At 47.6% G+C, this 57,671-nt stretch carries 53 protein-coding genes (2 of these 53 cut by a window edge); 40 read left to right on the forward strand and 13 right to left on the reverse strand.

Translation table 11 applies throughout. From position 1 onward, the window contains the following. On the reverse strand, window positions 1-922 hold the 5' portion of the coding sequence (locus BK126_RS24150) for an aminotransferase class I/II-fold pyridoxal phosphate-dependent enzyme (protein ID WP_076315061.1). Its footprint begins 377 nt before the window's first position; the window shows 922 of its 1,299 coding nt (coding positions 1-922); the start codon lies at window positions 920-922; its stop codon lies beyond the left edge, outside the window. Window positions 923-1,140: 218 nt separating this feature from the next. Then, window positions 1,141-1,755: a pyridoxamine 5'-phosphate oxidase family protein gene (locus BK126_RS24155; RefSeq protein WP_076315062.1), complete on the reverse strand. Its 615-nt coding sequence runs from the start codon at window positions 1,753-1,755 to the stop codon at window positions 1,141-1,143. A 163-nt stretch (window positions 1,756-1,918) separates the two neighbouring features. On the opposite strand from BK126_RS24155, the gene pdxR reads away from it, so the two are divergent. The 3 genes from pdxR (at window position 1,919) to BK126_RS24170 (ending at window position 5,177) form a co-directional block, all read left to right on the forward strand. Next, window positions 1,919-3,415 carry a MocR-like pyridoxine biosynthesis transcription factor PdxR gene (gene pdxR / locus BK126_RS24160; RefSeq protein WP_076315063.1) on the forward strand — a complete coding sequence of 499 codons (1,497 nt, stop codon included), beginning with the start codon at window positions 1,919-1,921 and terminating at the stop codon, window positions 3,413-3,415. A 96-nt stretch (window positions 3,416-3,511) separates the two neighbouring features. Next, on the forward strand, window positions 3,512-4,291 hold the full coding sequence (locus tag BK126_RS24165) for a TIGR00266 family protein (protein ID WP_047913600.1): 780 nt from the start codon (window positions 3,512-3,514) through the stop codon (window positions 4,289-4,291). A gap of 97 nt (window positions 4,292-4,388) precedes the next feature. Beyond that, on the forward strand, window positions 4,389-5,177 hold the full coding sequence (locus tag BK126_RS24170; protein ID WP_047913601.1) for a helix-turn-helix domain-containing protein: 789 nt from the start codon (window positions 4,389-4,391) through the stop codon (window positions 5,175-5,177). Window positions 5,178-5,585: 408 nt separating this feature from the next. Here BK126_RS24170 and asd read toward each other — a convergent pair whose 3' ends face one another. Both asd and BK126_RS24180 read right to left on the reverse strand, forming a co-directional pair. Next, the gene (asd, locus tag BK126_RS24175; RefSeq protein WP_076315064.1) at window positions 5,586-6,398 is read right to left on the reverse strand and encodes an archaetidylserine decarboxylase; all 813 of its coding nucleotides are present in this window, start codon (window positions 6,396-6,398) and stop codon (window positions 5,586-5,588) included. Window positions 6,399-6,499: 101 nt separating this feature from the next. Next, entirely contained in the window at window positions 6,500-7,615 is a 1,116-nt protein-coding gene (locus BK126_RS24180; RefSeq protein WP_076315065.1) for a YheC/YheD family endospore coat-associated protein, read from the reverse strand. 224 nt (window positions 7,616-7,839) lie between these two features. Here BK126_RS24180 and BK126_RS24185 point away from each other — a divergent pair, with 224 nt between their 5' ends. The 23 genes from BK126_RS24185 to BK126_RS24295 all read left to right on the forward strand — a co-directional run bounded on the left by BK126_RS24185 (window position 7,840) and on the right by BK126_RS24295 (window position 30,761). Continuing rightward, window positions 7,840-11,247: a WIAG-tail domain gene (locus tag BK126_RS24185; RefSeq protein WP_076315066.1), complete on the forward strand. Its 3,408-nt coding sequence runs from the start codon at window positions 7,840-7,842 to the stop codon at window positions 11,245-11,247. A gap of 200 nt (window positions 11,248-11,447) precedes the next feature. Then, window positions 11,448-12,443 (forward strand): glycosyltransferase family 2 protein, encoded by a 996-nt coding sequence (locus BK126_RS24190; RefSeq protein WP_256703027.1) that lies wholly within the window; start codon window positions 11,448-11,450, stop codon window positions 12,441-12,443. Window positions 12,444-12,452: 9 nt separating this feature from the next. Beyond that, a complete protein-coding gene (locus tag BK126_RS24195; RefSeq protein WP_090726869.1) occupies window positions 12,453-13,322 on the forward strand; it encodes a glycosyltransferase family 2 protein in 870 nt (289 codons plus the stop codon). Beyond that, window positions 13,319-14,065, forward strand: coding sequence for a glycosyltransferase family 2 protein (locus BK126_RS24200; protein ID WP_076315067.1), 747 nt, complete (start codon window positions 13,319-13,321; stop codon window positions 14,063-14,065). Before BK126_RS24195 ends, BK126_RS24200 begins: the two co-directional genes overlap by 4 nt. A 14-nt stretch (window positions 14,066-14,079) precedes the next feature. Next, window positions 14,080-14,811, forward strand: a complete 732-nt coding sequence (locus BK126_RS24205; protein ID WP_076315068.1) for a sugar phosphate nucleotidyltransferase — start codon at window positions 14,080-14,082, stop codon at window positions 14,809-14,811. A gap of 13 nt (window positions 14,812-14,824) precedes the next feature. Next, on the forward strand, window positions 14,825-15,862 hold the full coding sequence (locus tag BK126_RS24210; protein WP_083656160.1) for a GT-D fold domain-containing protein: 1,038 nt from the start codon (window positions 14,825-14,827) through the stop codon (window positions 15,860-15,862). Window positions 15,863-15,893: 31 nt separating this feature from the next. Continuing rightward, the gene (locus tag BK126_RS24215) at window positions 15,894-17,270 is read left to right on the forward strand and encodes a glycosyltransferase family 2 protein (protein WP_076315069.1); all 1,377 of its coding nucleotides are present in this window, start codon (window positions 15,894-15,896) and stop codon (window positions 17,268-17,270) included. 220 nt (window positions 17,271-17,490) lie between these two features. Beyond that, a complete protein-coding gene (locus BK126_RS24220; protein ID WP_076315070.1) occupies window positions 17,491-18,117 on the forward strand; it encodes a DedA family protein in 627 nt (208 codons plus the stop codon). A gap of 234 nt (window positions 18,118-18,351) precedes the next feature. Beyond that, window positions 18,352-18,639 carry a nucleoside-diphosphate sugar epimerase gene (locus BK126_RS24225; protein ID WP_076315071.1) on the forward strand — a complete coding sequence of 96 codons (288 nt, stop codon included), beginning with the start codon at window positions 18,352-18,354 and terminating at the stop codon, window positions 18,637-18,639. Between the two features lie 23 nt (window positions 18,640-18,662). Next, complete coding sequence (locus BK126_RS24230; RefSeq protein WP_076315072.1) at window positions 18,663-18,986, forward strand: alpha-helical endospore appendage domain-containing protein; 324 nt, start codon at window positions 18,663-18,665, stop codon at window positions 18,984-18,986. Beyond that, window positions 18,986-19,273, forward strand: coding sequence for a hypothetical protein (locus BK126_RS24235; protein ID WP_076315073.1), 288 nt, complete (start codon window positions 18,986-18,988; stop codon window positions 19,271-19,273). Before BK126_RS24230 ends, BK126_RS24235 begins: the two co-directional genes overlap by 1 nt. A 68-nt stretch (window positions 19,274-19,341) precedes the next feature. Continuing rightward, window positions 19,342-19,653, forward strand: coding sequence for a hypothetical protein (locus tag BK126_RS24240; protein WP_047913612.1), 312 nt, complete (start codon window positions 19,342-19,344; stop codon window positions 19,651-19,653). 263 nt (window positions 19,654-19,916) lie between these two features. Beyond that, window positions 19,917-20,987: a CgeB family protein gene (locus tag BK126_RS24245; protein WP_083656162.1), complete on the forward strand. Its 1,071-nt coding sequence runs from the start codon at window positions 19,917-19,919 to the stop codon at window positions 20,985-20,987. Between the two features lie 22 nt (window positions 20,988-21,009). Beyond that, the gene (locus tag BK126_RS24250; protein ID WP_076315074.1) at window positions 21,010-22,146 is read left to right on the forward strand and encodes a CgeB family protein; all 1,137 of its coding nucleotides are present in this window, start codon (window positions 21,010-21,012) and stop codon (window positions 22,144-22,146) included. A 163-nt stretch (window positions 22,147-22,309) separates the two neighbouring features. Further along, window positions 22,310-23,740, forward strand: coding sequence for a glycosyltransferase family 4 protein (locus BK126_RS24255; protein ID WP_076315075.1), 1,431 nt, complete (start codon window positions 22,310-22,312; stop codon window positions 23,738-23,740). 13 nt (window positions 23,741-23,753) lie between these two features. After that, window positions 23,754-24,845: a non-hydrolyzing UDP-N-acetylglucosamine 2-epimerase gene (wecB, locus tag BK126_RS24260; RefSeq protein WP_076315076.1), complete on the forward strand. Its 1,092-nt coding sequence runs from the start codon at window positions 23,754-23,756 to the stop codon at window positions 24,843-24,845. 10 nt (window positions 24,846-24,855) lie between these two features. Next, complete coding sequence (locus BK126_RS24265; RefSeq protein WP_256703033.1) at window positions 24,856-25,824, forward strand: polysaccharide biosynthesis protein; 969 nt, start codon at window positions 24,856-24,858, stop codon at window positions 25,822-25,824. Then, on the forward strand, window positions 25,821-26,651 hold the full coding sequence (locus BK126_RS24270; protein WP_076315077.1) for an SDR family oxidoreductase: 831 nt from the start codon (window positions 25,821-25,823) through the stop codon (window positions 26,649-26,651). The genes BK126_RS24265 and BK126_RS24270 overlap by 4 nt, the downstream gene beginning before the upstream one ends. Next, on the forward strand, window positions 26,633-27,580 hold the full coding sequence (locus tag BK126_RS24275) for an NAD-dependent epimerase/dehydratase family protein (RefSeq protein ID WP_076315078.1): 948 nt from the start codon (window positions 26,633-26,635) through the stop codon (window positions 27,578-27,580). The genes BK126_RS24270 and BK126_RS24275 overlap by 19 nt, the downstream gene beginning before the upstream one ends. Then, window positions 27,577-28,284 carry a glycosyltransferase gene (locus BK126_RS24280; RefSeq protein ID WP_076315079.1) on the forward strand — a complete coding sequence of 236 codons (708 nt, stop codon included), beginning with the start codon at window positions 27,577-27,579 and terminating at the stop codon, window positions 28,282-28,284. Before BK126_RS24275 ends, BK126_RS24280 begins: the two co-directional genes overlap by 4 nt. 55 nt (window positions 28,285-28,339) lie before the next feature. Further along, the gene (locus BK126_RS24285; RefSeq protein WP_076315080.1) at window positions 28,340-28,921 is read left to right on the forward strand and encodes a class I SAM-dependent methyltransferase; all 582 of its coding nucleotides are present in this window, start codon (window positions 28,340-28,342) and stop codon (window positions 28,919-28,921) included. A 69-nt stretch (window positions 28,922-28,990) separates the two neighbouring features. Beyond that, window positions 28,991-29,695, forward strand: a complete 705-nt coding sequence (locus tag BK126_RS24290) for a glycosyltransferase family 2 protein (RefSeq protein WP_076315081.1) — start codon at window positions 28,991-28,993, stop codon at window positions 29,693-29,695. A 19-nt stretch (window positions 29,696-29,714) separates the two neighbouring features. Then, complete coding sequence (locus BK126_RS24295) at window positions 29,715-30,761, forward strand: glycosyltransferase family 4 protein (protein ID WP_076315082.1); 1,047 nt, start codon at window positions 29,715-29,717, stop codon at window positions 30,759-30,761. 31 nt (window positions 30,762-30,792) lie between these two features. On the opposite strand, the gene BK126_RS24300 is transcribed toward BK126_RS24295, so the two are convergent. The 4 genes from BK126_RS24300 to BK126_RS24315 all read right to left on the reverse strand — a co-directional run bounded on the left by BK126_RS24300 (window position 30,793) and on the right by BK126_RS24315 (window position 34,983). Continuing rightward, entirely contained in the window at window positions 30,793-31,812 is a 1,020-nt protein-coding gene (locus tag BK126_RS24300) for a D-alanyl-D-alanine carboxypeptidase family protein (protein WP_076315083.1), read from the reverse strand. A gap of 143 nt (window positions 31,813-31,955) precedes the next feature. Then, window positions 31,956-33,083, reverse strand: coding sequence for a vancomycin resistance histidine kinase VanS (vanS, locus tag BK126_RS24305; RefSeq protein WP_076315084.1), 1,128 nt, complete (start codon window positions 33,081-33,083; stop codon window positions 31,956-31,958). Continuing rightward, window positions 33,073-33,771 (reverse strand): VanR-ABDEGLN family response regulator transcription factor, encoded by a 699-nt coding sequence (gene vanR, locus BK126_RS24310; RefSeq protein WP_076315085.1) that lies wholly within the window; start codon window positions 33,769-33,771, stop codon window positions 33,073-33,075. The genes vanS and vanR overlap by 11 nt, the downstream gene beginning before the upstream one ends. 141 nt (window positions 33,772-33,912) lie before the next feature. Continuing rightward, window positions 33,913-34,983 (reverse strand): glycosyltransferase family 4 protein, encoded by a 1,071-nt coding sequence (locus BK126_RS24315; protein WP_083656166.1) that lies wholly within the window; start codon window positions 34,981-34,983, stop codon window positions 33,913-33,915. A 279-nt stretch (window positions 34,984-35,262) separates the two neighbouring features. Here BK126_RS24315 and BK126_RS24320 point away from each other — a divergent pair, with 279 nt between their 5' ends. The 5 genes from BK126_RS24320 (at window position 35,263) to BK126_RS24340 (ending at window position 40,436) form a co-directional block, all read left to right on the forward strand. Next, window positions 35,263-36,297 carry an ATP-binding cassette domain-containing protein gene (locus tag BK126_RS24320; RefSeq protein ID WP_076315087.1) on the forward strand — a complete coding sequence of 345 codons (1,035 nt, stop codon included), beginning with the start codon at window positions 35,263-35,265 and terminating at the stop codon, window positions 36,295-36,297. After that, window positions 36,294-37,004, forward strand: coding sequence for an ABC transporter permease subunit (locus BK126_RS24325; RefSeq protein ID WP_076315088.1), 711 nt, complete (start codon window positions 36,294-36,296; stop codon window positions 37,002-37,004). The genes BK126_RS24320 and BK126_RS24325 overlap by 4 nt, the downstream gene beginning before the upstream one ends. A gap of 5 nt (window positions 37,005-37,009) precedes the next feature. After that, on the forward strand, window positions 37,010-38,395 hold the full coding sequence (locus BK126_RS24330; RefSeq protein ID WP_076315089.1) for a GldG family protein: 1,386 nt from the start codon (window positions 37,010-37,012) through the stop codon (window positions 38,393-38,395). After that, window positions 38,395-39,339: a DUF4340 domain-containing protein gene (locus BK126_RS24335; protein ID WP_076315090.1), complete on the forward strand. Its 945-nt coding sequence runs from the start codon at window positions 38,395-38,397 to the stop codon at window positions 39,337-39,339. Before BK126_RS24330 ends, BK126_RS24335 begins: the two co-directional genes overlap by 1 nt. A 281-nt stretch (window positions 39,340-39,620) precedes the next feature. Next, a complete protein-coding gene (locus tag BK126_RS24340) occupies window positions 39,621-40,436 on the forward strand; it encodes a YhcN/YlaJ family sporulation lipoprotein (protein ID WP_076315091.1) in 816 nt (271 codons plus the stop codon). 89 nt (window positions 40,437-40,525) lie between these two features. Here the strand turns inward: BK126_RS24340 and nagA are convergent, their stop codons facing one another. The 3 genes from nagA to BK126_RS24355 are packed head-to-tail and all read right to left on the reverse strand — an operon-like array spanning window position 40,526 to window position 43,294. Next, window positions 40,526-41,704 (reverse strand): N-acetylglucosamine-6-phosphate deacetylase, encoded by a 1,179-nt coding sequence (gene nagA, locus BK126_RS24345; protein ID WP_076315092.1) that lies wholly within the window; start codon window positions 41,702-41,704, stop codon window positions 40,526-40,528. Then, complete coding sequence (gene nagB, locus BK126_RS24350) at window positions 41,705-42,430, reverse strand: glucosamine-6-phosphate deaminase (RefSeq protein WP_076315093.1); 726 nt, start codon at window positions 42,428-42,430, stop codon at window positions 41,705-41,707. A gap of 6 nt (window positions 42,431-42,436) precedes the next feature. Further along, window positions 42,437-43,294, reverse strand: a complete 858-nt coding sequence (locus tag BK126_RS24355) for a MurR/RpiR family transcriptional regulator (protein ID WP_076315094.1) — start codon at window positions 43,292-43,294, stop codon at window positions 42,437-42,439. 270 nt (window positions 43,295-43,564) lie between these two features. Between BK126_RS24355 and BK126_RS24360 the strand changes: the two genes are divergently transcribed. From BK126_RS24360 to BK126_RS24375, 4 genes are all read left to right on the forward strand, one after another. Continuing rightward, entirely contained in the window at window positions 43,565-43,786 is a 222-nt protein-coding gene (locus tag BK126_RS24360; RefSeq protein WP_047913631.1) for a helix-turn-helix domain-containing protein, read from the forward strand. 141 nt (window positions 43,787-43,927) lie between these two features. Further along, entirely contained in the window at window positions 43,928-44,347 is a 420-nt protein-coding gene (locus BK126_RS24365) for a hypothetical protein (RefSeq protein WP_143757792.1), read from the forward strand. A 188-nt stretch (window positions 44,348-44,535) separates the two neighbouring features. Further along, window positions 44,536-45,501, forward strand: a complete 966-nt coding sequence (locus BK126_RS24370) for a phosphotransferase family protein (RefSeq protein WP_076315096.1) — start codon at window positions 44,536-44,538, stop codon at window positions 45,499-45,501. A gap of 154 nt (window positions 45,502-45,655) precedes the next feature. Further along, the gene (locus tag BK126_RS24375) at window positions 45,656-46,258 is read left to right on the forward strand and encodes a hypothetical protein (RefSeq protein WP_076315097.1); all 603 of its coding nucleotides are present in this window, start codon (window positions 45,656-45,658) and stop codon (window positions 46,256-46,258) included. A 111-nt stretch (window positions 46,259-46,369) separates the two neighbouring features. On the opposite strand, the gene BK126_RS24380 is transcribed toward BK126_RS24375, so the two are convergent. Continuing rightward, window positions 46,370-46,645: a hypothetical protein gene (locus tag BK126_RS24380; protein ID WP_076315098.1), complete on the reverse strand. Its 276-nt coding sequence runs from the start codon at window positions 46,643-46,645 to the stop codon at window positions 46,370-46,372. Window positions 46,646-46,965: 320 nt separating this feature from the next. Continuing rightward, window positions 46,966-48,327: a dipeptidase gene (locus tag BK126_RS24385; protein ID WP_076315099.1), complete on the reverse strand. Its 1,362-nt coding sequence runs from the start codon at window positions 48,325-48,327 to the stop codon at window positions 46,966-46,968. 329 nt (window positions 48,328-48,656) lie between these two features. Between BK126_RS24385 and BK126_RS24390 the strand changes: the two genes are divergently transcribed. From BK126_RS24390 to BK126_RS24410, 5 genes are all read left to right on the forward strand, one after another. Beyond that, entirely contained in the window at window positions 48,657-51,065 is a 2,409-nt protein-coding gene (locus BK126_RS24390) for a helix-turn-helix domain-containing protein (protein ID WP_083656170.1), read from the forward strand. Window positions 51,066-51,470: 405 nt separating this feature from the next. Beyond that, window positions 51,471-52,391 (forward strand): ABC transporter permease, encoded by a 921-nt coding sequence (locus BK126_RS24395; protein ID WP_076315171.1) that lies wholly within the window; start codon window positions 51,471-51,473, stop codon window positions 52,389-52,391. A 48-nt stretch (window positions 52,392-52,439) separates the two neighbouring features. After that, entirely contained in the window at window positions 52,440-53,324 is an 885-nt protein-coding gene (locus BK126_RS24400; protein ID WP_076315100.1) for a carbohydrate ABC transporter permease, read from the forward strand. Between the two features lie 32 nt (window positions 53,325-53,356). Further along, entirely contained in the window at window positions 53,357-54,895 is a 1,539-nt protein-coding gene (locus BK126_RS24405; RefSeq protein WP_076315101.1) for an extracellular solute-binding protein, read from the forward strand. 114 nt (window positions 54,896-55,009) lie between these two features. Continuing rightward, on the forward strand, window positions 55,010-57,671 hold the 5' portion of the coding sequence (locus tag BK126_RS24410; RefSeq protein WP_076315102.1) for a glycosyl hydrolase. Its footprint extends 632 nt past the window's final position; the window shows 2,662 of its 3,294 coding nt (coding positions 1-2,662); its start codon is at window positions 55,010-55,012; the stop codon falls past the right edge of the window.

Below are 57,671 nucleotides of genomic sequence, written 5' to 3' on the forward strand. Positions count from 1 at the left end.
TTGCACGGATAATACCCAGCGTCTTCTGTTCCAGTGCAGACAGGATGTCCTGGTTGTCATGGGCATACGTTATAAATCCGACACGGAATCCCCATACGAACTCTTCCTTCGTTGCGCCGTCAATCTTGATCGGTAGAACTCGTGGGTGTATGCCGGTCAGGCTTCCAAACAAAGATTCGTGAATGGAATCCTCGAAGAACAGACCGAAATAGGCATCATCGGTGACTACAACGACATTAATTCCTGCCTCTGCGGCTTCTTTGACAGCTGCTACAATCTCCTTGCTTTCTTCAATGCCCGGTGTGTAGCCTGTCGGATTGTTCGGGAAATTCAAGACTACAACAGCTTTGCCCTGATCCTTCTGTGCAAGGAGGGCTTCCTTCAGTCCGGTGCTGTTAAATTTCATCTGATCATTAAACAATGGATAATTGACCAGACGGGCATGTCTTCGAACTCCAAAGGTGAGTTCATAGTTCTCCCAGTTTTTGTCTGGATATATAACAGCATCTCCGTCGTCGACAAACAGGTCTGCCACAATGCTGAGACCATGGGTCAGAGCGTTCGTTGCGATGGGATTGCCAAATATTTTACCTTGTAAGGATGGCGTCTCTTCAATCATTTTGTTCCGCCATGCTACTCGTAAATCCGGTTTACCAGCCGGGGGTGCGTAAGGATACAAATCCTGTGGCTTATAGGCAGATAGTTTCTCCTGGATGACTTGCAGATGCATCGGTTTGCCGCCTTCGGTAGCAATCCCGATCGTTGCATTGTATTTCTTTGCACGGCTTGAAGCTTCAGCCGATTGACTAAGAATACCTTCCTTCGGATAATATAGCTCTTTGCCGAGCCTCGAGAGCATGTCGTACACATGATCGCTGCCCGCTTGAATACTTTCGTTCAGCTGTACAGCCAGTGGGTTCATCGATTTTCATCCTTCCAAGTCGTTGAATAAATTAGAGACCATTTACACTGCCTCATATTATAGCACCAAGCACAGCCGTCGTCACGGAAAAACAATACAAATGACCTTTACAATGCATTACCGCGTTACATTGCTGAGCTATAATGGTTGTGCAGCAAGCATGCACAAGCTGCAGCTGTAGTATGAACGGCTCCTGGAAAGAGAAAACATGGAAATATTCAGGAGTGAAAAGGGCAATATTTTCGCATCATTTCTACGGTTGCCGCATCCTTAGCCTCACCTCGCTGCTCGAGCTGCTCCTGAAGCTGCTCATGCTTGTCCTGCTGCAGGTTCTGCCCGAATTTGAACTTCGCACTCAGCGTTTCGGGAACGATCCGGACGACGGCTACAGCCTTTAATTGACCTGTATATCTTGGATCGTCGGCATCGATGGTCAGATAGCCTCCCTCCGGCTGGAGCTTCTCCATAAATCGGTTCAGAGCCCGGGCTTTTTCCTTCAAGTCGGTTACTTTTTCTGCATGACCACTGGCGGACACACTCTTGAAGAAGGCGGTAGCGGGGCAGGCCAGCAAGGGATCCTGAAAGTAGGAAGGGATCAAGGAATACTCTTCTGCCACGGTAAAGCTGACCGTGCTGTTTGCCTTAATATGCTTCATTTTCTCTCCGGCAAGACTGCCGTGAAAATAAAAACAGCCCTCATCGTAAACGAAATTAAGTGGTGTTACCCTTGGTTTGTTGTCCATACTTACGGTACCAAGAAATCCGAAGGTTTGTGTTGACAGAAATTCAGTGATCTCCTCTTCCTGTTCTATGGTAAATTCTTTTCTTCTCATGAACGTGCGCCTCCTTGCAGCGGGTTATATTGATGTTTTTCTACATATTAGTCCGTCTATTGTCATGAAAAAAGATCCAATACCATTGATTTTTTATAGTCCAATCTATAAAATGCATGTAAACTCAAACCAGAAGCAGCAGATGAACGGAGGAACGAACAACATGGAATTTATGGTCTCTTGGGATCGATATATCAAGGAATACCGTTATAAATACCATGCGCTGTACCATGCGATTCGGGATGCAATTCTGTCAGGAACGCTGCAGAGTGGAACTCAGCTGCCGGCAACTCGGCTGTTAGCTGTTCAATACGGGCTGTCTCGCGGATCTGTTGCAACCGCTTATGACATGCTGCAGGCTGATGGGTATATTCACACGGAGACCGGACGAGGGACTTATGTAGCCTTTGCCGGCATACCGGGCGAACCGCCAGAGGCATTACATAATACAAACATTCGATTATCTGCGTGGGGGAAACGCGCAGCTAAGCAGTATCAATCACTAACAGCGATCAATTCGCATCTTCTCCTGCCGGATGAGCAGCCCCGGCATAAGCAGACAGAGGAAATACGTTTTGACAGATCACATCAGCCTGATACCGATTTTCCGTATGCGGAATGGAAGAGCCTCCTATCGAGAAGCAATCAACAGGGAAAATATGAAAGTCTGTATGACCCGGCAGGCGATATACGTTTAAGAGAAGCCATAGCCGCGCATCTCGGAGCAACTCGGGGTATTATGGTCAGCGGCAAGGAAATCGTCTTGTTCAGCGGTTCGATGCAGGCTATAGCGCTTCTTACCCAAGTGATATTGGATGAGGGCGAGAAGGCAGTAGTCGAAAGTCCGGGATTCAAGGGGTTTGCCCAGGCTGTTCAGGTGTGCGGAGGCGAAGTGATTCCCTCTACCGTAGATCATCATGGAATTATTCCTGAGGATTGGGATGCACGTCTTCTGTTTGTTACGCCCAGCCGGCAGTTTCCAACGGGCGTTGTGCTCAATCTGGAGCGGAGGCTGGCTCTACTGGCTTGGGCAAGAAACAGGCAGGCAATTATTATCGAAGACAGCTATGACAGCGAATTTCGCTTTCAAGGACGTCCGATTGAGCCGCTGAAAGTACTGGATCAGGAGCAAAGAGTCGTTCATATCGGCTCTTTCTCCAAAACGATGCCAGAGGGATTTCGCCTGGGCTATGCTGTTCTGCCTCCAGCACTTGTAGCACCGGTTGTTGCTGCCAAGGCCTACTATGATCCCATATCTGCGGGTCTATATGAACAGCGGGCGCTGGCTGTCTGGATGTCTCGTGGCGGCTATGCGAAGCATATTCGAAAGCTGACTCGCAGGTATGGGGCCAAACATCAGAAATTTGCCCATTGGATCCAGCAGCATGCAGGCCACATGTTCACCGTGTTTATAGGGGATGCGGGGCTGGGTTTTTACGCGCTATGGAACGGGAACGATGAGAATTATGCTGCATTTAAAAGGGCCTGTATACGCCGAGGAGTATACTTCACTGACGGAATCCGATTCCAGCTCAATCCGTCCAGACCCTCTCTCTTTTTTAAATACGCGCATCTATCCGAGGAACAAATAAAAGAAGGCATCCTAAGGATGACATTGGCATTTGAAGATATCAAATATGGACAAGAAAAAGGAAAATAAAGTAAGTGAAATGAAACCAGTAAAGCTAATATCTCGTAATCATAGTCATTAATAAGGACTTATTTGAAAATAAATTAAAATTACGGGGGAATTCAAATGCCAGCACATGAAATTGATTATTCCATTCTCGGCTCAGAGATGCAGTGTGTAGAAATTCAGCTCGATCCGGGTGAAAGTGTAGTTGCTGAAGCAGGCAGCTTCATGATGATGGATCAGGATATTCGTATGGAAACGATCTTCGGAGACGGCAGTTCAGCGGGAAGAGGCATGATGGGTAAGCTGATGGGGGCAGGCAAACGACTCATCACAGGTGAGGGCTTATTCATGACGGTATTCACGAATGAAGGCAGGTACCGTCAAAGTGTAACCTTTGCTTCACCGTATCCAGGCAAGATCATCCCTCTCGACCTGGTTAATCTTGGCGGTAAAGTGATCTGCCAGAAGGATGCCTTTCTGTGTGCAGCCAAGGGAGTATCGGTAGGCATTGAGTTTCGTCGTAAGCTGGGTGCAGGTTTCTTTGGCGGTGAAGGCTTCATTATGCAAAAAATTGAAGGGGATGGCCTGGCCTTCGTTCATTCCGGCGGTTTAGTGATCGAAAGAACGCTCCAGCCTGGTGAAACGCTCCGTTTAGATACAGGCTGCCTTGTCGCGATGACATCCACTATTGATTATGATATTGAGTTCGTCAAGGGAGTGAAGACTGCATTATTCGGCGGTGAAGGTCTCTTCTTTGCCACTTTGCGCGGGCCGGGTAAAGTCTGGGTACAGTCTCTGCCATTCTCAAGATTGGCTGATAAAGTGCTGTCTGCAAGCATGGGAAAAAAAGAGGAAGGCAGTGTTCTTGGGGGACTCGGCAATTTACTGGATGGACGTTAAATAGTTAATTATATCTACATGATGAAGCGTTTTTCTTCCGCCTCGTTTCACGCTATAATAAGGGATAATGATCCACTTAATAAGGAGGAAGGACGACATGTTACATGCGTCACCGTCGTCTTTTGTGATTTTGCCCGCCGTCGCCAAGATTGTCTGTGAGCCAGGCTGGAAATGGCAGAAACGCGAAAAACCGATGCAAAACTACGATTTATTTTATGTGTGGAGCGGAGAAGGTACGGTCATTGTAAATGATGAGCCTTATCATGCCCAGAAGGGAAGCTGCTTCTTGTTCCGTCCTGGTGACCATACAAGCGCAACTCATAATCCGCAGAAGCCGTTTGTACTAACGTATATACATTTTGATGTCAAGGAGCCGGTTACAGAAGTACCGGGTACGTATAACCGGCTTCGAGAGACGATTGACTTTGAGCATATGCTTGCGAGATATGTGAGGTTATTTTTATCCCAAGCCTATGGACGTGAAGAAGAGAATAAGCTTATTTTGAAGCAGATGATGATTCATTTGCTGCGTCTGGAATATGAGGAGCACCCTGCAGAGAAGAAGGTTAGCAACCAGCTTGCTGAAGCGATTCAGGAGATTGCTAACTACGTGCGTCAGCATCCCGGCATTAATCATCGGGTAGAGGATCTTGCGGCGAGAGCAGGACTTTCCCCCCGTTATTTCTCCATTAAATTTAAAGAGCTGATCGGTTCATCCGTCCAGTCTTATATTATCAAGATGCGCATTGAACGTGCAGAGCACCTGCTGGTGCATGCAGGAATGAATGTAACAGAGGTGGCGGATGCCCTCGGGTATCGCGATATCTTCTTTTTCAGCAGGCAGTTCAAGCAATACACGGGGAGAAGTCCATCGGAGATCCGTTGATTCAAGAGTGTAAAATGGTGCAAATCGATAATCAAAGTTTCAAACCTCATGCTGCGGGGTATATGCATTAATGTATAACATGCAGGAGTAAGGAGGGTCTACTTTGAACGGAATTCGCAGAATTCGTAATCGCGGCTGCTTTGGCAAAGGCTGTTCTCTGTTCCGTAATCGTTTGCGCCGTAAACCGGTGGAAGACGTCTGGTTCTAGAATGGGTTGAAATGAAGTTGGACTGAATCCATATATTGACTCATCATATACAGTGGTTTTTGTATACATCCCATGAACAATCATATCGAATGATGCAAAAGCCTGAAAAGATAAAAGCAGCAGCCCTCTGGAAAATGTTCTCCGAGAGACTGCTGCTTTTTACTATCTAGATCCGCACACGATTCACTCACTGTGTCCATCTATGAAGGCCTTCTTATTTCTGCTGCCTTTGAAACAATGACTCCAAGCGAATCACCCATCCGGACATTGTCCCCTTCCGCCAGGTCTTCCCTTGGTACAAAGGTGCCGTTCTCGCACAGCAACACGACAGTAGAGCCGAATTCGAAGTAAGCGAGCTCATCCCCGCGCTGCCAAGCCTTCACTTTGTCATCCGCATATTGAATGCTGCTTACATTCATAGCACCGACTTTCACAAGCGCAATCTCGCCATGCTCATGCTTGATATATGTAATAAGCCGTTCATTCCGGCTTAATACGGTTCTCATGTGACGCAGACCAAAATCATTCACCGGATACACTTTACCGCGGATATGCTCACTCTCTACCTGTTTACCCGTAACCGGAGCGTGAATTCGATGATAATCTTTTGGACTCAGATACAGAATGACGGCCCATCCATTTTTATACTTCTCCATGTGAGGAGATTGGTTCAGTAGATCAGCAAGGGTATAATCGTGACCTTTAATATTAAGAATGGTGCCTTTGGTTATCGGGCTCATTGCTGTAATTTTGCCGTCCACCGGACTGAGCAGAGAATCTGGGTGTTCATGCAGAGGCCTCGCATGGGGCTTCAGCCTTCGCGTAAAAAAAGCGTTCAGGGAAGGGTATTCGCCTGGTTCTAGTTCGGCCTCATTAGGATCTATTTCGTAGGTTCGGATAAACCACGGAATTAGCAGCCTACTCGCACTGCTCTTGGAAAAAGTGCCGGTAAGCCGGGAGATCCATTTGCGTGAAGAAAGCTCTGTCATGAGGCGCAGCAACGGTTTCGACATGTATATCCCCCTTAGGAAACGAGCGTCTAGACCGGACAATCGTAAAGTCCGGCCACTCTGCATAATATTGACACAGAACCGGATCGAAATCAATATGACGTTCATGTAATAAGCTTGAGGTTGTTCAGAGAAGCAGCAGACGGTTTCTGATCAAGTAAATAACGTGCGTACGCCATCGGTTCACGATAACTCTGGGCCCATTCTTCCGGCATGCCAGCTTTGCGGAAGCCGTAGCGCTGATCTCTTCCATTACATTCGATCAAGTAGAGTTCACCTGCGGCCGTAATACCCAGATCTATGCCAAGATCCGCAATATGGGGCAGCTCGACAGACAGCTGGTGCGCTGCAGTCAGCGCCAAATGATGAATGCGGCTCTGGAGTTTATCGGCTGCAACATGAGGGAACGCGCTAGAAAATATGCGGTCTACCGCCATAGCAGATCCGCCGCGAGCCACATTGGTGATAAAGGCATCCTTAGAGGCAGCCAGTTTGGCGAACATCCCGGTAACTCCCCATTCCCCGGTTATTCCCCGCTGCACGGTTACACGCAGATCAAAAGGTCGGTCTTCATAAGTAGCCAAAGGTATTCGTTGCTGAATGAGGTGCTCTTTGCGAGTAAGGCGTGCCGGCAAAAAGGCTGGCAGTCTCCCTTGCTTGAATCTTATTTGTCTCCATTTGCCTGGTTTCGGATGGAAGGACAGCTGCCACAAGGCGCTTCGCTGTGTAAGCCGCATCACTCCGGATCCAATACTCCCATTGCTGGGCTTGATAATTAAATCGGAATACTTAGCCATCATCCTTGCTAAGGAGTGCTTTGTTGCTGGCTCTGTCTCGGGTAAATGAGGCACAAGCTCTGAATTTCGGGATAACAGTCTATGAATTTGAACTTTTTTATATCGATTTCTAAGGTTATAGATGAGAATTCCCTGCTGAATCAGTCCGGCCATTTTGTGGTGACTGGCTGTGGTAAAGTACATAGCCCGATTATGGATAGTATAGGGAAGCTTGATAGTGTTGAGTTTATATGTGTTCTCGGAGTGGATATAGGCTCTGCACGTTCCTGAGGGTAAATGAATATCTTCAAGCCTCATATAACAGGGAATGAGGTCGTAGGCAGCTGCTGCCAGCTCATATAATACAAGTGATTCCTGCCCTGTTCTGGCATGAGGAATTCCTCGATAGACGGAAGAGTCCAGGAGGATACCGACATATTCCATAAGCTTGATTCCTCCTTCCGGATACGTTAAGGAAAGGTTCAATTCTATTCTATGATTGCAGGAATCGTCCCGATAGGGAGAACAGCCCGCGTCCAGCCGTTGTATACAAGCCCAAAATCAAGGCATGGACCTGTATGAAAGTGAGTACGGAGAGTGTCACATGCCCATAGCTGTGCATAGGATGCAGGAAAAATAACTGTTTTGTCATAAAGGAGCGAGCGGTTTTGAAAAAAAGAGGGAAGATCAAAACGAGCCAGAATGCAGCCAAACATCGTTTTGGGATAGACCCCGATACGAGTGAGCTTGCACTACTGGACCGGTTAAATGCAGAGAGGGAGAGGGCTAAGGCGAGGCAGCAGAGTAAATTGAATGCTAAGGCTGAATCCACTGCCTTAGAAGAGCCTGCCTCCAAAGAGAAGGCTTCTATTGCGGGTACGGTAATTGTACCTGTACCTGTACCTGTACCTGTACAGGAAGAGGAAACCGCCCAGGCAGCCCCTATCGCCCAGGCAGTCCCTATCGCACAGGCGCCACCCATTACCAAATCGGATCAAACGCTGCTGCAGGAGACCGTCACTAGCCCGGCATCAAATATAAAACAAGACACTCCACCCAGTCACAGCCTGATCACTGCAAAGAAAGAGCTGCTGGCAGAGAAACAGATGCCGGGAGGAGAAGCTTTTATTTACACGGAGGACATTAGCGAGCATGCTGTAACAGGTACACAGCTGGCCCCTTACGCCATCAACAGCGGACATATTAAACGGGGGGCTATAGGCAGCGAGGCTCTTCAGGAGTATGCGGTTACTGCCATTCATATTGCGGACCGGGCTATTGTGTCCTCCAAGCTGGCCGAGGCTTCTGTGCTTGATGAGCACTTGGTTAATGGAGCAATATCGGGAGAGAAGGTTAAGGACGCGTCGATAACAGGCGGCAAGATCAAGGACGGAAGCATCACTTCCAGGAAATTAAGCGACCAGAGCATCGATGCAGACAAGATCGCGGATGGATCCATCAGTACACGGCACCTCGCCAATCTGATCATTTCCAGTGAAATGCTTCAAGAAGAATCTATTACACAGGAGAAGATTGCAGGAAGTGCAGTAGGAACAAGACAGCTGGGGAATGGAGCCGTTCATAATTCCAAGCTGGCCGATGATGCGGTAACCTCACGCAAGATAAGAGATGGAGCCGTAACCTCTGGAAAAATTGAGGATCGCGCCGTTCTTGCACAGCACGTGGTGCAGGGAGGCATAACCTCTGAGCATCTCGCGGAGGGAGCTGTTGGCAAGCAGCACTTGTCTGCAAAGATTATTGATGCCGATCTGCTTGCTGAAGGGGCCGTCGGAGAGGCGCACATTAAGAAGCAAGCGGTAACCGGGATTCATATAGCGGAAGAGACGATTGGCGCGAAGCAGATTCAGAAAGGTGCCATCGGCAAAGAGCAGATCGGACAGTCTGAAATTTTGGGGCATCACCTGGCGGATGGGGTTATAGGCACCACGAAGCTAAGTGATCAATCCGTGGGTACCGCCCAATTAGTAGAGCAGGCTGTAACTTCTTCCAAGATTGCGGATCAGAGCATTCTCGCAGCCAAAATTGCAGACCAGGCGGTGCATACGAGACATATTGCAGGCGGTGCAGTAGGTTCTGCTCATTTGGCGCAAGGCTCTATATATGCGTGGCATTTGACCAAGGAGGCCATTGAGTCTCATCATATCGGCAATAATACGATCCTTGCCCAGCATTTGGGACCTGAATCTGTCATCAGCGCAGCGATCTCACCTCGCAGCATTCAGCACCTGCACTTGAGTGATAACGCAGTGAATACGAAGAATCTGCAAATCTCATCGGTTACTACAGATAAGCTTGCCGACAAGAGTGTAACTGAATCCAAGCTGGCATCAGGGTCGGTAGACAGTGGAATTATTGCAGATAATGCAGTTCGCAGTGAGCATCTGGCAGAGAAGTCGATTCAGAATATTCATTTGACGGCTGGCAGTGTCGGCAGGGAGGCCATTCAAGAGCAGGCCGTTCACACTGAGCATATCGCTGCTAATTCCATCGACAGCATTCACCTGAAGAAAGGCTCGATCCTCTCCGCTGCAATTGCAGACAACAGCATTAACACCAGGCATCTTGCTCAGGCAAGTATAACCGATCAGCTGATTAAAAATGGGGCCGTGCTTCCTCAGCACTTGTCAGACTATGCGGTTACATCGCTTAAGCTGTCGCCCGAAAGTGTCTCGACCGATAAGCTGGCCAATCTGGCCGTGACCGGAGCGAAGCTCGCAGACAGCAGTGTAACCGCAACGAAGCTTGCGGCACACAGTGTGCTGAGCGGCCATTTATATCCAGGGGCCATCACTCATGAGTCGATCCAGGCGAATGCGATTACGTCTGACAAAATAGCTCCTCAATCCATTCTCGATACGCATCTTGCAAATGAGTCCGTGTTCGGCAAGCATGTGGCAGAGCGGAGCATTCAAGGGTATCATCTCAAGAAGAGCACCATTACGGCCGAGCATTTGGCCAGTGATCTGCGCCAAGCAGAATGGATTCTTGATGAGACGATCACAGGAAGCAAGCTTGCCCGTGCGAGCATAGGCGAGGTTCATCTGATGAGCGCATCTATTAATGAAGACGCACTTCAGAATCAGATTATCGACCGTCATCATATAAAGGCAGCTGCCATATCCACTGAACATTTAGAGCATGGCAGTGTTCAAGGTCTGCATATTGTAGAAGCCGCGATCGGTTCAGGGCATGTACAGGACAGTGCTATTCGTGAGCATCACATTGCTCCAGATTCAATTTCTTCTTACCATATACAGCCTGGAACGATTGAAAGCGAACATATTCAGGCGCTGTCCATCACGTCTGGACTTATTAAAGAAGGTGCAATCGGCAGCTCTCACCTTGCTAGTGAAGCAGTGCAGTCCATGCATCTCATGCCGGGTCTGATTCAGCATGAGCATTACGGCATATCCTCCATCTCATGGGAGCATTTGATGCCGTTATCCATTAATGGTTCACATCTGCAGGCGGAGATCATTAGCTCCAATCATTTGCAGCAGTCGGCTATTCAATCCAAACACATATTTGAAGGCGCGATTCTCCCTTACCATATTCGGCTTCGCAGCATCAATGGGGCTCATATCGAGGAAGGGACAATTGGAGCCGAGCTGATTCAAGATAAGAGCATCACAGGCGATAAGCTGGCAGATGAGAGCCTTCCGGCTACAGTTCTTAAATCACGATCGATTACAGGAGAGCAGCTGGCGGAACGAGTGATTGAAGGACAGCATGTTGCAGAAGGAGCACTGTGCCCGGAGCACTTGAGCTTTACTCCGGTACGTTCGGCATTGAAGCACCCGGTTACACAGCAGTTTGGGCAGTATATTATTGCTTTTGAAGAGGAAGAAGCAGCTGAGCAGGAAGTGGTGATCTCCTTCGGGGAAGAGTTTGAATCCGCAGGCTATGTATTCGTCGCCATGTGTAATACGACAGACTTCCAAGTCAGCGTGATTGAGCAGCGTAAAGAATCCGTATTGCTCAAAATCAGACGTTTGAGCGGGGACAGCAGTGATTACGGCACCGTATCGTGGATCGCTCTGGGCACACAGCCATAATCCCCATTTCAGTAAATAAGCAGTGCAATCCCTGAAGGATCGGCAGCGGGAGAGCACTGCTTATTTTTATATACTCGTGAGGTTCAAGCGAAGATAGCAAGGACAGATGCCGTTGCTCTCCTTCTCTGAATGCATATGCTATACGTGAATACTCCTTAATAGAAGCAATGCCTGAAAAGAAGGTAGAAGGAGGACATACGGTGGGAGACAACAATCAAAAAATGAAGCGAAGCAGAACAGCTCCCAGCCGGTCCGGTAGCCAGAAACGGGTGCTTGACAAGGGAGGCCATATACAGCAAGCCGGAAAAATAAAACCGCTGAAGAAGCGTCGATCAACCAGACGAATGATTAAAAATCGCAGAACAACATCTCAAAATCCGGTTAAATCAGCTCCGTTGATCTCTGAGCAATTCATGCGCAATCACTTGAAACCCGAGATGCAGGAATCTGTCACTCATGAGCCACTGGTCTCTGTCATTATTCCTGCAATGAATGAAGAAGCCTTGATTGCCCGCATCATTCGGGAAGCGGAGAGGATCCATCCATTCACGGAAGTGATCGTTGTTGTCAATGGTTCCACGGATCAGACAGAGGCGAGAGCCATAGCAGCAGGAGCTCGTATTATTAGTTACTCAGAAGCTCTCGGTCATGATGTCGGAAGGCAAATCGGTGCTGAAGCGGCTAGAGGACAGGTGCTGCTCTTCATTGATGGAGATATGCTGATCCCTGCTCAGGACTTGAAGCCATTTGTTAGTGCAGTATTGTCCGGTATTGATATTGCATTAAACGATTATAATGGCCCCGTTAGTAAAGTGCCGGTTCATCCGGTCGTGGAAGCAAAGCACGCACTGAATACGATGCTCGGTCGATCGGATTTGAAGGGAGCCTCCATGACGGCCGTGCCGCATGCGATCAGCAGAGCTGCATTTGAAATGCTCCGAGAAGGGGGATTACAGATACCTCCTTTAGCTCAAGCCATGGCGATCAAGCAGGGGCTCCTTGTCAAAGCAGTACATCGCGTGCCCGTTGGGAGATTAAATCCGCTAAGAAGAAAGGATCGGCGAAACCAAGACCTATTGACCGGCGTTGTTCTGAGCGATCATGAAGAAGCTGTACGCTGGTTAACGCTGCATCAAGGGAGCCGCGGCGGATTTACGGATCTCCATAGGGCAAGGCACTTGGTAAGAGCGAGGTGAATAGATCATTTGAAGAACCGGGCTGTACGAATGAAGAGTTCGCGTGGGAGGAAGAAGCCAGGCAGCAGGAGGACGAAATTACCGGGCACAAAGGGGAAGCTGTCTGCTTCAGCACCAGTACGCTTAACATTACAGAATTCAGCTTCTGCCGTCGTTTCTGCATCGGATGAGGCCGGAACTCTCGGAGGAGTACTAAAGGAGCTGAGTCGTCTGCCTCTGCAGGAAATCGTGGTTGTGCTGAATGGATGCAGAGATAACAGTTATGAGATAGCACGAAAGTTTCCGGCTGTCACCATTGTGCATGAACCAGACCGGGTAGGACACGATGTCGGCCGCGCCATCGGAGCAGAGCTTACGACTTCTGATATTGTCCTGTTCACGGATGGGGACATTGTGATTAAGGCTGAGCGATTGGTCCCATTTCTGTCGGCCGTCGATCGAGGCGTGGATATGGCGTTAAATAATTTAACCTCCTATATTCCCGCATTTCCAGATCAGGATGACGTCACCCGAATGAAGACTTATCTAAATTCGGTGCTCGATCGGAGTGATCTTGCGGCTAATTCGCTTGTCGCAATACCTCATGCTTTATCCAGCCGCTGCATCAGAGAGGTTGGGTATCAGAGCCTGATGGTTCCCCCTGTGGCACAGATGCTGGCTTGCACAAAGGGGATGAAGGTTGAGGCAGTCAGCAAAGTGAACGTGATAACGGGCAATCGCCTTAGAAAAGACAATACAGGCAAGGGCAACGATGTGGAACGCATGATTATTGGCGACCATATTGAAGCATTATCGAAATATCTTGAAGCCCGTACAGAACGGGGAGAGCCTTCTACTCAATATAGAGCGGCCGTCGCCAGTTGGAGAAATGCGCCATGAATGTTCAGGAGATGACCAGCATTATTATACCTTCATACAATGGTCTTGAATTGCTGCGAAGCTGCATTGATTCAATACGGAAGTGGACAGAAGACCCTTACGAGATCATCGTCGTAGATAATCGTTCTACGGATGGGACCTACGAGTACTGCGTATCTGAACGTATCAAAGTGATCTCTCTGCCTGAGAATCGGGGATTTCCAAAGGCATGCAACAGCGGCTTGCGTATCGCCAGGGGAGGCAGCCTGCTGCTGCTCAACAATGATGTGACCGTGACACGAAACTGGCTGGCTCAGCTGAAACAGGGGCTGTTCAGCGACCCCGCGGTCGGTATTGCAGGTCCTGTCACAAACTATGCCAGCGGCATACAGCAGGTGGAGATCCCGTTTGACTCCAAAGCTCAGTTCTTAGATATTGCAGCAGCACATAATGAGCATGATCCTTCACGCTGGATAGAGGTCCCTCGAATTGTCGGACTCTGCTTCTTGTTCAAGCGGGAATTGCTGGAGAAGATCGGTTATTTGGATGAACGGTTCAGCCCAGGTCATTATGAGGACGATGATTACTGCTATAGGGCAAGGCTTGCCGGATACAGGCTGCTCGTCTGTGGAGATACACTTGTACATCATGAGGGCAGTGCCAGTTTTCGAAAATCAGGTGAGGACAGCCTGAGTCGGCTAGTGAAGCGGAATCATCAGCTGTTTATGGATAAATGGCAAGTGGATCCACTTCAATTTATATAGAAGGGGGAATGAAATTGAAAGGGATAATTCTTGCAGGAGGCACAGGAACGCGTCTTCGGCCTTTGACCCAGCTGCTTAACAAGCATCTGCTCCCTGTGGGCAAATACCCGATGATTGTATATGGACTCGAAACACTGCGCAAAGCAGGGATTACAGACATTATGCTGATTATTAGCAAACAGTCTGCTGGACTCTATATCGATTTTCTCGGGAGTGGAGCCGGGTATGGGGTAAACCTGACCTATCGGATTCAGGAAGAAGCGGGTGGAATCGCAGAGGCACTGGATTTAGCCAAGGGTTTTATTTTGCCACAGGAGAAGTTTGCTGTTCTGCTTGGAGATAATCTGTTTGCAGATGATCTTGCTCCTTTTGTCACCGCATTTAAGCATCAGAAGCCGGGAACAGCCAGAGTGCTGCTGAAGGAAGTCGATGATCCAAGAAGATATGGGGTTCCTGCATTTGATGCCGAGCATAGAGGGCTCATTTCATATATTGAAGAAAAGCCTGAGCATCCAGAGACAAATTACAGCGTTACCGGGTTTTATCTGTTTGATGCGGATGTATTCAACATTATTTCAGGCATATCTCCCTCTGCCCGCGGAGAGCTTGAAATTACGGATGTGAACAATGCTTATGCCAGAGCGAAGAGCTTGGAGTACGATATTCTCTCTGGTTATTGGAGCGATGCAGGGACATTCGAATCTCTCCAGGATGCAGCCATTCAGATGAAGAAGATCTTACCTTAAGGGAGCAAACAAGATGGAGCGAAGCAGGAAGCTGAATCATGACGGGCTGGCAGTCATTCACGCCGCGAAGAAGAGACGGCAGAGTTATACCGCCAAGAAGAAGGCTTCTGTCAGAAAAAAGGAATCGAAATTAAAGCCGACCCTGAGGAAAAAAGCAAATACCAAGAAGCTCAAGCATCCGCGTCATCGTAAGCCGCAGGCTCCGCTCCAGCTTGATCATGAGGGTCCGCTTCAGAAGGCTTATGCGGCAGGGTATAAAGAGGGGGTGTACCACGGCGGGGAGGCAATAGTAGAGCGGCTCATTCCAAGCGGAAGAATACTGCCAGGAGTTACGGCCGAAGCTCTCATTCAGTCAGGTCTCATGCAGCATCAAGCCGAGCTGCTTGAGATTACAGACAGTGTGCAGGTAGCGGATGAGATTCGGTCGGCGCTGGATGAACGCCGGTCTTTTTCGCTTGTGCGGCTGGGAGACGGAGAACTGCTGACCCTTGCATATGGGACGATCATTGCTAGCTCAGAAGCCCATGAGTTAGGGGCATTTCTACCTTATGCAGGGGTGCCTTTACCTGATGCTTCTGTTCAGAGTCTCCTGCTGGACTCCATCCAGAAGGCGGATTATGTAGGTGTTCCCATGTCCAGGCGGCCCGAATTCCAGATGCTGCTGTTTGCCATTAGCAAACATTATGGCTGGAGCTTAACGCAGAACCGGCTGACAAACTCACTCATTAATTATCAGCTCCATCATCATGGCCTGCTCCTGCCTCTTCTCGCTGAGCAGCGTGTTCTTCTTATCGGAAACAAAGCCGCAGAAACAGCGGATAGGATGATGGAGCAGGGGGTAAACGTTGTAGGGAGTATTAGCCCGGTGCGTGGATTTGAAGATATCGAGCGGGTATTAGAGCAGTGCCGGAGGTATGAATTTGATATTTGTTTAATCGCTGCGGGAGTTCCTGCGGTCGTTCTTTGTCAGCGCATAGCGAGTGGAGCTAATAAAGTCGCCATTGATATCGGTCATCTAGCGGATCAAATGATACTGGAGATCCAGCAGTGATGCAGCTGTTCTTGAAGGAGGTAAAACAAAGATGGCTCGAAAGACCAAGAAGCAGATGCGGAAGACGCCGCGGGTGACTCCGTTTCAGGAAGGATTTCAACAAGGATACGATCAAGGTGTGGCTCATGGCCTTAATTCATACGGTAAGTGGATGGAAGGACCAAGCATCGTCATTCCAACCTATAATCAAATAGATATGTTGAAGGGCTGCATTGCCAGCATTCAGGCGTACACCTCTCAGCCTTATGAAATTGTAGTCGTGGATAACGCATCGACGGATGGTACGGCAGAATACCTCAGGTCTTTAGACTTGAATGTCAGATACACGGTGCTGGATAGCAATCTGGGATTTGCAGGCGGTGTTAATCATGGTCTGATGATGGCCAGAGGGCAGTATATTGTCGTGTTAAACAACGACGTTGTGGTGACACCGGGATGGCTCACCAATATGATGAGCTGTTTGGACAGTGATGCTGGAATTGCCGCTGTAGGACCTGTCACCAATTATATTGGAGGAGAACAGCAAATAGAGGTTCCCTACACCGAAGTGAGGGATATGCTTCCTTTTGCAGAGAGGTTTAATAAGCCTGATCCCGGGAAATGGAAATATACCGATCGTCTTGTCGGCTTCTGTTTATTGTTCCGAAGAGAGCTGCTGTATGACATTGGATATTTGGATGAAGGGTATCGCATTGGCAATTATGAGGATGATGACTGGATGATTCGAATCAGGCTGTCGGGGAGGAAACTATGCATCGCGGGAGACAGCTTTATTCACCATTTCGGCAGTGTAAGCATGAAGAGTATAGGGAATTCACAGTTTGAAGAAACCAATCATCGGAATGCGAAGTTTTATGAGGCAAAATGGGGAAATCCGCATCAGCTGATTCAGGAAACGCTGCATACGAATGGTGCAGCATATGATCTGTTTGGAGTGCGAGGTATTCCGAGCTATCAATTTTATCCTGATGGCAGACTGATCAAAACAAGCGGCAACAAGCTGTACTGGTTAAACCAGGGTCATAAGCATCCTCTAGAACTGCAGGATTCGCATCAAACGGCGGTCTTTGATGAAGCGGTTCGGCTGTCTCGTTATGAGCTTCAGTCCATCCCAACCGGGGATATCATTCAGCTCCGTTTAACCGAAGAATTACAGCTGCAGCAAGCAGAGAAGATGACGATTGGAATTCCTGATGGGAGCATCATGACTGTCAGCAGTGCTGAGGCAGCACAGCCTCTATTTCAATTGAAGGATGGTAAGCGAAGGCAATTCATTACGCCGCATGCAGCTGAGTGCTGGGGCATTGACCGGAAAGACATCTATGAGCTTACGACCGAACAATTGCAATCCATTCCACTAGGTCTTCCAATTATTGCTCCGCCTATACTGCTCAGTCCCCTATTATAAGATGAAACGCGGGTGCAGGAGATCAGTGTCAGGGTGATATTCGTTAATTCATAATCAAACCGGACCCCTTGAGTTGATCTCAAAGGGTTCGGATGTTGTGCTTGAAAGGTTAAAACTTGATTATGGTTTCCAATTTTAATAATATTTTCAGTAGAGAAAGTGCAGCTGCCCTTGTCTGCCTATCCAAAATATCATTAGGGCCTGAAAAATAGGAGATTACATGAATTTAATTGACGTCGTTGAACGATTATTTGATCAATATGGCTATTATGTATTGTTAATTGGCCTGCCTCTGGACTTTATCGCTTTGCCGATTCCCCCTGGCAACAGCACGCTTACATATACGGGATATCTTGTTTATTTGGGACTGCTGGAGTGGCTCCCGGCCTATCTGCTGGCACTGACAGGAGCATGTCTCGGAGTGACGATTACCTACGCGATCGGATACAGATTTGGGTCTCCCTTGGTGCATCGGTTTGGGAAGTGGCTGTCCATTCATCCGGATTTTCTTGAGAAAACAAGAAAACGGTACGACAAATATGGGGAGAAGCTTTTGCTCTTTGTTTTTTTTGTTCCGGGGGTCAGACAATTTATCGGCTATTTTATAGGTATTATTCGACTTCCGTATCGAACCGTAGCTACCTATGCATATGGTGGAACGGCACTGTGGGTGACCGTGTTCTTCCTCATCGGCTATCTCTTCGGTGAGCAGTGGAAGCAGGTATTCAACATGGTGGAGAAGTCGCTGACACGCACTCTTATTCTGATTGGAATTGTCTTTGTCTTGTACCAGCTGGTAAGATGGATCCTTCGAAGAATCCGAAGAGCTCAGCAGAATCGAGAGTAAGATGGTGAATCTGCCATGATTACAATATTACCGCGGCCAAGCATTGGATGAGAGCATCCAATGCTTTTTTTAGTTCAACGCATTTCTGATCCCCCCTGTTCATTAAAATATCCACGGCCACATGCATCTCTAACAAGCACTGAGTTCCGGGGCCATGCATATGCTATGGAAGGCAAATGCTGATGAGGCCGGAATTTGATCTTGAGTTGTATTTTAAGAGGGAGGTTGGATCCAGTGCAGCAAAAACTCGATGAAGTGCTCGCTCATCTAGCGCATGCTCATCAACAAGTCGCAAGAGTTCTTGAAGCAGAACGGCATGTGAATGTGCGTATGGCAGAGATGATCAGTGTAATGCCGGACATGTTGCCTCATTTCACCGATATGCAGGGACTAATCGATGGAGCCGGGCAATTAAATTCAGGAATTGTAACCTATTTGAGCAATTTGGCTGATCTCGAAGAGATGATTGCCGATTCCATTACGCATATCGTTAGGGAAATGGCTGCATCGGATGAAGAATAGAAGCAACAAGGCGGGTGAGAGTGATGAGCAGAGAGGAATCTATGCTTCAAATTATGGACGCTGCCGTTAAGCTGCAGCATAATATATCTCTGATTCTGGAGGCTAAGGCGCTGGAAGCGGAGAAGATAAGAAATTGGTCTGTTAATCATTTAAGCGGGGCAGTATTCGAGAGCCATGAGGATCAGTTGAATATGTCGCTTAAGCTGCAGGAGCATTTAATTGAGCTTCTTGAGGGAGTTAATCGGATGGAAGCCGGTCTGAACAGCAATCTGAAGGCCTTGTTAAGCCAAGGAGAGCAGGATGGCGGTTCGTTTGATTCTATGATGGATCTTGATGTGGGTAAGTGATGAGCCTGTTAACGAGAGAGAGGGAGGCGAAGCTTGCTCTGCTGGAGTCGATTGCGAGAAGCCAGACTGCACTTTCTCGTATGCTGGAGACGATAGCAGATGGCTATGAGCTGGCAGTCATTCCTGCAGCACAGTTAATGAAGCATATTGACCTCATCGCCAAATGTCAGCAGGAGATGGCAGAGAGCATCCATGGGATCTCACTTGAGCCGATCAAGAAAGGCAGTCCTGCTCCCCCCTGGTATCCTGATGAGGATACAGCGTTTGTGTTGCTCCGAAATACGTGAGCAGTACGGCTCAATTCGTCATACCGTGAACTGTTTCATCGTTGATTAAGTCCACAGGAGGAATAAATATGAAGAGAAAAAAAAAGAGGGTAACGGGTTCCGGTACAAAGGCTGGTGCCCGCGCTACATCCGTCAGAAAGAAGAAAAAGGTCACCGGAGTGACCAAGAAAAAGCTGACCAAGATGACTTCAAGCAAGAAGAGAGTAAAGAAACGGTTATCTCCAGCGGGCAAGAAGCGTCAGCTCCGCAAAAAACGTGTCCAGTCTCCACGAGAAACCATCGCCGCACCGGAGTACAAAGACGCATACAGCGAAGGCTTCAACGCCGGGTTCGCTCAAGGATTCGAAGATGGACATAAACTGGCCTATGAGGCGCAATAATTTCTTCATTTTTTGAATGGTATAAACTGTTTTCAAGCCGACATTACTTCGGTCACTTGTAGACAGTTTTTCTTTTTTTACGCAGGGTACAAGCCCTTTTTATTTTTGAAACTTGGGCTTAAGGTAAGAAACCAGGATAGATGTACTCGGGGCAAAAGCCAAATTTGTACAGGTGAGGACAACGGTCCATGATGCATTTGACACCCTGGCATATAGTTAGAAGTGATTACACTATACCACTTGGGCGAGGGTGAGAACGAGAGGTGAACAGGACGAAGCGGAGGCTGCAGGGTTATCAGGATGGATATGAGCAGGGGATACGATATGGCGGATGTGAAGCGGTGCTTGGCAGAACACAGCCATTTACTCCCGTGCTTCGAGATCTGAAGGTCATGTATGTACCTCAGGGATTTGATGCGATTGATGAAGGGATCATCGATGCACTGAACTCTTCTGTTCGTGAATGCGTGGTGGCAGATCGTTCTGCAATGGCCCGGAGCGCTATGGAGCACACCCCTGATCTGGTGCTCGTGTTAAATGGACTTCATATCTTCCCCGAAGATCATCTTGCACAGATACAAGAGATTCGATCACACGGAATCCGAACGGCCATATGGTTTGTCGATGATCCCTATTTTACAGAGGAAACAGCATCGATCTCCCAGCATTATGATCTTGTGTTTACACATGAGCTGAATACAGTACCGTTCTACAGCAATCTGGGTGCTGAGCACGTGCATTATGTTCCGCTCGGAGTGAATACCTCGTTGTTCAGACCGCGGCAAATTGCACCGGAATATCGATACGATATCGTATTTATTGGCAGTGGATTCTGGAACCGAATCGCTTTGTTCGATGCGCTTGCTCCTTACTTGAAGAACAAACGTGTGATGATTGCAGGAGGGGAATGGGATCGGCTGAGCAATTTGGAGCTGCTTCGTCCATTTATTCACTCAGGCTGGATTCCGCCTGCTGAATCTGTGAATTATTACAATGGAGCCAAAATCGTTATTAATATGCACAGACCTTGCGAAGCGGGATTAGATAATCGAAATACCCATCAAATTCAGGGCGGCTCTATCAATCCCCGCACGTATGAGATCAGTGCCTGCGGCACGCTCCAATTGACGGATGTACGAGATGATCTGACGCTGTATTATCGACCGGGATATGACATTGAGACCTTTCATACAGCACAAGACCTCCAGGAGAAAATGGAATATTATCTTACGCACGAACAAGAGCGTCTGTCTGTTGCCTGGCGAGGTCTCATGACGACGAATCTGCGCCATACCATGAAGCACCGGCTTGAGATGCTGCTAAATCATGTTTAAAAACAAAAGGAGGATGATAGGCGTGGCTGTGAGACAGAAACCAAAGAAAAAGGCTTCTTCAACAAGAAGATTTGGCTACAATTCCGAATCTCTTGTGCACAGACAGCAATTTCAAAGAGGGTTCGATGACGGCTATTTGAGAGGGCGCGCCAATTTTTTGATGAGCCGGGCTCAGGAGCCTCTGCCGGTTCGCCCCATTCAAGTTGTATATATCTCCTCAGGGAAGGGCTTTCCCTACTCACCGATTGATCAAGCGATTATTGAGACCTTGCAGACGCTCTGCTCCGCTGTACACATTGTGAATCCTGATGAATCTGCGCTTGAAACGGTACGGATGTTTATGCCGGATCTTGTGCTTGCACTGGATGGAATGTTCCTGCCTGTGGAAGTGGTAGATCAAATTCGAGGCTTAGGGGTTCGAACCGCCGTATGGTTGACGGATGACCCTTATTATACCGATATGACCCTAAACATTGCTCCACATTATGATTATATTTTTACACTTGAGCTCAACTGTGTTGAAATGTATCGTAATCATGGGTGTGCTGAGGTGCATTATCTGCCGTTCGGCGCCTTTATTCATCACTATTATCCTAACATGACGCCGACTGCTGTCCGCAGAGATGTCAGCTTCATCGGCTCTGGCTATTGGAACCGCGTGCAGTATTTTAATCCCGTACTTCCACAGATCATGTCTCACAATACGGTGTTTAACGGGATATGGTGGGACCGACTTCCCGATTACGAAATGTATCGCAGCCAAATTGAACTCAATCGCTGGATGAGTCCTGAAGAGACAAGGGACGTGTACAATGGAACGAAAATCGTCCTGAACCTGCACCGTTCACATGAGGATGATTCGATGAACAACAACAGCATTAAGATCCCTCCTCTATCCCCCAATCCCCGCACCTTTGAAATATCCGCGTGTGCTACCTTGCAGCTTACAGATGCCCGCTCCGACCTGATTCGGTTCTACACCCCGGGTGTCGAGATCGAAACGTATGAATCTCCGACCGAAATGATAGAGAAGATTGAATTTTATTTGGCAAATGAAGACAAGAGAAGAGAGATTGCGCTTCGGGGATTCGAACGTACCTGGAATGAACACACCTACAGTCATCGCTTAAACAGTCTGATGCAGATTATATTCGGATGAGCTTACACAGTGATGTGGAAATTGTACGAATGGTATGGTTCATTTGTCGTGCCGGTCATATTTAAAGACAGAATATATTGTGGTTATAGTGTACCTGGAAAAAGGAGGTGAAGGCACCCTTTGATATCCGTAATCCAGTGGAAACTAAAGGGTTGTACACTCTATGACACTTAAACCTAAATTGATGTTGTTCAGTCATATCAGCAGTACTCAGAGTATCACCGGGGCTGAGAAGCTGCTCCTCAGCTTCTGTAGGCAAATGGAATCCTATTTTGATTGTGTACTGGTTGTACCCTGTGAAGGAATTATCGCACGAATGGCAAGAGAGGCTGAGATCCGAGTCATCATTCAGCCTTATGAGCTTCTCCACTATATGTATATTCCTTATGAGCAGCTGAGAGAGGACGCTGCCGAGTTAATGCTGCATCCTTCTTCCCAGGAAGTTGTGCAATTGCTTCATGAAGAAAATCCACACCTCATCGTCTCCAATACCTGTGTAAATGTTATCCCGGTAATGGCTGCCCGCATACTTGGCATTCCTGCCATCTGGAAGCTCACTGAAATCATTCAAACCAATCCTTACACGGCTGAGGCTATACAGTTCATTGATGAGCATAGTGATTGGGTGATTGCCATCTCTCATGCCGTTACTGAGCCGCTTATGCACAGCTCGATCCCTTCGAAACTAACTGTATTGCCTCCTACCTGGAATGAAGCTCTTGCCGCACCAGATGAATGGGAAGGTCTGCGTCAGACTCAGCGGAAGACGCTGGGGCTGACCCCCGGACATTTTTGTATCGGATATATTTCCTCATTTATATATGAAGCAAAGGGTCTTAAGCCTTTTATTCAATCCGCGCTCTTGTTATGCGAACGATTCCCCCACACCCGGTTCTGGGTGATCGGTACAGCAGTGGATATGGCCTATTATGAGGAGTGCATATCTCTAATTCAGCAGTCAGGATTTGCTCATCAATTTTTATTCACGGATTTCATTGAAGATGTGAGCTGCGCATACAGCGCGATGGATCTAGCAGTCATTCCGAGCCTGGTAAAAGAGGGGTTTGGCATGACGGCCCTTGAGAGCATGTACTTCGCCAAGCCTGTTGTTGCCTTTCAGCAGGGTGGGCTTGCAGAATTGATGGAATCTGTAGACAACGGACACTTCCTTGTCGTCCCTGGCGATACGGAAGAGCTTGCCGCCAAGATGATTCCATTCATCACTAATCGGAAGGAGTCTGCGCGGACAGGTCAGCATAATCATTCCAAGACTGTGCAGATGTATGGACCTGCAGCGTATGAGAAGCGAACTGCGAGCATGGTGCAGCAGTGGGTTACTTTGTTCCCCGATTGGTTTTCTGACCTGCATTCAGAAAGGAACATCCTCTCTCTGCAGGCTTACCAAGCCGCAAATCAGCCTTCTCCAACCAAAAGAAAACGAAGAAAAAAAACAAAGCGGTCGTCATCTCTCCTCTTGAAATCAAAACCGCGTGCGAAGGGCAAAAAACGCATAACAGCTATCACTAGAAAAAAACGCTCGCGGACCAAGATCAGGGTGCAAAAGCAGAGAAAGCGAGCTCGCAAGGCTCGATAAGGAGGGAAGCAACATGAAGATACTGACAGTGCTCGGAACAAGACCGGAGATTATTCGCCTAAGTCTAATCATTCCCAAGCTGGATAAGTATGCCAGTCGACATATCCTTGTGCACACCGGACAAAATTTCACGGAAAGTCTAAGCGGTCAATTCTTCAAAGAACTGGGCTTACGAACTCCTGATTATGTATTGCAGGATAAGGCAGCCTCTCTAGGACGTCAGCTCTCAGCAATGTTCGAGCAGCTGGAGTCGATCCTCGTCAAAGAGAAGCCGGACAAAATTCTGCTTCTGGGTGATACGAACAGTGCATTATCGGCCATTCTTGCCGAGCGAATGGGAATTCCAGTGGTGCATATGGAAGCGGGAAACCGCTGCTTCGATCTGGATGTCCCTGAAGAGAAGAATCGGCGGGTTATTGATGCCATATCAACCATTAATATGCCGTATACCGAGCAGAGCAAGAATCATCTTATACGTGAAGGTGTTCCGAGTCAGCGAATCGTATTGACAGGCAATCCCATTTACGAAGTGATGAAGCATTATGAAGCACAAACGATGGCCAGTGATATTATGACGAAGCTGGGACTCAAGTCAGGACAATACTTTCTTGTCACCGCTCATCGGGCGGAAAACGTAGATGTACCCCACAATCTTGAACAAATTATGGAAGGATTAAATAAGGTAGCGGCAGTGCACGGCCAGCGTATTATATGCAGTATTCATCCCCGAACGAGAGCCAGAATTAAAGAGCATCTTAAGCTGGAAATGCATCCATTAGTAGAATTTTATGAGCCCTTCGGCTTCTTTGATTTTTTGATGCTTGAAATGAACGCTAGATGTGCCATGACGGACAGCGGTACAGTGCAGGAGGAATGCTGCATTATGGGGGTTCCGACCGTGACGATGCGTAAGACAACGGAGAGGCCGGAAACCATTGACTGCGGGAGCAATATTGTATCTGGAATCGATGCGAATCGGATCGGAGAATCTGTGACGCTGATGGTGGAGCTGAAGTCCAATTGGGAATGCCCGAAGGGATACCTGGTTCAGGATGTATCGGATAAAGTCGTCAAATTTCTACTTGGAGGGAAACTGCATGTTTGAAAATCAATGAATCCTTGTGACAGGCGGGACAGGATCATGGGGACACGAACTGATACGCCAGCTCTTAACCATGAATCCGAGAGAGGTTATTGTATATTCACGAGGAGAATCAAGCCAGGTGGCAATGAGCCGTGAATTTGAAGATGAGCGCCTCAAATTTTGTATCGGCGATATTCGGGATAAGGATGCGCTGATTGCTGCTTGCCGCGGAATCGACTATGTATACCATTTGGCTGCGTTGAAGCATGTGCCTGTGTGTGAGGATCAGCCTTATGAAGCATTAAAAACAAATGTAATTGGTACGCAAAATGTCATTGAAGCAGCGGTTGAGAATCAAGTTAAAAAGGTGATTTACATCTCCACAGATAAAGCGGCAAATCCATCCAATTTCTACGGCATGACGAAGGCAATCGGCGAGAAATTAATCGTTTACGCCAACTTGCTTCATAGCAGCACAGCCTTTGTTACCGTGCGGGGCGGAAATGTGCTTGGTACGAACGGAAGTGTGGTGCATCTGTTCAAGGATCAAATACGCAATAAAGGGATGGTGTCCATCACTGACATGCGTATGACGCGCTTCTTCCTTACGCTGCGGGATGCCATTTCGCTCCTGTTCAAGGCTTCTATAGAAAGTGTTGGCGGTGAAATCTTTGTCATGACCATGCCGACCTGCAAAATTGTAGATCTGGCCGAGGTGCTCATTGAAGATGCGGGAGTTCCTGATGTCCAGATCGTCGAGCGCGGGACTCGTCCGGGTGAGAAGATTCATGAAATACTGATGAGTGAGTTCGAGAGCAGAACAACGGTTGTCTATGATGATCAATATCTCGTTATTCTACCGACACTAAATCTGCCGGTACTCAAAGAGAGATACAAGGACTCCGAACCTGTAACCTTCTCCAGCTTTAGCTCCGAGTTTAATCTGATGACGAAAGAGGAAATCCGTGAAATCCTGCAGCGCGGGGGGTTTCTTGCATGAAATTACTCATCGTAGGCGGACATGGAATGGCAGGCCATATGCTGGTTCAGTATTTCAAGAAGCAAGGCCGGCATGCTGTCTTCTATACGTCACGTGATAAGAAGGATCCTCATAGTCTGATCCTTGATGTGAATGACATCCACAGCGTGGATTTACTGGTTAAGGCAGTGCGCCCGGATATGATCATTAACGCGGTAGGCATTCTGAATCATCATGCGGATAGAGACATTATTCAGGCTTACCATGTAAATGGATTTCTACCGCACCGGCTTGCCGCACTTGCGGATCAGATCGATGCACGGATGATCCATATCAGCACGGATTGTGTATTCAAGGGAGATGGAACAGGCCAATATACAGAGGATGCGGTTACTGACGGCGATACAGTCTATGCGATTACCAAAGCACTCGGAGAAGTTCGTTCTCCGAGTCATCTTACCATTCGCACCTCTATTATAGGTCCTGAAATACGAAAACATGGTATCGGGCTTATGCATTGGTTCTTGAATCAGAAGGGAGTCGTGCAAGGCTATACGAACGTGAGATGGAACGGAGTGACTACACTTGAACTGGCCAAGGCAGTGGATCATTATATGCAATCTGACACTTCCGGTCTGATCCATCTAGCGCACGAAGAGCCAGTTTCAAAGTATGAGCTGCTTCTGCTGTTCAAAGAAATATGGCAGGCAACAGATACAGTCATTGTACCGAGCGGCAAAATGATTCAGGATCGGACTTTGGCGGTGACACGGCAAGATGCAAAGTGGTCTATGCCATCGTATTCCGACATGCTGAAGGAGCTGGCGGAATGGACGAAAATACACTAAAGAATAAAGCTGTGCTGGTCACTGGTGCATCAGGATTTACGGGCAGACACGCGGTAGACCTGTTAATACGTCTGGGTGCCAATGTAACTGCAGTGCTTCGTACAGCTTCCGGCATCGTCCTTCCTGACCAGGCACATATCTACAGATGTGATCTTGAAGATCGGCATTCCGTTCATCAGCTGATACAGAGCACGAAACCAGACTATGTGCTTCACTTGGCAGGACAGAATTCCGTTCCATCCTCATGGTCAGATCCGCTGACAACGATCCAGACGAATGTGATGTCTCCGCTGTATTTGCTTGATGCGCTGCGGGAAATACCTCACTGCCGGATCGTTGTTATCGGTTCCCGTCTGAAATATACTCCGGAGGCCGGCAGTCCACCTGCACCTCCGCATCCTTACAGCCTCAGCAAATATGTCGAAGAGATCGTTACATTGGCATGGACTCATTTATATCGGCAGCACATTATATATGCGGAGCCTGGAAATTTAATAGGCCCGGGTCCTTCCACAGGCATCTGTGCATTACTCGCCAGGCATGTTGCCTCTGCGGAAGGAGGGAACAATCCTGATCCATTCCGGTTATCTTCGCCGGAAGATCGACGCGATTTTCTCGATGTCAGAGATGCGGTTTCAGCGTATGTCTTATTGCTGCAAAAAGGAGTGCCGGGCGTCATTTATCCCGTTGTCTCCGGCAAAGAGCGAACACTCGGTGAAGTGGCTGAGCTCATGCTGTCTCAAGCTGCCGGAGAGGTGCCTGTCGTATGGGGCTCACCAACCTCCGGGCCTGGAGGAGCGTCAAGCGAGTCTCATCCCTATCACGCTTTACTATCCGAGTTGGGATGGGCGCCTCAAATTCCTTTTGCGAAGTCTATACAGGATATCCTTAATGATGCCCGCCATAAGGAGAGAGGAGGAGCTGCATGAAGGATCAGCCTTTGGTTACCATCGTGATCCCCTTTTTTAACTGCCCTTACATTCCCCATGCTATTCAGAGCGCGCTGGAACAGACCTACTCTTCTACGGAAGTCATTGTCGTTGATGACGGCTCAACGGTGCATACCGATCTAATTCATCCTTATATGCCCTATATTTATTATCTTGGTAAACAAAACGGTGGAACAGCGACAGCGCTGAATCATGGAATTCGGTATGCCTCAGGCGAATATGTCGTATGGCTGAGCTCTGATGACATCATGTACCCAGAGAAGGTTGCTGAGCAAGTTCGTATGATGCAGGAGACTGGCGCTTCTATATCCCATACCAATTTTAATTTTATCGACGAGAATGGAAACGTCATCCAATATCGGGCCGGTACTTCACCCATGACGAGAGAGGAAATGCTTCGTATGTTTCTCTTGGGCAATCCGGTGAATGGTTGTACAGTGATGTTTCACAAATCTATCTTTCAAACCGTCGGCTTGTTCGACGAATCGTTACGGTATACCCACGATTATGACTTGTGGAACCGTGTATTGCTTGCAGGATACTCCATGCCTTATATGATTAAGCCGCTCACTGGATATCGCAGGCATCAGGGGATGGGCACCCTGCGTCACGGCGATGTGATATCTCAAGAGATTAGCATGATTAAAGCCAAGTACCAGGATCGTATAAGAGCGCAGAGCTAGCCCATGCTAGAAGGCTCTCATTCGGTCCTGCGGGAAAGGAGTGATCCCCTACATTATGTATAAGGAGCTAGAGCAAGCTGATTTTCTCCCCCTATTATGTGAACTGCTGAGGTTCTCAGATAGTGTGCTGGATATTGGAAGCGGTCCGGGCTATTTACTTGAATATTATGAATCCAGAATTATCGTGGCACTAGAAATTCACCGTCCTTATCTGGAGCATCGAGCGAATCTGTCCCCACATATTATCCCGATTAACTGGGATGCAAGAAAAATAGGCCAATTGTTTGTCAACAAATCGTTCTCCACAATTACGATGATTGATTCTCTTGAACACTTTACGAAAAAAGACGGAATCAAATTGCTGCAGCAAGCGGAACAGATTGCAAAGCACCGCATTATCATCTTTACACCAAGAGGATATTTTCCACAGTCAGGTGTGGATCATTATAAATTGAATGGTGAAATGTATCAGAAGCATTACAGCGGCTGGGATGAGCAAGAGCTGCTTGCGCTGGGATATCATGTGATTGTCCTTAAGGGATTTCATGATCTCGGTAATCCTTCCTTCGAGACTTCTTTCCATACGGAGCATAAAGCAATGGATGCGATTCTTGCCTGGAAAACACTAGATACCTAGTGATTCGGATGGAATAGGATCCTTCCGTGTAATTCGTTTATATTGATACAAAAAGCGAGGTGATTCGTTATGAGGGCGAAGCTTCCTAGAGTATCTATTGTTATTCCGGTGTATAACTGCAGATATGTACATGAAGCGATTGAGAGTGCCTTGAATCAGACCTATCCTAATGTAGAGGTCATTGTAGTGGATGATGGGTCGACGGAGCACAAGGAGCTTGTTACTCCCTATATGGATCAGATCCGATATATACCCAAGATCAATGGAGGTACAGCAACGGCTCTAAACACGGGGATCGTGCATGCGACAGGAGATTATTTTGCCTGGCTGAGCAGTGATGATGAATTTGTGCCTCAGAAGGTCGAACAGCAGCTCGATTTCATGCTGAGGCGTAACCTGTCCTTCAGCCATTCTGCTTATAGCTATATTAACCATCTCAGTGAAGAGATTGGTGAAGTATATCCAGAGCTTGGCACGCGAGCAGAAATGGTGAAGACGCTCCTGATTGGCTGCCCAATCAATGGATGCACCGTCATGCTGGATATGAAAGTGTTTGAGAAGGTCGGCCTGTTCAGTCCTGTGTTCCGATATGCCAATGACTATGAAATGTGGCTTAGAGTCCTTCCCCATTATGACCTCGACATCATTAACAAGCCTCTAGTCCGCTACCGCGTACACGACGATATGGGAACCTTCAAGCACCATGAGGCTATAGAAATTGAGAAGCAAATGATCCAAGCTCTGCACAGGACGTCATTACTGTCCTTAATATGATCTATAGGGAGGTGAAGGTGTGCGTTTTATTTTTCCTGTATATACACTATGCCGAGGCGGAGCTCAGCGTATGCTCACGGAGCTGGCCAATCGGCTGGTAACCATCGGGCATGAGGTCGTAGTGGTAATGCCGAAGTACGGTGTTGTTGAATATGAGCTGAAGGCCAATCTGATTCAAACAGGAGATGATTCGCTGCTGGCACATCATATTCCAGCTGGCGATGTAATTCTGTCCAATTTCTATACAACGGCCTATCCTGCTCAGCAAGCAAGTGAAGAGGGAAAAGGACTGCATATTCGTTTATCACTATGCTACGAACCGACTTTTCTCCAAGACAATCAGTATTCTTTCCCTTCTTACAATCTGACACCCAATCTGCTTGTCTTGTCCCGATGGCAGCAGGATGTGATCTACTTAAATCATGGGATCAAGGGTCGTATCATTCCTGTAGGCGTGAACAGTTTCTTTCACAACATGAACATCCGTGAGCATCTGAATATGCCGCTTAATATCACTTCCATCTATCGGAAGGAAGAAGGGGATTTCTCCTGGCATCGGGAGCAGAAATATTTGCTCAGCCAGCTGGATATTGTAAAGGCCCTTCATCCTGAAGTGGTCATTAACCTTGTTACACCGCCAGGTGAGTATGCAGATTCAAAGGATATACAGCAGCTGCAGGCATCTGGTAAATATCGGCTATACACCCCGGTGAATGACGAAGAGCTTCGATTCCATTACAACCAGACGGACATCTATGTAAGCTCTGGCTCGTATGACAGCGGATCCCTGCCTGGACTCGAAGCTATGCGGTGCGGTGCAGCACTTGTCACCTCATATTCTGGAGGAAATACTGAATATGCGGTTCATGAACGAAATTGTCTAATGTCCTACCGTTACGAGAACCGGCTTGCACAGGATATCATTCGGCTTATTGAGGACCCGGCACTACGCCACAGACTTGCGGTGCGAGGCGAACAGGATTCTTATGTGTTCACATGGGAACGGAGCTACAGCGAGTTTGAACGTGTTGTGAACGATATTGTCAGCCGTTCGCTGCTGAAATGACCATTTTATATTCAAATGACAGAAGTCCAAACTAGATTAGATTATAGATCTGAATGGCATCCTGCAGATGATGGGGCTCGGAATGGGCATTGCCGTCCGCTCCTGCTGTAATTAGAATATATTCCTCGCCGCTGATGACAGCATAAGTCGCCAGACATAAGCCTGCCCGCTCGGTATAACCCGTTTTACCGCCCTTAATTTCTCCGTTTGCCAGCTTCATTTGGTCTGACTGATCTGCAAGGGTGCTGTATATCGTTATGCCATCAGGATGCAGGGAGCTGGCACTCGTGCTGTATCGGGTCGTCGTAAATATTTCCTTGAATTGTTTATTGCGAAGAGCATATTTCAATAAAATGGTCAGGTCATCAATGGTAGAATAGTGTTCCTCATCATGCAGCCCTGTCGGATTAGTAAAATGCGTGTTTCGCATTCCGAGCTCGGCTGCTTTTTTGTTCATTTGGGCCACGAATTGTTCCTCCGAGGAGGAAACAAACTGTTCGAGAGCTCCAGAAGTTTCCTCCGAGGAGGAAACAAACTGTTCGAGAGCTCCAGAAGTTTCCTCCGAGGAGGAAACAAACTGTGCAAGAGCTACAGAAGCCTCCGCTCCCGATGGCAGCAAGATACCATAGAGCAGATCAATGGCCTTTACGTCTTCATGCGGCAGAAATCCGGCCATCGCCGCACCTTCAGACACCAGGGGAGGAAATGTTTCAGCACGTAGCTGAACGGTCTCTTCTAGATTGGACAGGCTTTCTATAGCCAGGATGGCTGTCATGATCTTCGTGAGGGAAGCGGGGTATATTTTCTCTTCGGAATTAACATTCAGCAAAGCTTCGTTGTCAGCAAGACGTACCAGTTTGGCGTTCGAGCTGTACAGCTCATAAGGCACGATCGCATCCGGAGTATTTCTAGTATTCTGGAACCAGCGATTTGCGGCGCGATCCATCTGTTGAAGCACACCTTCCCAATCCGCAAGAAGCAGGATGGTGATGATAAGCAGGATCATCCCTTTGATCGAGCTTCGTTTTTTCTTTTTCTTCGTGTTCGACATGCTAAAAAACAACTCCTTTACATAGCAGTGCTTCTAGGGTGTTGCGAGCCGCGCAAGTGTGGACTCGGGAGCACTACTTACATTCAATCATGTAAGAGGGAGTTGTTTTTTTAATTTTTTCTGGTCAAGTTCTTAAGAATTTCTTAAGATCGTCCCGGAAGCTTTACAATAAACATCGTATGTGAGTTCTCACTGCTCGCAGTGATGGTTCCGCCATGCGCATTCACAATCTCCTTGGCGATGGCAAGTCCAAGTCCGGCTCCGCCGGTAGCCGAGGATCTGGCGGTATCCAGCCTGTAGAATTTCTCAAATATCGTGTTCAGCTTATGGGGAGGAATCGTCTCACCCACATTGGCGAAGGTGATGACCACCGCACCTTGCTGCTTCACGGCGGTTACAGCGACATTCGTACCTGAGTAGCTGTAATGGATGGCATTCTTCATGATGTTGTTGAACACTCGCGCAAGCTTGTCCGGGTCACCATGCAGTGTCAGCTGCTCATCTACCTGTACGGATACGGTAAGCTCATGCTCTGCCAGCATCGGATGGAACTCATCGGCAATTTGCATTAGCATCATAGAGAGACTGATATCCATCTGCTCAAGTATAATCTTCTGCAGATTAAAGCGGGTAATATCAAAGAATTCATTGATGAGCTGTTCCAGACGGTATGCCTTCTCAAGTGTAATGTTCACGTACTTGGCCTTCTGCTCCATCGGCATATCCTGAGCTTCATCCAGCAGACTAAGATATCCGATAATGGACGTAAGCGGTGTTTTGATATCATGGGCGAGATAGACAACCAGGTCATTTTTTCGCTGCTCCGCCTCCTGGGCATCCTTCATTCTTTTTTTGAGCGTGTCCTTCACCAGATTCATCTTACGCTCAACCACTTCAAGCTCTGGAGATAGGGTGATAGGCTCGTCCGATTCCTCGACCAGCTTATCCATGCTCCGGTTGATTTCGTTAAAATAATGGGTTGCTCTGCTCAGTGTCCAATAGAAGATCAAGAACAGCAGCAGTATAAAGAAGATCCCGAGTATCAGATCCTTGTTCTGCTGAAATATAAGGTAGTACAGCTGGACTGCCGTTTTGTACTCAATATTTAGAACAACCTCTGCAAATCGGATGAATGCATCGGCAAAAGGAGCCTCAAGCACACCGTCAATCAGAATGTTTTTGGCTGCAAATCCGATAATAGCCGTTAGAACCGCGGTAAGAAGAATTTGAGTGATTATTTTGTTTTTGAGCTTACGAAAATCATCCTTCAACCTTATAACCTACTCCCCAGACCGTTTTAATATACTTGGGCTTGTCCATATGATCATTCATTTTCTCACGAAGATGTCTGATGTGAACCATTACGGTATTGTTGTTTGTGTAATATTTCTCTCCCCACACTTCCTGGAAGATTTGTTCGGAGCTCAGCACCTGACCTCGGTTAGCGCATAACATCCAGAGGATGGAGAACTCCGTCGGTGTGAGGGAGATCAGCTTCTCGTTCAAATAGCATTCGTGGGTATTCTTATTGAGAACCAGACCGGAGAAGGCAATGATTTTATCTTCATCCGTATGCGGATTCTCCAAATTGTACTTCGTAAACCGCCGGAGCTGAGCTTTGACACGGGCAACGAGCTCCAGCGGTCGAAACGGCTTGGTTACATAATCATCAGCACCTAGTGTCAGTCCCGTAATTTTATCGATTTCTTCTTCCTTCGCTGTAAGCATAATGATCGGGAAGTGGTGCTTCTCTCGAATCTGCTGGCAAATATCAAAACCGCTTATATCTGGAATCATAACATCAAGGATGGCTAGATTCAGCTTGTTTTGCTGGATACAGTCCAGAGCTTCCTTACCGCTGTAAAATTTATAAACCTCGTAGTTCTCCGCTTTTAGGTATAGCTCTACCAAATCAGCGATTTCCTTTTCATCGTCTACAACTAGAATCTTTGTGCTCATGGGAACCACCTTTACTTCATATAAGCTATCTTTATTCATTGTCTTATTTTAACCATAGCTTGATCAGAAAGCGAATCCTGCCTTTAGAACGAACCAATGCCCTGTCGTCATGACGAACAGGGCGTCACTGTTCGTCAGTGATTAAAAAATAGAGAGTGCATTCATCATTTGTCTAAAGGAGACCGCATAGGCGCTGCCTGAAAAATGGTTAACAAGATGCTCCCTGCCTGCACGCTGAATATGTTCTCGAAGAGCCTGGTTATTCATAAGCTCGATCGCCTCGGCAGCAGCCTGCTCGATATTGCCGAGTGAATAGAATTTACCCGTCTGATTGTGGGTGATGAAAGCCCTCACGCCATCAGAATCGGAACTAAGTACAGGTAAACCGCAGCTGATGGCTTCTGCAACGGCATAACCGAATCCTTCCATAATGGAAGTAGACAGCATAATACCACCCGATCTTGCGGCCATAGAATAATATTGCGGCATCATATTATTCGGAATGTTGCTGAAGATGCCGATCTTATCCTCCAGATCTAGTGCCTTTAGTGTATCGTAAAATTGCTGCTCGTCGGTCGGCACCGCGAGTGTGGGATCATGGAATACCCATATCTTGGCATTTGGCTTGTGCTGAATGATACGGTGGCTGATATGAAGGAACTCCCGCCAGTTCTTATTGTGCTCAAGTCTTCCAATCCACATAATCGCTGGATAGGGCGGTATATCGGTATTCATCGGTGTGAATGTGGTTGTATCCAGCATGTTTGGAATGATAAAACGATGCATAAATGGACAAATCTCCGCAAATAACTGCTGAAGATGGGCTGTAGGGGGGATGAGTACAGCGTTGGCATGTGCTTGAAGATAAGGCATGGCTGTACATATCGTCTCAATCGCAGCTTCTCTCGTACCGAGACCCTGCGCTTCATAAATGATACGCCCCCTGTAATCCAGTACAAGCCGGAGCCGTTCCACCATGTTGATGTCGGATGTGACGATGATTGCATCATACTGCTGCTGGTTTAATAGAGATTTGATCTCTTCATCAAGATTGGTAATGAATACGGTACCGGTATTATTCTGCATACCTGTCCCTGGCTTAAGGTACAGGGTATGGGCTTCAATGCCGTGCTGATTCAGCACAGAGCATCGCAAACGGTTAAGTGTTTCCACACCTCCGCTTGGAATAAAGAAAGTAAAGAGGACTTTCAAGGCAGATCCCTCCTGCAGTTTCTTATACGCCAGGTAGATAGAACGAAGAAGAAATGGGCGGTGGTAGGTTATCGTATTTGTCCGTATCCATTTAGTTCGTCTATCTAAAGTACGTGGTAGACCTGTATAGAGTGTGGGCTGAGAACTACTCGTTCACAATTTGGACATATTTTTTTAAGGATTCTTTTAAATTCATTTAAGCCATGTTTATAGTTGGATGGCTATGCTTAGTATGGATCATGCTTAGGTCTGAATTGATATAGAAAGGAAGTATCCAACGTGCTGAGGTTAGATCAGGTAAGCAAGACGTTCGACAGCCACAGGGGAGTACATCATATGGACTTTTCGATGGAACGGGGTGAGATCGTCGGTTTTCTAGGTCCAAACGGTGCTGGTAAAACGACAACCATGCGTATGATTACCGGGTATTTGCGGCCGACAGCAGGGAAAGTGCTTCTCGATGGTAAATCCGTGCATGAGCAAGGTAAGATAGTCCGGTCCCGAATCGGATATTTACCCGAGACGCCTCCCTTGTATCCAGATATGTCGATTCTTTCATACTTGAAATTTGTAGCTAAACTGAGAGATGTGCCAGCGAGAGAACAAACTCGGAGAGTCGACGAAATGTTATCAAGACTAGGACTCGCTGGGCGAGAACGTCAGATCATCAGGACCTTGTCCAAAGGATACAAGCAGAGAGTAGGACTGGCTGGTGCCATTATACATAAGCCGGACTTGCTTGTGCTCGACGAACCGACATCAGGACTTGACCCTAATCAAATTATGGAAATTCGTAATCTCATCAGAGAGCTCGGCGATAATCATACCGTACTGCTTAGTACCCATATATTGCCCGAGGTGAGCACCCTTTGCAGCAGAGTGCTGATCATTAATCAAGGACAGCTGGTGATGGATGGGTCTCCTGCATCGATCGGCAGCACAATGAATCAGTCGTTTCACGTTTCTCTCACTGTGAAGGGAGACGCAAACATGATCATCCCATTGATACAAGCCTGGGGAGAGGGATTAGAGGAGAAGGTGCAGCTGAGCTCACACCAGGAAGAGGACGGCCTCGTCCGATTAGAGTTGAATGCCTCTGCTCATCATGATTATCGAGAAGAATTATTTTATTTATTGGCGAGATCGGAGCTTCCTATCCTCGAGTTGAAGAAGCAGGATCAGTCCCTTGAAGAGATATTCCAGAAGCTGACGACAGATGAAGCCGGAGAAGTGAATTCCGGGGAGGATGGCTCACTCCCTGTCTCTGCACCTGAACAAGAGCTGGAAGCGCAGAGGGGAAGTGAGGGTTCATGAAACGGATGCTCGCTATATTTTACAAAGAGCTGCAGTCCTATTTCCTCGCTCCAACCACCTATTTTGCCTTTGCAGTGTATGTCTTGCTGTCGAGTTTTTTGTTTTTTATGAGCTTTGTCTACTATCAGCCAAGCATCGTCGATTATCGGCTTGTTCTGGGGGATACGCTGTCACTGCTGCTGTATGTTATCCCTCTCCTGACCATGCGGCTGATCGCGGAGGAGTTCCGGCAGGGTACAGATGAGCTCTTGATGACTTCTCCTTCAAGTGTAATGGAGATTGTGTTCGGCAAGTATTTGGCAAGCTTGGTCATTCTCTTGGCTCTTATATTGTGCAGTCTTACTTATCCGCTGCTGATGTCCTTCTATGGAGATATCAATGAGACGACAGTGTGGGTATCTGCGCTGGGGCTCTTCCTGCTCGGTGCGGCGATGATGGCGATCGGAATGTTTGCCTCCTCGTTATCCCAGCATCAGATGGTCTCGGCAGTAGCCGGCTTTATTATTCTGTTTGTATTATGGATGCTGGATTCTTTCGGCGGAAATGCGGCAATTACTGCGTGGCTTGAACCCTTCTCTTTATCGAGCCGGTTCATGAATTTCACAAAGGGTGTCATAAGCGGAGCGGATGTTATCTTCTATCTTACTTTGACAGCCTTATTCCTCACGTTCAGCATTCAAGGCGTCGAGCGGAAAAGGTGGAGGTAAGAGAGATGAAAAAATGGTTGAATCATACGAACAGTGCTGTTATATCCATTGCCGTGACCGGCATTTTTATATTGCTCACGTTGTTCCTGAATTCATTAGGCGGCTTCCAGCTTGATCTGACTGCGAACAAGCAGAATACATTGTCTGAGCAAACTTTGGAGGCTATAGAGGGTGTAGAAGAAGACGTTAGAATGCTGGTCTTCACCGTGAATTCCTCCAGTGATGAGCTGCTGAACAGGGAAGTGCAGGATATTGTTGATGAATACAGTAAACGAAATAATAAATTGAAAGTGGAGCATTACAATCTGGAGAACGAGCCCATCCTGGCCCAGCAGTACGGTCTTACGGCAAGCTCTATTGTACTTGTTCAAGGAGACAAGCAGCAGGTTGTTCCTATGATTGATCTCTTCACTTCCGGTGAGACAGAAGGCTCTTATCTATTCTCTGGGGAAGAGAAGCTGACGCAGGCACTGAATTCGCTCTCTTCGGACGAGGTGCACCGAGTGGCCCTTCTTACGGGGCATGGTGAGCTGGATTTGTCTCTCGCAACAAGCTTTCAGTCATCCCTGAATCAAGGCAATGTTGAGACAGAAAAAATATCTCTTGCCGATGGAGAGGCTGTGCCGGAAGGGACGGATGTACTGGCCATTCTGGGACCGCAAAACGATTTGACGGATTCAGAGATGAAGCAGATACAATCATATATGGACAATGGCGGGAAATTGCTGCTTACGATGGCTTTTCATGAAAATATGAATACCGCTTGGCCTAATATTGATGCTCTCGCTGAGCAATACGGAGTCCATAACGAACATGCGGTAATGGTAGACCCGGAACAGTCGATGTCGATGGGACCGCTGTGGTCGATGCCGGTATTTCAGTCTCATCCCATTACGGATAAGCTGATTGAGAATAACTTAACCCCTGTGTTTTCACTGACTCTTGGACTCAGCGCCACCGAGCAGGACAAATGGACGGTCGCTCCGATTGTGCAGTCTTCGGAGAGCAGTTATGGGGAGACGAATGTAGAAGGACTTCTTGTTAACGATACGGATAATGATGCGGAGGCCGATCTGCAGGGACCTGTAGATGTGGGATATGCCATAAGTACAAAGGATGGCAAGCCAAAGGCAGTTATTCTGGGTGCAACCACATTTATTCAGGATTCCGAATTCTCAACGGGCGGGAATCGTGATTTTATTCTGAACACGGTAAATTACCTGGCTGAGAAGGAGAACGGTGTTACAATCAGACCCAAAGAGCAGGCGGGCTATGAATTGGCATATCTGACACCTTCTCAAGGCTCCGGAATCTTTGTTATTGCGGTCATTTTATTCCCGCTGTTATTTGTTATAGCAGGTATTCTATTATGGTGGAGGCGGAGAAGATAATGAAGAAATTCATTCCTACTCTGTTGCTGCTGGTTATTCTGGCAGGCGGCTGGATCTTCGCTCATTCCCAGAACTATTTCAAGGAAGAACCGGAGACGGCGCGCAAGCTGATAGATACCAGTACCTTTGATCCTAGTGCAATCGAGAAATTCAGTGTTATTACTGGAGGGGAAGAAGTCCAGTTGACCAAAGAGCAGGATGGCTGGGTCATGACACAGCCGGAAGCATACCCCGTGAACAGCTATGCGGTAGACAACTGGCTGGAAGCACTCCGTGCAGCTGAAATGACGAAGGTAATCGAGGATCAACCAACGGATATCGAGAAATATGGCCTTGACCTTGCAGGAGATGGGATCGTCATGACAGCCCAGGATGGCACTGAATTCACCTTGGCCGTTGGTCATATGCTGCCTACAGGAGAAGATAATTATGTACAGATCGATGGAAGCCTGGTGGCAGCTGTCAGTGAGGCCGAGGTTTCAAGCCTGATGCTCACTCCGCTTCAATTTATGGATACCACACCTTTTGAATGGGACAATGACCAGCTGGCATCGCTGGAGTGGGAAGGCGAAAATTCCACATGGGTGCTGAAGCGTACTACTGATGAAGAGAACAGCTGGACCATGAACGGGAAGAGTGTTGAGCTGGCTGGAGCAGATTCCTTAATGAATCTAACGAAAAATACGGCGACAGATCAAGTGCTCAAACGGCTTGATGCCAATCAGGCTCAGATTGCTTTTACATTGACAGCTGTATTCAAGGACGGTACGAACAGAGTGTATCAAGGCTGGACGGATTCATCAGAGCCAGGTGTCATTTTCGTCAAGACAGCAGAGGATTCGCTTAGTTATGTTCTTGCGTCAGATGCGATTCAAGAAATCGAGGATAGAGCAGAAGAGCTGCTGAGCAGCGATGCAGAAGTAAATGATGCGGATACGGAGTAAAGCAGATTAAATACTATAACACGGAGAATTGCCCTTTCGAATGAACAATAGAAATGAACTCTGATCTTTAGTTCATCTCGTTGTTCCTTTGATCGCTGATGGCAGTTCTCCTTTTTTTCCTGAAGCGCTGCTTTTGTATGATTCTCATTTAAGGGTGAATACAGCAGCGCACATCCTCATCCCTCGCATCGTTGGTTCCAAATCCTTTCAGCATATAGGTTAGCTCGTTTGTACACCTTAATGGAGTACCTTAACCTACACTTGAAATGGAGGATGAACGAATGCCAGGAATGAACAAAACAAAAGCAATCACGTTATCTTTATCCACCGCTTTACTTGTCATGTCTGGACTAACAGGCTGTGGCACGAACACGGATAATCATGATTTGAATACCAATAATGTGCGTAACAACAACGCCGATTATAACAATCGGTACGGAATTAATGCGAACAGTGTTCATCGTACCGATAATCTCAGAAACAGCGATGAGTTATCACAGGCTATATCTGATATGGATGGAGTGGGAAATGCTTATGTTCTCCTTACTGATCGTAACGCTTATGTTGCGGTATCGCTCAAAGACGGGGTCCAGCCGCAAAGCACAAGACATCACAATCACCGTAATATGAAGAGCAAGGACCTCGGCAGCATGGGAGTGAAGACCGGTACAAGAGCTCCTTATACAACAAGCGGTATCGCTCCAGGACTCACCAATGATTATTCCCAGAGCAACATGCTTGGAGATTCAGCGAACGGTCCTCGAGGAGCAGGCGGATTGTTTAATCCGAACAATGTACGAATGAATGATACCAAAGGTCCGACAACGTATACTAAAATGAATGATCATGACCAGGCCGAAGAAGAAGTATCTGATCAAATGAAGAAAAAGATCACAGCGAAGATCAAAAAAATGTCTCCAGGTGTGAAAAATGTCTACATCTCAGCTAATGCAGACTTTGTAGGTCGTGCTCAAGGTTATGTTAACGATGTAGCCGAGGGAAGACCGATCAGCGGATTTATTGATGAATTTCAAACCATGATGGATCGTTTGTTCCCGACGAACGGAACCATGATTGACAACAACAATAATCGTTAATCCAGAATAGAAGAGCTTATGGGGAATGAATATAAAAAAGGCGTTGTTCCAGAGAGATGCTCTAAGGGACAACGCCTTGCTTTGCTTCATTATCTACTGTCCGTGCTTAACGCACGTCCTTTGATCCATACCTGTTTAAGCTCAAGTGAGGCATCGAGCAGCAGCAGATCCGCCTGCTTCCCTTGATCAATAGTACCTGTAGCATCCAATATGCCCAGAAGCTCGGCTGGATTATGACTAGCTGCCTGCGAAGCTTCTACAATACTGAGCCCGGCCTCCTGCACGAGGAAGCGGAACCCGCGAATCATTGTAAGTGTACTGCCTGCTAGGGTAACTCCATCCTCTAAACGAGCCACACCATCCTTGACGATGACCGGCAGGTCACCGAGGGTGTAATTTCCATCCTCAAGACCTGTTGCCGAAATGGCATCCGTAATGAGTACCAGCTTCTGCAGTCTGCTTTTTAACTGAGCAAGAAGAGAGACTGCGGCAGGATGGACATGAATTCCGTCTGCAATGATTTCGGCGCTGATCCGTTCATCACTGAGCACAGCACCGGCTACCCCTGGTTTGCGGTGATGAAGAGGTGTCATCGCGTTGAAGGTATGAACAGCATGGTGGAGTCCCGCTTCAACAGCGGCTTCGACTTCTTCATAAGTTGCATCGGTATGACCCAATGCCGCAATAATTCCTTTTTCTTTGAGCCATGCGATTACCTCATGCGCACCTTGTTGTTCAGGAGCAAGCGTTACTTGCCGAACGAGTTCGGGATATTGCTGTTCCCAAGAGATCAGCCAATCTACATTCGGTAACGAGATATGCTCCGGATTTTGTGCTCCGGGCCATTTTGAACTAATAAAAGGGCCTTCAAGATGAACTCCTGCAAGCTGTGCGTAAGGCATCTCTTTGGCACGGTATTTGTTCACTTCGCTGAGCACCTTCTCGATCCAATCTTTAGGTGCAGTCATGGTTGTAGCAAGCATCGTCGTGGTTCCTTGAGAAGCGTGGTAAGACGTTATTGTATTGAGTACGTTCTCATCTGAGTTCATAAAGTCCTCACCACCGCCGCCATGAACGTGGATATCAATGAAGCCGGGAACAATATATCCATTCTCGCTTGTGAACGTTTCTATGTCCCCTTCGTTCCAGCGATGAGGTAGAGCTGCATGGGTTCCTGCGTACACGATAGTATCATTTTCAATGACAACGACACCATCCTCAATTACGCTGTCCTTAGTAACAACATTTCCGTATATTTTAGTAAGCAATTACATCAGCCTCCCTGCACCACGGTCTAACAGTACAATAACGTTCGGATGGCACTGAAGCAAGGATGCAGGGCACTCTGTTGTGATAGGACCGGTCAGAGCTGTACGAATAATTTCTGCCTTGTCTTCACCGCGGGCAACGAGAAGGATTTGTTTCGCTTTGAGAATAGAGCCGACGCCCATCGTCATAGCCTGCTTAGGTACATCAGACGGAGAATCAAAGAATCGGGCATTCGCCTTGCGGGTTTCATCTTTGAGATCAACGACATGAGTTCCGCTTGTCAGGCTGGCTCCAGGTTCATTAAATCCAATGTGCCCGTTATGTCCTATGCCTAGCAGTTGAATGTCGACAGGGCCGTGATCATTGACCAGCTGTTCGTAATGAGCGCATTCCGCCGTCAAGTCAGTTGCATTCCCATTGGGTACATGAGTGAGATTCATATTCATATCAATGTGGTTAAACAGCTGCTCATTCATAAAGCTGCGGTAGCTCTGTGGGTGATCCTCAGGAAGCCCTACATACTCATCAAGATTGAAGGATGAAGCTTGGGCAAAGCTGACGAGTCCTTTGCTGTACATTTGAATGAGCTCCTTATATATGCCGACAGGGGAACTGCCGGTTGCCAGACCCAATACGGCCTTACGCTTGGATTGCAGAAGAGCGGCAATAATGCCGGCACCGGTTGCATTCAAGTCATGTTCATGTTCAAAAGTCCAAATATTCATATGAGATCACCCTTCATTTCTTAGTTTGGTTCGCTGCACTTGCTCATAGGACACATTCAATCTAGGGACAAACCGATCAAAGTCGTGACTAACCATGCCGGTAAAAATAATGTCGATCACATGAAGGAGTGCGATCCGAGAGGCCATGTCTCCTCTGCGCATACCTTGTTCCAGCGAAGAGGTGAACAAGGGAATGTCTGCAATAGAGGCCAGTGTACTGTGTCCGTAAGAGGTCAGAGAGATGGTGCGGGCTCCGTTCTCTTTGGCACAGCGGAGTGCATCAATCGTATCCTGTGTTTCACCCGAATAGGACACGGCAAATGCAACATCCTGCTCACCCAATGAAGAGGCCGAAGTGACCTGCATATGTCCATCGGAAAAAGCAGTACAGGAAACGCCAATACGGATCAGCTTCTGATAAAAGTCCTGCGTTACAATGGATGAGGTTGCTACACCGTACAGATCAATGCGTCTAGCGCCGCATAAGAGCTTAATCGCATCCTCCAGGCGTTCATGATCAAGTAATCGGGTAGTATCCGTAATGGAAGCGAGATGGTTCGCCTCAATTGCTTCTATAATTGTAGTAAGTGAATTTCCCGCGACAATATCCTGATAAGCCGTAACCCCTGTAGGCTGGGAAATTTCCGCTGCCAGCTTCATTTTAAAGTCGGGAAAACCTCTGAAATGACGAGATTTGCAAAAACGGGTTACCGTTGCAGGACTCGTACCGCTGTTCTCAGCTAGTTCCTTAATCGATAACCCGGTCACCTCAGCGGGAGATGCCAAAATAACTTCTGCAATCCGGCGCTCCTGGGAAGGAAGCTGATCGAGCTCTCTGGAGAGAGCATTAAGTATTGTCGTCATAACTCATCCGCCTTGTTAGAAAATTAATTTCACAAATATATTAATTTTAATGAAAATTATTTTTGTATAACTTCATCTTAATCAAAATACAGAGCAAAATCAACCGTTCGCCACACATTTCCTCAGCCTTACTAGCATGTACTTGAAGTTTGATCTTTAGCCCATTTTTTTCCGCAGATTGAACCAATATAGGTGATTTTACATAAGATGATTTGACTGTATCCCTTAACCTTGTTACACCATACAAACCCGGGCAAGGAGGGGTAAACATTGAAGGGTGACCACAAGAGCAAATTTTTGTTGACCCACCGTGAACGCGAAGTATTCGAGCTTCTGGTGCAGGACAAAACGACACGCGACATTGCAGGACTTCTCTTTATCAGCGAGAAAACAGTCCGAAACCACATTTCTAATGTCATGCAAAAACTCAATGTTAAGGGTCGTTCACAAGCGGTAGTGGAATTGATCAAGTTAGGAGAATTAAAAATCTGACGAAGACACGGAGTTCTTTCGTTTTCGTCATGGCCCTCTTCGCTCATCCGAATTGGATGAGAGAGGAGGGCTTCCGTTTGTGTTAGAGGAGATGAGATCGTGGGCTGACTGGAGTTATACATAGGTGGAAGGATTCTGCGTGTGGAGGTTACTTTGGAGCAAGGGGAAACGCAGTTAGATGTTGCGCGTGGAGGTTACTTTGGAGCAAGGGGAAACGCTGTTTTTGTGCTGCTCACTCCGGTTGTTTTTGCTTGGACGCGGGTAGGTCGAGGAAGCAATGGTCCAAGCAAAAGCCAAAAGTCGTTCTCATCTCAAAAACAGCTTATTCCCGAGAAGGGCAGCGTCAGAAATCCTCATCTCCTCTGGGGTGTGGAGGAGGGGGACGTGGTTGCTCTCCTAGGTGAGCAACCAGTTCGAGTGAGAAGGGCTACTGTGCGTGGAGGTTACTTTGGAGCAAGGGGAAACGCAGTTAGATGGCGCGCATGGAGGGCACTTTGGGCGGAAGGGGAAATGCTGTTTTTGTGCTGCTCACTCCGGTTGTTTTTGCTTGGACGCGGGTAGGTCGAGGAAGCAATGGTCCAAGCAAAAGCCAAAAGTCGTTCTCATCTCAAAAACAGCTTATTCCCGGAAGGGGCGGCGTCAGAAATCCTTTATTCTCTGTCCTGTAATCGCTATAGTACATAATTAGATAGGTAGAAAGAAAGCGCACTCAATACTTATACAAAACAATAAGGAGATGGGCTGTCACTATGGAAAGCACTACTAAACTGAAGTTGAATCGTACGGAGATTGAAAGGATATGTTCAGTTACTTTTCCGAATACCGGAAAGCTTAAGCTGGCAGAGGAGCTTACTGAAGGCTGGGCAAATTCAGCTTATCTCATCACCCTGGAGGATGATACGAAGGTCGTAGCGAAGATCGCAGCGAGCACGGACTCCTTCATGCGTTACGAGCGTAACTTGATGCGTGCGGAGGTTGAGGTGCTGCGGCTGTTGGAATCTTCAGGATTCCCCATTGCGCCACGGGTCATTTATCATGATGCTACAAAAAGCATAATCGAGTCTGAGTATTTTCTGATGAGCTATATTCCGGGGCAGTCTTTGAACAAGATCAAAAATGAACTCTCGGAAGACACATTAACGGAGATTTATCAGCAGCTGGGCGCATACAATCGTGAGATGAATGAAATCAAGGGAGATGGATTTGGCTATTACGCACAAGAGGAGAGAAGAAAATCAACTTGGCGTGAAGCTTTTTTTCTAATGCTGGATGATCATTTTGCCGACGCGGAAGAGCGTGGCGTGCAACTGCCTGTTCCTGGCAACGAAATGCGTGCAGCGATGTACAGACTTGCCGACGCATTGGATGAAGTGACAGAGCCCCGGCTTATCATCTGGGATTTATGGGACGGGAATGTGATGATTGAAAGTAACAAAATTTCAGGCTTGATTGATTTTGAACGTGCTTTTTGGGGAGATCCGCTGATGGAGTACCATTTTAATCATAAAAATGAAGTTACAGATTTTCGTGTAGGGTATGGCAGGGATGTTGTTACTGAGGCGGAACATAAGCGGCGTGCGCTGTATGATGTGTACCTTGATTTAATTTTGTGTGTGGAATGTGCCTACCGGGGTTACACAGACACCAATTATTTAAAATGGGCCTCAGATAATCTTGTTCAAAGCTGGGAACAATTTATTCGGCAATACGGATGATCATATTTCAGATACATGATCTTAAGGCGGAAGAGTAACGATTAAGAGAAACTTTTAGATTTAGGCTTTTTACGTGAAAAAGATTGATGGAACTATTGATTTTATCACAGCGTCTAATCCAACAAAATGAAGATTAGATCGCGGGGTGATCTGAATGAGAAACAAATTAACAATATGCCTTCTGAGTTTATTAATCCTGCTTGGTCTTGCTCATTCTGTAATGCCCTCAACAGCTCATGCCTGCTCTTGTGCTGGCCCTGTCAGCATGGAAGAACAGTTGAGTCGGAAGACGGCAATTTTTACAGGAAAGCTGATCAGTCTTAGTCGACCGAACCAAGGAATGATTATGTCTTCCGCAGAACCGGTCTCAGCACAATTTGAAGTTATGAATGTGTGGAAAGGAGAGCTAGGTGCAGAAGCCACCGTATACACTGCAACAAGTTCAGAAAGCTGCGGTTATGAAGGATTCGAAGTTGATGAAGAATATATCGTTTTTGCTTATGGACCTTATGATCAGCTCAAGACCGGTCTGTGTGAAGGGACAAAACAGCTTGACACTGCACAGGAAGAATTGGTCGCACTTGGAGCAGGGTATAAGCCGGTAGCAGATGCAAGCCCTGAAAAAAATGCTTCGGAAACGCCCATCGTGCATAAGGATAGAGGAACAAGCTCGATTTGGAGTGTGACATTGGTGATTATTGCTGCCATGCTTGCTGTAACTCTACTGGTTGTATTATATAAGCGGCGTAAAAACTGAATTCAGCCATGAAATCCCAGCGGCATCACCACACAAAAAGAGCGGGCTGTAAATCAGTCAGCCCGCTCACAGAGCCCCATCCCCCATGCAGAGGATTGGGGCTCTAACCAATTAAGGTGTTATCTTTAACCCGTTGAGGCGAGCCGAAGAGCGAAGGGGACGGAATTGGAGTGGAGAAGCGGAGCGTTCGTCTTTGCCGTCAGACTTCAACCGTGTAATCACAGTAGAATCAAGAAGTCTGAGGGCAACAACGATCGGAACCCAATCCGTCCACGGAGCGCCCCAAGCGAGCCCCTCCACCTCCAAAGCACCGCATCCAAAGCTCTTCCATCTCCGAAGCACCGCCAACACAAAAAGAGCGGGCTGTAAATCAGCCAGCCCGCTCACATAGCCCCATCCCCCACGCAGAGGATTGGGGGCTCGCGTCCTTTAAGGTGTTATCTTAAACCCATTAAGGCGAGCCAAAGAGCGAAGAGGACGGAATTGGAGTGAAGAAGCGGAGCGTTCGTCTTTGCCGTCAGACTTCAACCGTGTAATCACAGTAGAATCAAGAAGTCTGAGGGCAACAACGATCGGAACCCAATCCGTCCACGGAGCGCCCGAAGCGAGCCCACCCATATCCGAAGCATCACATCCAATACGCCCTCCATCTCCGCAGCAACACTTCTTAATTTCGCAATTCAGCCCCAGCTCCTATGTAACCCGCCTTAGATTTGCTTCAAATAATCAACAATTGTCAGCAAGCCTTTGTCAAAGTTCTCCAGATTAAAATGCTCATTCGGTGCATGCAGATTCTCATCCGGCAGGCCAAAGCCCATCATGACAGCAGGAGCGTTCAGGGTACTGGACAGCTTCTCAACAATCGGAATTGATCCCCCGTCTTTGGTGAATAGAGCACGTGTGCCATAGACGTTCTCGAAGGCATCCGCTGCTTTTTGCAGGAATGGATGGCTTGGATCAATGTTAAAGGCAAATGCTTTTTCCTTGGGAGTAAAGGAGAGCTGTGCTCCCACCGGCGTATGTGCCTTAAGATGGGCTTCGATCGCGTCGAGCACCTTCTGAGGGTCCTGATCTGCGACGAGCCTGCACGTGATCTTGGCATGGGCCTCCTTCGGAATGACCGTCTTGCTGCCTTCCCCTTGGAAGCCGCCCCATACACCGTTCAGCTCCAGGGTTGGACGTGCGCCTACACGTTCTACGAAGGAGAAGCCTTCTTCACCAAACAGAGCGTCAAGCCCCAGATCCTTTTTCAGCTGATCCTCATCAAAATGTTGTTTTGCAAATTCTTCGCGCATCTCAGAGCTTAACTCTTGCACACCCTCGTAGAAACCATCTACAGAAACACGTCCTTGTGCATCATGCAGGGAAGCAAGCAGTGACACCATGGCATGAAGTGCGTTCGGGACGCCACCGCCATATGATCCGGAATGCAAATCCGTGTTTGCCGTATTTAGTGACAGTTCCATAGAGCACAGTCCGCGCAGTCCTGTTGAGATCGCAGGCTTGCCTGGAGCCAGCAGCGAGGTGTCGGAGATCAGGATCGCATCAGCTGCAAGCTTGTCCGTGTTGTCTGCCAAGTATAGCGGAAGATTTGGACTTGAAATTTCTTCTTCCCCTTCAATACAGAATTTAATGTTTACAGGCAGTTCTTTTTCCTGCTTCAAGATCGCCTCTACAGCCTTCACATGCAGGAATAATTGACCTTTGTCGTCTGTAGCTCCGCGGGCGTACAGCTTACCGTCCCGAATATCCGGTTCAAAAGGCGGTGTTTGCCACAGATGGAGCGGATCGACTGGCTGCACATCGTAATGACCGTAGATCAGAAGAGTTGGCTTCCCTTCTGCATGAAGGTAATCTGCCGTAACAACAGGATGACCTTGCGTAGGGTGAATCTCCACATGCTCAAGCCCCGCTGTCTTCAGCTTGTCAGCCAGCCATTCTGCCGCCTTCAGGACATCTCCTTTATGCTCGGACAGAGCAGAAATACTTGGAATTGAAAGCCATTCCTTTAATTCATTCATATGTGCTTCGCGATGTTCAGCAAAATATGCTTTATAATCAACACTCATTGTTAAATTCATCCTCCTTCATTCATCATAAACAGCAGCAATGATATATTGCTTTGCCCTATTATTTTACACTCTTTTTGGCAGAATACGAAATTATTCCGGGATAAGATACGGAATTCCGCTAAGCTAGCAGGAAATGAACGGGGGACAGCGAATGCAAACAGAGAATATTTAAAACATTTACAAAATCATTAATAAATTAATACAGAATAAATTTCATAATAACATTAATTTGTCTATATAGTTCCAATATTCATCTTTATAATGAGCTATAAAATTGATTCAAATCGTATAGTAAACTTCATAGGAAACGGGCAGGTGAGTGATTCATGAATCCGCAGCAAGTGTTTTCGAGAGAGAAAGAATATGATCCACTACCTAGTGAGAAGAAGCGGCCTTTCAAAGGCCGGTACTATCGGAAGAATCTTATTACGATTCTGCTCATCGCGAGCATCCCAGGATTAATTACAGGAATCGTCATCTACTGGCTGGTCGTCTCCCAGATGGAGGAGGAATTCAGCCGGCTGCATCAGAATCAGATCAGTAACCGGGCGGCGAACATTGCTGATCAATTCTCATATATGGAGCTTGGATTATCCCATTGGGCCTTTGAGCCTCGATTCGGCGAAGAATTAAAGGATATGGATTACATTTATCATTTTGATCAAACGGAGGATATTGTTACAACCTTGTATGTGTTACAGGGCTCACATCCGTTAATCGATAAGGTACAGCTCTATTTGAATGAGCCGAAGCCGATTTTGTTTAACCGCTCTTATGGAGAGTTGTCTGATGAACAGCTGATCCAATCCTATCACCAATATTTAATGGGCGGCGGTCAGGTGTACTGGACAGACAGGCTTCCAGGACAGCTCCTGCCCGAAGGCGATGAGAACACGGCTGAAGAGCTGTTGCATACGGACCCCAATGAAGCGCTGGCACTGGTACACAAAATTCCTGGAGGGAGCACGGCACCGTTCGGAGCCCTTATTGTGACGCTAGATAATGATAAGGTCAGAAGCATTCTGAAAACGCTTACTCCTTATGATCAGGGCTCGACCTTTTTGCTGGATAAGAGCGGAGAGGTGCTGGTGTCCAGTGGTGATCATCAAGGGGCCTCCTCCGGTGAGCTGAACGAGCAGATTAGGCAGCAGGTCGACCTGGAGCGTAATAACGGTTCTTTTTTGTATACCTTTGAAAATACAACCTATTCGGTGTCTTATGGTAAGCTCAGTCGCATTGACTCTGATTGGGTCTATGTATCCGCCGCTCCGATAACGGATATTACAGCACCCTTATTGTCGGTATCCAAATTCATTGTAATGGTCAGCGCGGCCGGTCTGCTTATTGCCATATTATTATCCTGGCTGGCCTCGCGGCGCATGTATTCACCTATTGAGCGGCTGCTCGGTGTATTGGGTACGAATGAAAAGGAGCGACTTCAAGGAACACTGCTGCATCATGACGAGTTTGAATTACTTGAAACCTATTGGAACGATCTTCTTACGGAAAGAAGCAGAGCAAGACGCAAGCTGGATGATCAGCTGCCTATGCTGCGTGGAAGCTTTGTTATGCAGTTGATTCAAGGGCATCTATCGTCCCATTCAGAAGCATATCTCATTGAACAGATGTCGGATCTCGGGTTCAAGGTAGAGGATCGCCAATTTTTGCTGGTGAAGCTGCGGCTGACGGGCTATTCGAATCTAAACGGTCGGTTCAACGAGCAGGACACAGGACTTGTCACTTTTGCAGCCGTAAATATTATTGAAGAGTTTGCCGCACAGCGGTTTGAGCAGGCTGCAGTCCTGAATTTTCATGACCTGTCCGCGGCTGTGCTCCTTACGGGCACGAATGAGGAGTCACTGAAGTCCGCTGCCCTTGTGTGGGGAGATGAGCTGATGCTGGTGATCAACCGGATCATGAAGATGAATGTAACGATCTTGATCAGCCGGCCAGCGGGCTTGGTATCCGAGCTCCCGGCACGATTCCTGGAGCTGGAGCAGGCAGAAGCATTTAGAAGCATTGAGGATCTGAATCAGCTTCTGGATCTGGATGAAGAGATGCAGTTTCAAAAAATAGAAGAGTCAAGCTACCCTTTCCTCCTTGAGCGTGATATCGTCCAGGCGGTGCGTACAGGCAAAATGGAAGAGGCGGAGCGTATCTTGTCACAATTTATGGAGGAGGCCATTAAGCCGCATACGACCGAGTACCAATTACAGCAAACGATGCTTCAGCTGCTGGCGAGCCTGCTTCATATGATGCTTCAGTCCGGAGTTCCCTCTCATCAGCTGTTCAAGGGGAGGAATCTGTATGAGGAGATTGCATCCTTGAAGGAACGGGTTCCGATTGAGAAGTGGATGAGACAAGAAGTATTTCTTCCTTATATCCGCTACATGGAAGAGAGATCTCATGCTGGGCTTAAGCCTGTTATTGACCGAACGATGCAGCGTATCGACGAGCAGTACATGACAGACATATCGCTGGAAAGCTGTGCAGACCAAGAGGGAATGACCCCTTATGCGCTCAGTAAAGCATTTAAACAGGTAGCAGGCATCAATTTTATTGATTATGTGACTTACAAACGGATTGAGGCAGCGAAGGAATTGCTGAGAGAAACAGATTTGAAAATGAATGATATCGCGGACCGAGTTGGTTATCAGCACAGCTATTTTAACCGGATTTTTAAGAAGCAGGAAGGAATGACGCCGGGTCAATATCGCGATCAATGGCATCAATAGCAGTGTGCTGAAGAATAGAAAGCCTCTACTTGTCCTCGTTAGATTCATTCGGTGGATAAGTAGAGCTTTTTTATAAGTGCGAATCCATTTTTAATGTGTGGTTACACAAGGTTTTATCCAATTTACAAAAAAAGTAATTCAGGCAAAAAAGTTCAATCGTATAAAAACCCCCGATTTTATCAGCATCTCAAAACGCTGTTATGACGTTCATTTCTGCCGATTTGGAGGGGCGGAACAAAAAATGAATGTTGGCGGAAACGCAAAACGTTGGATAAAGTAAGGATCATACATTTTGATAACGCTTTCAAAATGAACGAAGAAAATGGAAAGGAGACGTCTATGAAAAATGATTCGCAGATCCCGGGAATCGTCGGTTACGGCTCTCAAATTCCTACGAAGGCGGACATGAAAAGGAATGCAAGAAAACGATGGCTGTCCCAGCTGAAACGCAACAAATGGTTATACCTGCTGGTCACGCCTGGACTTCTATACTTCCTTGTATTCAAATATGCGCCAATGTGGGGAATCGTCATTGCCTTTCAGGATTATCAGCCTTTTCTCGGTATCCGGGAAAGTGAATGGGTTGGGTTCGAAAATTTCACGACCTTTTTCCAAAATCCTGATTTCTACAGGCTGCTGCGCAACACCCTGATTCTGGCCGTGTATGATCTCGTATTTTTCTTCCCGGCTCCCATTCTTGTGGCCTTACTTCTCAATGAAATTTCAAAATCCTGGTTTAAACGAACCGTACAAACGTTAGTCTATGTTCCGCATTTTGTATCCATGGTTATTATCGCAAGTATTACGTATGTTTTTCTTACACCGGACGGTGGAGTTCTGTATGAGCTGATCGCCTGGATCACAGGCACACCTATCGATGTTCTATCTGATCCGGATGCCTTCAGACCGCTCATTATTATTCAGATGCTGTGGAAGGAAGTCGGCTGGGGCACGATTATCTTCTTAGCCGCGCTGGCAGGTGTAGATACCGAACAGTACGAGGCTGCCATTGTGGATGGGGCCGGACGCTTTCGACGGATGTGGCATATTACATTGCCGGCCATCCGTAATGTCATCATTATTCTGCTCATTCTTCGTCTGGGGAACTTCCTTGATACCGGATTTGAGCAAATCTTCCTCATGACCAACTCCCTTAACCGCGATGTTGCTGATGTGTTCGATACTTACGTATACCAGGTCGGTATTACTCAAGGGGCATTCAGTTACAGTACAGCGGTCGGATTATTCAAGTCGGTCGTAGGGATTATCCTCATTCTTGGAGCGAATAAGCTCGCCAAGAAGTTCGGCCACTCCGGCATCTACTAGACAAAAATATCTGCCAATAACATGACTCTTGCAAAGGAGGGACAGTAGATGGACAAAAGGTTTAATACGCCGGGCGGACGAGTCTTTGACGTATTTAATTACCTGATTCTCAGCATCTTCGGGATTGTCACGGTGCTTCCGTTTCTATATATCATCGGCAACTCATTTGCCACGGAAACCGAAATCACGGCACGAAACTTCTTTCTCATTCCACATGATATTTCCTTTAGTGCGTATCAGTACATTTTTTCATCATCTACGATTTTTAAGAGCATTGGTAACTCCGTATATATTACGGTTGTCGGAACACTCGTTAATCTGCTGTTCACACTCACCATGGCGTATCCGCTCTCCCGCAAGGATTTTTGGGGACGGAATGTCATTATGAATCTCGTCATCTTCTCCATGCTGTTCGGAGGAGGGATGATTCCGACCTATCTGGTCATTCGAGAGCTGGGTCTCCTGGATACGTATTGGTCCTTGATTTTACCTGGTGCCATCGGCGCCTTTAACCTGATTGTCGTCAAAAACTTTTTTCAAGAGCTGCCTGCCGGACTGGAAGAAGCGGCACGGATTGACGGCTGTACAGATCTCGGTGTATTTTGGCGCATTGTTCTTCCCCTCTCCAAGCCGGTCATTGCTACGTTTGCGTTGTTTTATGCAGTAGGGCATTGGAATAACTTCTTCTCGGCGCTCTTGTACCTGTCGGACAGTGCCATGTGGCCGCTGCAGGTCATGCTCAGACAGATCGTGCTGCTCTCGCAGGGCACAGCCGGAGATATGGCCAACATGGACCCGAGCTTTGTTCAGCCTCCGGAGCAATCCATTAAGATGGCGGTCATCGTGGTTGGCACGATTCCAATTCTGCTTGTTTACCCGTTCCTTCAGAAGCACTTTGCCAAAGGCATGCTGCTTGGTTCGATTAAGGGTTAATCCAAATAAACTATTCAATGGGGGTACTGTTTATGAAACAAGCCAAGAAGTCTGTGAAGCATTCAATCAAAGTTCTAAGCACTTCGTTCCTTGTGGCGGCGATGCTTGCCGCTTGCTCATCCTCGCCGGACGGCAACGGTGAGCAGGCGCAGTCCGGTTCATCCGGAGGAGAAGCCGCAGGCAAATTGGAGCTTGGTATTATGGTACCGAACTTTGAAGCGGAAACGCCGGCTGCCGATAATCCCGTCATTCAGAAGCTGGAGGAGCTGACGAATACAGAGCTGGAATTTCAGTGGGTGCCTAGCAGCTCATATGAAGACAAGTTCAACATTACGCTGGCCTCGGGAAAGCTGCCCGATGTCATGGTTGTTCTCGGTAAATCGCCAAGCTTCATCAATGCCGCACGCAACGGTGCCTTCTGGGAGCTGGGTCCTTATCTGAAGGATTATCCGAACTTGTCCCAAGCGAATGAGATTATTCTGAACAATGCCTCGATTGATGGGAAGACGTATGGAATATATCGTGCACGGGTATTGGGGCGTAACGGTGTTACCATCCGGAAGGATTGGCTGGATAATCTGGGGCTCAGCGCACCAACGACCATTGATGAATTTTACAACGTAATGAAGGCCTTCACGGAGAATGATCCGGACGGCAATGGGAAGAAGGATACGTACGGGCTGATTGCAAGTAAATTCAATGGGCCTTGGGATATCATGTCGGTGTGGTTTGGTGCACCGAACCGCTGGGGTGAGGATGAGAACGGCCAGCTTGTTCCGGCTCACAAGACTCCACAATATTTGGAAGCGCTCAAGTTCTTCCGTAAGCTGTATGAGGAAGGACTCGTCAACAAGGATTTTGCAGTTATGGATGCAACGAAGATGCCGGATCTGATGGTCAATGGAAAAGGCGGTGTTATGGTCGACGTAGCGGATAACGCTCAGCGGATTGATCAGAAGGTGCTGGAGAAGGATCCAAATGCGACGGGAGCCATCGACGTGCTGCCTGCTATGGTTGGACCTGAAGGGCATCGAGATATGCCGACCTCGGGCTACTCCGGAATGATTGCTATTTCGAAGAGCGGTGTGAAGACAGAAGAAGAATTGAAGGAAGTGCTGACCTTCCTAGACAAGCTGAACGAGGAAGAGCTGCAGATGCTGATGAGTTCAGGCATCGAGGGTACGCACTATGAGAAGAAAGAGGACTATATCGTACCGAGTACGGATAAACAGATTTTGCGCGATTTGAATGGTACGAATCAGATCCTGATGTTCATTCCGGAAACGCGGGGTCTCAGCGTAGAGCAGACACCAGTCCGTCAGAAGGTTGCAGAAATTCAGAAGGCAAATGAAGAGATCGTCATTCCTAACCCGGGCGAGCCTCTAATCTCGGATGTGTATGCGCAAAAGGGACCTCAGCTCGACAACATTATTAATGATGCCCGTACCAAGTTTATTGTCGGCCAGATTGATGAACAAGGACTGCAGGAAGCCTTCGAACTATGGGAGGCAAACGGAGGTACGGAATATATCGAGGAAGTAAACAAGCTGTACGCTGAGGTTAAACAGTAAGAGCTCTTCATTAGCCAGCAGCAATCATAGATGAGGAGAGCGGGATGTCCCCCTCTCCTTTTCCGCTCATGAACAATTCGAACGGAATTAAAACCTTACTGAGGAGGTGGTTTTATGTTGGTGTCACAGACGTTCCAGAATCCGGGTAACGAATTCAGAGTGCAGCCCTTTTGGTTCTGGAATGGGGAGATGGATGACGAGCAAATTGCATTCCAGATTGCCGAAATGGCAAAGCAAGGTGTTGGCGGTTTTTTTATCTGCGCAAGACAGGGGCTGACCATTCCTTATCTGTCACAGGCTTGGTTTGACAAGGTAAAGGTTGCGGTGAGTGAGGCGAAGAAATACGGACTCCATGTGTGGCTATACGATGAGTATCCTTACCCGAGTGGGATGGCAGGAGGCGAGGTCACTCTCGAAATGCCGGAGGCGAAGCAGCGTACGCTGGAGCATTACACGAGACAGATCTCCAGTGGGGAAAAATTGTCCTGGACTCTGCCATGGGCTGTAATTTTGTATGCGAAGGCCATTCGTCTGGATAAGAGTGGCAGACGTGTATGGGAAGAAACGATTGATCTTCGCAAATTCATCGGGAACGTTCAGCTTGAGCAGGTCTATCAGGAGACGGGTCTGACCTCCTATAATCGTAAGCGATTTTTTACCTATGAAACGGCATTTCAGCTTGAATGGGCTCCTCCGGCGGGAGATTGGGAAATGATCATCTTCATGGAGAAGGAAATGACGGATTTTAAATATTACGGTAATTTTGTAGATCCCATGAATGAAAAGGCGATGAAACGATTCATTGAGCTGACACATGAACGGTATGAGGCAGAATTGGGTGAAGAGTTTGGGGGTGTCATCCAAGGGATATTCACGGACGAAATTGCCCCGCTGGGCCGTATACCGTGGTCGTCGCAGCTGCCTGCTTTTTTCAAGTCACAGAACGGGTATGATCTGCTGGAGCACTTACCGGCACTGATTTGCAGGGATGTCATAGATGCTGCCCGAATTCGATATGATTACTTTCAGTCTGTCCATCTGCTGCTCAGACAATCGGTGCACAAGCAGGCCCATGATTTCTGTGAGCGGACGGGAATACAATATGCGGCAGAGGTTCCCTCCGTCCGAATGACGACACAGCTGTACAGTCATCTTCCCGGTGGAGATTCGGCGCACGAGAAGATCGGAAGATCGCTGTCCTATATCCTTGACCGATATGGACTCAAGATGCGGGATAATCCGAAGATGGTCAGCTCGCTCGCAAGACAGCTGGGGAGAAAGCGGAATATGATTGAATGCTTCCACAGTGTGGGCTGGTCCATGACATTGCAGGATGCCAAGTGGATGATTGACCGAATGGCGGCACTGGGTACGAACTTTTATAATTTTCATGCCTTTTTCTATACGATTGGCGGTCTTGCGAAGCATGATGCTCCCCCATCACAGTTCGTACAGAACCCCTATTGGCCGTATTTCCGTGAGCTGGGCGATTATGTGGGGCGAATCAGCTATCTGATGTCTGAGGGACATGCAGATATTCGAATCGCTGTGCTGGATCCGACAACCTCCTTCTGGACCTTAATGGGGAATCCGCTGCATGGATTCAGCTATGCAGGTGTCGACGAGGAGGAGAGGGAGGAGCTCGAACAGCTTAAGCACGACTGGCTTACTTTGACTACGCTTCTGCTTAAGCATCGCCGGGATTATGATCATCTCGACCCAGAGCTGTTAGCAAGCAGCACCGTGGACGATGGTAAGATCCGGATTGGTGAAGCCTGCTACGATGTGTTGATATTACCGCCGCTCAACAATCTGGAGGCAGAACCATGGCAGAAGCTATGCACTTACGTACAGGCTGGCGGCAAAGTGATCTCCATCGGCAGACTTCCGAATGAAATGATTCAGGCTGCCAGCCCTGGGAAGGAACAGATCGAAGTGCTTCTGGATGCGGAGAATGCCCGATTTATCCGTACCGATGAGGGCTTGGAGAAGGCTTTTACCAGAGATGTGCTGCCTTTGCTTGATGAGTGGGCCCCTGAATTCGTCACTTTAGAAATGAAGGAGGACCCGTTAGCAGTGCTTCAGCAGATTCGGTGGATATCTGATGATCAGGCGCTTCTGTTTGTAACGAATCAGGAAGGAGAGCTAATCAGCGCAAACCTGCGGATAAATGCGGAGGAATTTAAGGCGAGAGTGGACAGAGGCGATGCCGCAGATGACGCACAAGATCAGCTCCACATTAGGATGAAGCAAATATCGCTGGAGACGGGAAGTGAAGATGCACCGGCTGCAATTACACCGCTCTATTCGGAAACAGGTATGGTAAGCGGGTATGAACGATCTATCGAGCTGGCTCCTTACGAAGCACAAGCTTATCTGATCGAAAGGAGTCCTAAGCCAGAGGATATTCCTATTCAGGCAGTGAAGGCGGTAACGGAATCGAATCGATGCTGTCAGGAAGTGCTGATTCCTTTATCCGGAGCCTGGGAGCTGAAGGCCGCTGAGGAGAATAAATTAAGGCTCGGCGAGTTCTCTTTGACCGTTATGGATGCGGATGGCAAGGTACATCTCCGTGGCGCCCAAGTTACAGCCAAACCCTTCATTGACCAGGTTGCTGAATGGGGCAGCGAAGGGCTGCCTATTAGGTTCGATCAAGTATTCGGGACACCGAAAAAGGCTCAGCTGGCCTATCCTTTGTACGCTCGATATGTCACTGAATTCGATTGCCGTACGAAGCTGAGCCATGCGCTGCTCTTTTTTGACCGGTATGCCATTA

Origin of the sequence: Paenibacillus sp. FSL H7-0326 (genome assembly GCF_001955535.1) — a bacterium.
GTDB lineage: Bacteria > Bacillota > Bacilli > Paenibacillales > Paenibacillaceae > Paenibacillus > Paenibacillus shunpengii.

Excerpts from the sequence above, each read along its gene's own strand:
- BK126_RS24340 (WP_076315091.1), top strand. The coding sequence starts at position 39,621 with ATGCCAGGAATGAACAAAACAAAAGCAATCACGTTATCTTTATCCACC.
- BK126_RS24240 (WP_047913612.1), top strand. The coding sequence starts at position 19,342 with ATGAAGAGAAAAAAAAAGAGGGTAACGGGTTCCGGTACAAAGGCTGGT.
- BK126_RS24200 (WP_076315067.1), top strand. The coding sequence starts at position 13,319 with ATGAATGTTCAGGAGATGACCAGCATTATTATACCTTCATACAATGGT.
- BK126_RS24370 (WP_076315096.1), top strand. The coding sequence starts at position 44,536 with ATGGAAAGCACTACTAAACTGAAGTTGAATCGTACGGAGATTGAAAGG.
- BK126_RS24165 (WP_047913600.1), top strand. The coding sequence starts at position 3,512 with ATGCCAGCACATGAAATTGATTATTCCATTCTCGGCTCAGAGATGCAG.
- BK126_RS24395 (WP_076315171.1), top strand. The coding sequence starts at position 51,471 with ATGAAAAGGAATGCAAGAAAACGATGGCTGTCCCAGCTGAAACGCAAC.
- BK126_RS24230 (WP_076315072.1), top strand. The coding sequence starts at position 18,663 with ATGAGCAGAGAGGAATCTATGCTTCAAATTATGGACGCTGCCGTTAAG.
- BK126_RS24300 (WP_076315083.1), bottom strand. The coding sequence starts at position 31,812 with ATGTCGAACACGAAGAAAAAGAAAAAACGAAGCTCGATCAAAGGGATG.
- BK126_RS24400 (WP_076315100.1), top strand. The coding sequence starts at position 52,440 with ATGGACAAAAGGTTTAATACGCCGGGCGGACGAGTCTTTGACGTATTT.
- BK126_RS24235 (WP_076315073.1), top strand. The coding sequence starts at position 18,986 with ATGAGCCTGTTAACGAGAGAGAGGGAGGCGAAGCTTGCTCTGCTGGAG.
- BK126_RS24155 (WP_076315062.1), bottom strand. The coding sequence starts at position 1,755 with ATGAGAAGAAAAGAATTTACCATAGAACAGGAAGAGGAGATCACTGAA.
- BK126_RS24280 (WP_076315079.1), top strand. The coding sequence starts at position 27,577 with ATGAAGGATCAGCCTTTGGTTACCATCGTGATCCCCTTTTTTAACTGC.
- BK126_RS24405 (WP_076315101.1), top strand. The coding sequence starts at position 53,357 with ATGAAACAAGCCAAGAAGTCTGTGAAGCATTCAATCAAAGTTCTAAGC.
- BK126_RS24180 (WP_076315065.1), bottom strand. The coding sequence starts at position 7,615 with ATGGAATATGTCGGTATCCTCCTGGACTCTTCCGTCTATCGAGGAATT.
- nagB (WP_076315093.1), bottom strand. The coding sequence starts at position 42,430 with ATGAATATTTGGACTTTTGAACATGAACATGACTTGAATGCAACCGGT.
- BK126_RS24275 (WP_076315078.1), top strand. The coding sequence starts at position 26,633 with ATGGACGAAAATACACTAAAGAATAAAGCTGTGCTGGTCACTGGTGCA.
- BK126_RS24375 (WP_076315097.1), top strand. The coding sequence starts at position 45,656 with ATGAGAAACAAATTAACAATATGCCTTCTGAGTTTATTAATCCTGCTT.
- BK126_RS24170 (WP_047913601.1), top strand. The coding sequence starts at position 4,389 with ATGTTACATGCGTCACCGTCGTCTTTTGTGATTTTGCCCGCCGTCGCC.
- BK126_RS24290 (WP_076315081.1), top strand. The coding sequence starts at position 28,991 with ATGAGGGCGAAGCTTCCTAGAGTATCTATTGTTATTCCGGTGTATAAC.
- BK126_RS24325 (WP_076315088.1), top strand. The coding sequence starts at position 36,294 with ATGAAACGGATGCTCGCTATATTTTACAAAGAGCTGCAGTCCTATTTC.
- vanR (WP_076315085.1), bottom strand. The coding sequence starts at position 33,771 with ATGAGCACAAAGATTCTAGTTGTAGACGATGAAAAGGAAATCGCTGAT.
- BK126_RS24270 (WP_076315077.1), top strand. The coding sequence starts at position 25,821 with ATGAAATTACTCATCGTAGGCGGACATGGAATGGCAGGCCATATGCTG.
- BK126_RS24220 (WP_076315070.1), top strand. The coding sequence starts at position 17,491 with ATGAATTTAATTGACGTCGTTGAACGATTATTTGATCAATATGGCTAT.
- BK126_RS24390 (WP_083656170.1), top strand. The coding sequence starts at position 48,657 with ATGAATCCGCAGCAAGTGTTTTCGAGAGAGAAAGAATATGATCCACTA.
- BK126_RS24255 (WP_076315075.1), top strand. The coding sequence starts at position 22,310 with ATGACACTTAAACCTAAATTGATGTTGTTCAGTCATATCAGCAGTACT.
- BK126_RS24285 (WP_076315080.1), top strand. The coding sequence starts at position 28,340 with ATGTATAAGGAGCTAGAGCAAGCTGATTTTCTCCCCCTATTATGTGAA.
- wecB (WP_076315076.1), top strand. The coding sequence starts at position 23,754 with ATGAAGATACTGACAGTGCTCGGAACAAGACCGGAGATTATTCGCCTA.
- pdxR (WP_076315063.1), top strand. The coding sequence starts at position 1,919 with ATGGAATTTATGGTCTCTTGGGATCGATATATCAAGGAATACCGTTAT.
- BK126_RS24330 (WP_076315089.1), top strand. The coding sequence starts at position 37,010 with ATGAAAAAATGGTTGAATCATACGAACAGTGCTGTTATATCCATTGCC.
- BK126_RS24210 (WP_083656160.1), top strand. The coding sequence starts at position 14,825 with ATGGAGCGAAGCAGGAAGCTGAATCATGACGGGCTGGCAGTCATTCAC.
- asd (WP_076315064.1), bottom strand. The coding sequence starts at position 6,398 with ATGTCGAAACCGTTGCTGCGCCTCATGACAGAGCTTTCTTCACGCAAA.
- BK126_RS24215 (WP_076315069.1), top strand. The coding sequence starts at position 15,894 with ATGGCTCGAAAGACCAAGAAGCAGATGCGGAAGACGCCGCGGGTGACT.
- BK126_RS24335 (WP_076315090.1), top strand. The coding sequence starts at position 38,395 with ATGAAGAAATTCATTCCTACTCTGTTGCTGCTGGTTATTCTGGCAGGC.
- BK126_RS24385 (WP_076315099.1), bottom strand. The coding sequence starts at position 48,327 with ATGAGTGTTGATTATAAAGCATATTTTGCTGAACATCGCGAAGCACAT.
- BK126_RS24355 (WP_076315094.1), bottom strand. The coding sequence starts at position 43,294 with ATGACGACAATACTTAATGCTCTCTCCAGAGAGCTCGATCAGCTTCCT.